The following is a 56,844-nucleotide window of genomic DNA, read 5'->3' as shown; positions in this document are numbered from 1 at the left end:
CGAGCTCAACAGCGCCAACGACAACCCGATCATCGACGCCGAGGCCGAGCGGGTGCTCCACGGCGGGCACTTCTATGGCGGGCACATCGCCTTCGCCATGGACAGCCTGAAGAACCTGGTGGCCAACGTCGCCGACCTGCTGGACCGGCAACTGGCCCTGCTGGTGGACGTGCGCTACAACCACGGCCTGCCGAGCAACCTGTCCGGCGCGACGGCCGAGCGGGCCATGCTCAACCATGGATTCAAGGCGGTGCAGATCGGCGCCAGCGCCTGGACCGCCGAAGCCTTGAAGAACACCCTGCCGGCCAGCGTGTTCTCGCGCTCCACCGAGTGCCACAACCAGGACAAGGTGAGCATGGGCACCATCGCCGCCCGCGATGCGCTGCGCGTGCTGGAGCTCACCGAACAAGTGGCCGCCGCGACCCTGCTGGCCGCCAACCAGGGCGTCTGGCTGCGCAGCCGCGAAGCCGATGCCCGAGCCTTGCCGGCGGCCCTGGCGGCCATGCGCGAGCAGCTGGCCGAGGATTTTCCACCGGTGATCGAGGACCGCGCCCTGGAGGGCGAACTGCGCCTGTGCCTGCAACGTATCGCCGCACAACACTGGAGGTTGCATGCGTAGCCAGGGAGCGATCTACGTCGATACCCAGATCCTGGTGCCGTTCTTCGATGTCGACACCATGCACGTGGTCTGGCACGGGCATTACGTCAAGTACCTGGAGGTCGCCCGCTGCGCCCTGCTCGACAAGCTCGGCCACAACTATGAGCAAATGCGCGACTCCGGCTACGCCTGGCCGGTGATCGACCTGCAACTGCGCTATGTACGTGGCGCGGTGTTCGGCCAGACCCTGAACGTGCGCGCCAGCCTGGTGGAATGGGAGAACCGCCTGAAGATCAACTACCTGATCACCGACCTGGCCACGGGCGAGCGCCTGACCCGCGCCAGCTCGGTACAAGTGGCCGTGGCAATCGCCAGCCGCGAAATGCAGCTGGCCTCGCCCAAGATCTTCACCGACGCCGTGGAGCGCCTGTTGCCATGACCTTCTGCCAACGCTTGCTACTGGCCTGCCTGCTTCTGCTGGCCGTGCCGCCCCTGACCCAGGCCCAGGACTTCGACCTGCAGCGATTGAGCGAGCAGCTGTCGCGCCCCGAGGTGATCCATGGTCGTTTCATCCAGGAAAAACACCTGCGGGCCCTGCCCCAGCCGCTGACCAGCAAGGGCCAGTTCGTCCTGGCCCGCCAGCATGGCCTGCTGTGGCTGTTGCAGACCCCATTGCAACAGGACTACCGCATCACGCCCAAGGGCATCGCCCGCCGCGATGCCGAGGGCTGGCAGATGCTGCCGGGCAAGAGCGCCGGCGCCGAGCACAACCGCCTGTTCCTGGCCGTGCTGCAAGGCGACAGCAGTGGCCTGCAGCGGGACTTCGAACTGCGCCTGCAAGGCACCGCGCAAGACTGGCACCTGCAACTGCTGCCCCGTTCACTGCTGCTCCAGCAGATCTTCACCCGGATCGACATCGACGGCGGCGCCCTGGTGCAACGCATCGAGCTGCTGGAAGCCCAGGGCGACCGCACGTTGTTGATCATGCAGGACAGCACCAGCAACCAACCCCTGAGCGACCTGGAACGCCATGACTTTGCCGAGTGAGCGCTGGTTGCCACGCCTCTTCCTGATCCTGCTGGCCCTGGTCCTGGCCACTGCCGCCTGGCAGTGGCGCCACGGCGCGCCCTTGTCGGCCGACCTCATGGAACTGGTGCCAGGCACGGCCCCGGACGCCCTGGAGTTGCAGGCCGAACAGCGCATGCAGGAGCCGTTGAACCGCGAGATCCTGGTCCTGGTGGGCCACGCCCAACGCCAGCAGGCGCTGGACCTGGCTCGCGAACTGGCCGGGCAGTGGCAGGCCAGCGGCCTGTTCGACAAGGTCCAGTGGACCCTGCAGGCCGACCTGCCGGCCTTGCGCAAGCAACTGTTGCAGGGTCGCCTGGCGATGCTTTCGGCCAAGGACCGCCTGCAGTTGCTCGAACAGCCCCAGGCCTTCATCCAGCAACGGGTGCAGAGCCTGTTCGACCCCTTCGCCGGCTTCACCCTGGTGCCCAGCCAGGATGACTGGCTGGGCCTGACCGGGCGGATCCAGGCCAGCCAGCCACAACACGCCAGCGTGCAACTGGACATCGGCAGCGGCGCGCTGCTGGCCGAGGCCGACGGCAAGCACTGGGTGCTGCTGCGGGCCCATACCGCCGGCAATGCCTTCGACCTGCGATTGCCGTTGCAGGTGGCCGGACTGCTGCAGCACAGCCGCGAACAGGCCGCTCACCAACAAGGACAGCTACTGGCGGCCAGTGGCTTGCTGTATGCCGCCAACGGCCAGCAACAGGCCTCACGGGAAATCTCCTGGGTCGGCGGAGGCGCGACCCTGGGCATCCTGGCACTGCTGCTCCTGGCCTTTCGCCGCTGGCACGCCTTGCTGGCCTTCGTCCCGGTGCTGGTGGGCATGCTGTTCGGCGCCGTGGCCTGCGTCGCCCTGTTCGGGCACATGCACGTCATGACCCTGGTGCTGGGCTCGAGCCTGATCGGCGTGGCCGTGGACTATCCACTGCACTACCTGTCCAAGAGCTGGAGCCTCAAGCCCTGGCGCAGCTGGCCGGCCCTGCGCCTGACCCTGCCGGGCCTGAGCCTGAGCCTGGCCACCAGTTGCATCGGCTACCTGGCCCTGGCCTGGACGCCATTCCCGGCCCTGACCCAGATCGCCGTGTTCTCCGCTGCCGGCCTGCTGGGCGCCTACCTGGCGGCCGCGTGCCTGCTGCCGGCGCTGCTGCGCAAGGTCGAGCTGCGTCCGGCGCAGTGGCCGCTACGGGTCGCCGCCGGCTTGCTGCGGCTGCGCAGCGCCCTGCTGGCACGGGTGCCGGGCCCGGTGCTGCTGGCGCTGCTGGGGTTGTTCTGCGCGGCGGGCCTGTGGCAGCTCGACAGCAAGAACGATATCCGCCAGTGGGTCGGCGCACCGCCCCAGTTGCTGCAAGAGGCCCAGGCCATCGCCCGGATCACCGGCTACCAACCCACCAGCCAGTTCTTCCTGGTGCGCGCAGCCGACCAGCAACAGCTGCTGGAGCGCCTCGACCTCCTGGACGAACGCCTGCGCCCCCTGGTGGGCCTGGACAAGCTCAAGGGCTACCTGTCGCTCAACCAGTTGCTCAGCCAGCCGGCGCAGCAACGCCAGGTCCGCGCGGCCCTCGAGCGCCTGCCCGAATACTGGCAGCCACTGCTGGCGCTGGGCGTGCCCGAGCAGGCGCTGCAAGCCGAGCTCAAGCAATTGCAGGAGCTGCCCCTGGCAGACATCGACAGCGCGCTGGCAGGGCCGCTGGCCGAACCCTTCCGGCCACTCTGGCTCGGCGCCAATGCCGAGGGCGTGGCCGCCCTGGTCAGCTTGCAGGGCCTGAACGACGCGGCCTTGCTGCGAGTCCAGTCCAGCGACCTGCCCGGCATCGAGCTGGTGGATCGCCTGGGCGAGCTGAACCAGGTCTTCGCCGCCACCCAGGTCAGCGCCGCCGAGCTCAAGCTGGCCTCCTGCGTGCTGATCGTGCTGGTGCTGGTCCTGCCCTTCGGTTTCGGCGGGGCCTTGCGCCTGGTGGCCCTGCCGCTGCTGGCGGCCCTGTGCAGCCTGGCCAGCCTCGGTTGGCTGGGGCAGCCACTGACGCTGTTCAGCCTGTTCGGCCTGCTGCTGGTGACCGCCATCAGCGTCGACTACGCGATCCTCATGCGCGAGCGGATCGGCGGCGCGGCCGTGAGCTTGCTGGGCACCCTGTTGGCGGCGCTGACCACCTGGCTGTCGTTCGGCCTGCTGGCCATCTCCAGCACCCCGGCGGTGAGCAATTTCGGCCTGGCCGTCAGCCTCGGCCTGGCTTTCAGTTTCATCCTCGCCCCCTGGGCCGGCCATGAACCGCACCCCGCTGCGCCAGCGGAGCCAGCACCGTGAGCCGGTCGCCGGCCAGCATGGCCTCCCCGAACCAGAATCCCGCCGCAGCGGCAAGGAGCCCCGATGCCATCCATTGAAATGGAATGTCGCCTGCTGGCGCAAAGCGCCAGCGTCCCCCCGGCAACCGATGCGAGGGTTCGCCCATGACCGGCCAGGCCTCGCCCTACCTGAGCGACAGCTACGTCGAGGAGACCCGCTTCGGCTTCTGGTTCCTGCGCAGCCATACCTGGCAGCACCATGTGTTGCGAGTGGCGATCAACGACCTGCGTTCACTGTTCGACGACGAGCCGCCGCACGCCCCGGTGCTGCTGGATGCCGGCTGCGGCCAGGGCAAGTCCTTCCAGCACTTGCGCCAGGTGTTCACTCCCCAGCGCCTGATCGGCATCGATGCCGACCCCCACAGCCTCGAACTCAGCGCCGAGGAAGCCCGGCGCCAGCAATGGGAGGTGGAACTGATCGGCAGCGACTGCGCGACCCTGAAGCTGGACGATGCCAGCGTCGACCTGTTGTTTTGCCACCAGACCTTCCATCACCTGGTGGAACAGGAAAAAGCCCTCGCCGAGTTCTATCGTGTGCTCAAGCCCGGCGGCTACCTGATGTTCGCCGAATCCACCCAGGCCTATATCGATACCTGGGTGATCCGCTGGCTGTTCCGCCACCCCATGCACGTGCAGAAAAGCGCCGCCGAGTACTTGCAGATGATTCGCCAGCAAGGCTTCGAGTTCTCCGAGGACAATGTGTCCTATCCATACCTGTGGTGGAGCCGCGCCAAGGACTTCGGCCTGCTGGAACGCTTTGGCCTGCGCCAACCGCCACCGGTGGGCCAGCGCGAGGAAACCCTGGTCAACGTGGTGGCCCGCAAGCCCCTGGCGGCGCCAGGCACCGGGCAAGGTCGAACCTCATGATCCGTGCCCTGCTGCTCGGTTGTGTCCTGCTGCTGAGCGCCTGCGCCAGCCAGGCGCCACTGCCGCAACGCGTGCCCGCGCTGGACCTGCCGCTGCAGCTGCATATCCAGCGCCAAAGCCAGGGCCAGCGCCAGGACTGGCTGCTGGTGCTCCAGGCCGAAGGGCCGGGACTGCGCTGGTCGCTGATGGACCCCCTGGGCATTCCCCAGGCCCGCCAGCGCCTGGTGGATGGCCACTGGCAAGCCGATGGCCTGCTGCCGCCCAATCCCGAGGCCAGGGAGCTGTTCGCCGCCCTGCTGTTCGCCTTGACCCCGGCGGCCGAATTGCCGGCCAGCTACCCCGGCGCTCAAACCCAAGACCAGCGGCGGGCCCTTGGCCAACGCTGGCGGGTCACTTATCGACAAACACTGGATTTCATCGTGGAACTGCCCCAAGGCCCGCACTATCAGGTCACCGCGCTGACCTCCGAGACCACTCCATGACCGCCTACCTCAACGCCCTCGGGCTGGTCTGCGCCCTGGGCCGCAATCGCCCGGCAGTCGCCCGTCGCCTGTTTGCCGGCGACTGCTCGGGCATGCGTGCAGAAAGCGGCTGGGTACCCGAACGCACGTTGCCGGTGGCGGCGGTGCGCGGGCCCCTGGCCAGCCTGCCGCCAGGACAGCAGATCCATGGCAGCCGCAACAACCAGCTGCTGCTGGAAGCCACGCTGCAGATCGAGGACGACATCCGCCGGGCCATCGAGCGCTACGGCCATGGCCGGGTCGGCGTGGTCCTGGGCACCAGCACCTCGGGGATCGACGAGGCCAGCCGCGGCCTCGCCGGCTACCTGCGGGACCGGCAGTTCCCGGCGGACTACAACTATCGCCAGCAGGAGCTCGGCGCCCCGGCCAACTTCCTCGCCCAGTGGCTGCAATTGAGCGGGCCGGCCTACGTGATCTCCACCGCCTGTACCTCCAGCGCCCGGGCCCTGCTCAGCGCCCGGCGCCTGCTGGACCTGGGGATCTGCGACGCGGTGCTGTGCGGTGGGGTCGACAGCCTGTGCAAGCTGACCCTCAACGGTTTCTCGGCCCTGGAGGCGGTCTCCGGCCAGCGGTGCAATCCGTTTTCGCGCAATCGCGACGGCATCAATATCGGTGAGGCCGCGGTGCTGTTCCTGATGACCCGGGAACCCGGCGCCGGGCCTTCCATCGCCCTGCTCGGCGGTGGCGCCAGTTGCGATGCCTACCATATCTCCGCGCCGGCACCCGACGGTCGCGGCGCCCTGCAAGCCATGGAACTGGCGTTGCGCAGCGCCCAGTTGCAAGCCCGGCAGATCGCCTACCTGAACCTGCACGGCACCGCCACCCAGCACAACGACGCCATGGAAAGCCTGGCGGTGGCCGGACTGTTCCCCGAGGGCGTGCCCTGCTCCTCGACCAAGCCCATGAGCGGCCATACCCTGGGCGCCGCCGGGGCCCTGGAAGCAGCGTTCTGCTGGCTGGCCCTGGGTGCCGACAACCCCGGCGGGGCCTTGCCGCCCCATGTCTGGGATGGCCAGGCCGATCCGGCGCTGCCAGGGCTGCACTGGGTCACGGCCGCCGACCGCCTGGAATCCCATTCACCCCGCCGCCTGATGAGCAATTCCTTCGCCTTCGGCGGCAACAACGTCAGCCTGATTATCGGAGACGCCCCATGATTGACTGGCCGCTCGCCGAACTGCTGCCCCATGCCGGCGACATGATCCTCATCGACCAGGTCCTGGCCTTCGATGAAGAGCAAGTGCGCACCCGCCTCGAAGTCCGCCCCGGCGGCCTGTTCAACCGGCCCGACGGCAGCCTGCCAGCCTGGGTCGGCGTCGAGCTGATGGCCCAGAGCGTCGCCGCCTACGCCGGTTGCCGTGCCCGCCAGCAAGGCCAGCCAGTGGAGCTGGGCTTCTTGCTGGGCACTCGCAAGTTCCAATGCAATGTCGAGTGCTTCCCCGCCGGCAGCGTGCTGGAAATCCATGCAGCGTGCTCCCTGGAGGACGACAACGGCATGGGCGTGTTCGAGTGCCACCTGAGCGGCCCGGGCATCGCCGCCAGTGCACGCCTGAACGTCTACCGCCCGCCCCGGGCCGCCGACTACCTGCATGAAACCGCCGATTCTTCCCAAGGAACCCCGTCATGACTGACTCCATACTGGTCACTGGCTCCAGCCGTGGCATCGGCCGTGCCATCGCCCTGCGCCTGGCCCAGGCCGGTTATGACCTGGTGCTGCATTGCCGCACTGGCCGTACCGAAGCCGAAGCCGTCCAGGCCGAGGTCCAGGCCCTGGGCCGTACCGCCCGCATCCTGCAATTCGATGTCGCCGACCGCGCGGCCTGCAAGGCGGCCCTGGAGGCCGATGTCCAAACCCATGGCGCCTACTATGGCGTGGTGCTCAATGCCGGCCTGACCCGCGACGGCGCCTTCCCGGCCCTGGGCGAGGAGGACTGGGACCAGGTGCTGCGCACCAACCTCGACGGTTTCTACAACGTCCTGCATCCCGTGATGATGCCGATGATCCGGCGCCGCGCCCCCGGGCGGATCGTCTGCGTCGCTTCGGTCTCGGGCCTGATCGGCAACCGTGGCCAGGTCAACTACAGCGCGTCCAAGGCCGGCCTGATCGGTGCCGCCAAGGCCCTGGCCATCGAGCTGGGCAAGCGCAAGATCACCGTCAACTGCGTGGCCCCGGGCCTGATCGACACCACCATGCTCGACGAGCATGTACCGGTGGAGGAACTGCTGAAGATGATCCCCGCGCAGCGCATGGGCACCCCGGAAGAAGTGGCTGGCGCGGTGAATTTCCTGATGTCCGCCGAAGCCGCCTACATCACTCGCCAGGTGCTGGCGGTCAACGGGGGCTTGTGCTGATGAAGCGCGTGGTCGTCACCGGCATGGCCGGCATCACCGCCCTGGGCAACGACTGGGACAGCCTGGTCGAGCGCTTCGCGGCCAATCGCAGCGGCATCCGGCGGATGGACGAGTGGGACAGGTTCAGCGAGCTCAACACCCGCCTGGCCGGCCCCATCGACGATTTCCAGGTGCCCGGGCACTGGACCCGCAAGCAACTGCGCAGCATGGGCCGGGTCTCGCGGCTGGCGGTCGCGGCCGCCGAACAGGCCCTGGCCGACGCCGGGCTGCTGGGCGATCCCTCGATCAAGGATGGGCGCATGGGCGTGGCCTGCGGCTCGTCCACCGGCAGCACCGAGGAGATCAAGGCCTTCGGCAACATGCTGCTGAACTCGGTGGCAGAAGGGCTCAACGCCAACTCCTACGTGCGCATGATGCCCCACACCACCGCGGCCAATATCAGCATCTTCTTCGGTCTCACCGGGCGCCTGATTCCCACGTCCAGCGCCTGTACCAGCGGCAGCCAGGGCATCGGCTATGCCTACGAGGCGATCAAGTTCGGCCGCCTGCCGATGATGCTCGCCGGAGGCGCCGAGGAGCTGTGCCCCACCGAAGCCATGGTATTCGACGCGCTGTATGCCACCAGCTTGAAGAACGATGCGCCCCAGAGCAGCCCGCGGCCCTACGATTGCGCGCGCGACGGCCTGGTGATCGGCGAAGGCGGCGGCATGCTGGTCCTGGAAGAGCTGGAGCATGCCTTGGCCCGGGGAGCGCGGATCCACGCGGAAATCGTCGGTTTCGGCAGCAACGCCGACGGCCAGCATACCACCCGTCCCGAGCAGGCCACCATGCGCCGGGCCATGGAGCTGGCGCTGGAAGACGCGGCCCTGGCGCCCGCCGCCATCGGCTACGTCAACGGCCATGGCACCGCCACCGAACAGGGCGACATCGCCGAGACCCAGGCCACCAGCAGCCTGTTCGGCAGCCGCATGCCCATCAGCTCGCAGAAGAGTTTCCTCGGCCACACCCTGGGCGCCTGCGGGGCCCTGGAATCCTGGTTCAGCATCGAGATGCTCAAGCGCGACCTCTACGTGCACACCTGCAACCTGGACCGGGTCGACCCTCGCTGCGGCGAGCTGGACTACCTGCAAGGCGGCTTGCGTGCCATGAGCCACGAATACGTGATGAACAACAACTTCGCCTTCGGCGGCGTGAACACCTCGTTGATCTTCCGCCGCTGGTCCTGACCCTTGCCGCCTCCTGGAGAAAATGGAATGTCCTCCCTGCTTCGCGCCACCTTGATCGTCCTCGCCCTGCTGGGCACCGCGGCCTGCACCAGCAAGCCGATGTACACCCCCAACCGCATCATCCCGGCCACCATCCAGACCGACCACGAGCAGGTCAAGCAAGCGATCCTGAAGAACCTGGTGGCCCGCCAGTGGACCGTGCGGCAAATCGGCCCCGAGCTGATCCAGGCGGATATCACCGTGCGCGAGCAGTTCTACGCGAAGATCGATATCCAGTACTCCGCCAACCACTACAAGATCGTCTATCGCGACAGCCGCGCCCTGGACTACCAGGACGGCAAGATCCACAAGAACTACATCCGCTGGGTACGCCTGCTGGACAAGGGCATCCTGCGTGACCTGCGCGACGGCCAGAACCAGCGCACCGCGCAGCAGCTGTCGGACTCGGCGAAGGCCTTTCCCGCGGCCCAATGACCCCTGTGGCCGCTGTCGGGCGCCAGCGAGGCTACGCACGCGCGCAACGCGGGCGCAGATCCTGAAGGCTCGGCGGCTCGGCAACGGCTAGGGGATCGATCAGCGTCTACACTCGCAACAGCGGGCCGACGCGCCATGACGGCTTGCCTTTCACATCCGTCAAGGAGCCGACCATGCAAGTGAAAGCGCTGATTGCCCTGGCCCTGCTGTCCGTCTTCAGCCCTGACAGCCGGGCCACCAACCTGATGTACATGCCCTTCGAGAGCGTGGTGTCCGATGCCCTGCGCGCCGGACGCCTGGATGGCAGCGTGAAGTTCTACCTGGCGGGCAACCCGCACCCGGCGGTACTCCAGGTCAAGGTCACCGAGCTGGCCACCAACAAGAAGACCAACGCCTTCAACAAGAGCGATATCGCCGCCTGCGAATGGGCCCTGCAATCGGCCCTGATCACCCTGCAGGCCGCAGCCAAGCGGGTCGGCGCCAACGCCGTGACCAACATCGTCAGCTACTACAAGCAGCGCGTGCGCAAGGACCTCAACACCTACGAGTGCCGCGCCGGAGTGTTGATGGCCGGCGTGGCGTTGCGCGGCGACCTGGTGTTCCTGCAAACGCCGCCCCGCCCCAACAGCCCCTCAGCACGCGGCCCCGGTCTTGCGCGTCAGTAGCTCGACGAAGGCCTTGGCCATGGGCGAGCACTGGTCCTTGCGCTGCACCAGCCATACCGCCGTCATGGCTTGCGGGTCCAGCAGCCGGCGATAGACCACGCCGTCGATACGCATGCGCTGGTAGGACGCCGGCAACACCGAGACCCCAAGGCCCGCGGCCACCAGGCCGATGATGGTCATGGCCTCCGAGGCCTCCTGGGCAAAATGCGGGGTGAACCCGGCATCCCGCGACAGGTTCAGCAACTGGGCATACAAGCCGCTGCCATAGCTGCGGGGAAAGAACACGAAGGGCTCGTGGGCCAGCTCGGACAGGTACAGGCCTTCTTCGCGACCTTCGGCCAGCGGGTGCTTGGAACCGAGCACCGCCACCAGTGGCTCGCGCAACAGCTCCACCACCGACAGCGAATCCGGCAGGGGCAAGGGCCGCATGATGCCGACCTGGATGGCCTGGTCCACCAGTGCCTCGGCCACCTGGGTGCTGCTCATTTCCTTGAGCTTGAGGTGCACGGCGGCAAAGCGTTGGCGAAAGGCGAAGATTGCCTGGGGAATCGTCGAGTTGAAGGGCGCCGACGAGGTGAAGCCGATCTTCAACTCGCCCAGTTCGCCCAACTGCGCACGGCGGGCCACATCGGCGGCCTTGTCCACCTGGGCCAGTGCCAGGCGAGCCTCTTCGAGGAACAGCCGGCCGGCCTCGCTGAGCTCGACCCGACGATTGGTGCGCTCGAACAAACGCGCGCCGATCTCTTGCTCCAGGGCCTGGATCTGCTGGCTCAAAGGCGGCTGGGAAATGCCCAGGGCCTGGGCCGCGCGGCCAAAGTGCAGCTCCTCGGCCACGGCGATGAAGTAACGCAGGTGACGCAATTCCATGGGGATCCCATTGAGTCGTAGAACCTATCAAACAGGTCGAACAATATATTGGAATGAATTATTAGCCAGCTATATGCTTTTTTCATTGCCTGCCTGGCTGCGTTCCCCCCGAGGTCTCCGTGAAAACCGCTGTCGCCCCGCTTGCCCACGAAATTCCCTCCACGCCCCTGGACGAAGTAGTCGCCCAACTCAACGACGCCTATATCGAGAAAGGCACGCCGCTGTTCATGCGCACGGTGCTGGCCCTGTTCTCCGGCGGTTTCGCCACCTTCGCCCTGCTGTACTGCGTGCAACCGATGATGCCGTTGCTGTCCCTGGAATTCTCCATCAACGCCGCCCAGAGCAGCCTGGTGCTGTCGGTCTCCACCGCGTTGCTGGCCGTGGGCCTGCTGGTCACCGGGCCGATTTCCGATCGGATCGGGCGCAAGCCGGTGATGGTGGCGGCCCTGTTGGCCGCGGCCCTGTGCACCATCGCCAGCGCCCTGATGCCCAGCTGGCATGGCGTGCTGGTGATGCGTGCGCTGGTGGGGCTGTCCCTGAGCGGGCTGGCGGCGGTGGCCATGACCTACCTCAGCGAAGAGATCCACCCCCAGCACATTGGCCTGGCCATGGGCCTGTACATTGGCGGCAACGCCATCGGCGGCATGAGTGGGCGGTTGATCACCGGGGTGCTGATCGATTTCGTCAGCTGGCACACGGCGATGCTGGTGATCGGCGCTCTGGCGCTGATCGCCGCGGCGGTGTTCTGGCGCATCCTGCCCGAGTCGCGCAACTTCCGCCCACGCTCGCTGCACCCACGCAGCCTGCTGGACGGCTTCACCCTGCACTTTCGCGATGCCGGCCTGCCGCTGCTGTTCCTCGAGGCCTTCGTGCTGATGGGGGCCTTCGTTACTCTGTTCAACTACATCGGCTATCGCCTGCTGGCCGCGCCGTACCACATGGACCAGGCGTTCGTCGGCCTGCTGTCGGTGGTGTATCTGTCGGGGATCTACAGCTCGGCCAAAGCCGGCGCCCTGGCCGATCGCCTGGGGCGGCGCAAGATGCTCTGGGCCACCATCGTGCTGATGCTCGCCGGCCTGGCCCTGACCCTGCTGGAGCCGCTGCCGGTGGTGATCATCGGCATGCTGGTATTCACCTTCGGCTTCTTCGGGGCGCATTCGGTGGCCAGCAGCTGGATCGGCCGCCGCGCCACCAAGGCCAAGGGCCAGGCCTCGTCGCTGTACCTGTTCAGCTACTACGCCGGCTCGAGCATCGCCGGCACCGCGGGTGGGGTGTTCTGGCACCTGGCGGGCTGGAACGGCATCGGCCTGTTCATCGGCGCCCTGCTGCTGGTGGCATTGCTGGCGGCCTTGAAGCTGGCCAAGCTGCAACCCCTGGCGGCGCCCTGAATCGAAGACGAGCCTACCGGCGCCCGACTCTCGCAGGGCATCTGCAAGGTCGGGCGCCGGCATCGGTATCGCCTGGGATGAGCGAGCGGCTTACTTGAGGACTTCCACCAGGTCGACGTCGATCTCGCGCTTCATCAAGCCCTTCTCCACCTCGCCGGTCAGCTTGACCAGGGTCTTCTCGTTGAAGGGCACCGGTGGCAGGTTCTCGTCGTCGATCTCGACGGTGATGGTGCCGCTGGAATCCTTGAATTCGTACTTGTCGTCGTTATCCAGTTTCTTGGTGACATAACCCTGGAGCACCACCGGGGTGTCGTCCGAGGCATCCTTGGCGGCGGCAACGGTGGTGACCGCCTGGGCGCCAGGGCCGGTATAGCCGGTGGCCAGGGCAGCGGTGCTGAACAGCGGGGCGAGCAAGAGGGCGAGGTAACGGGTTTTCATGGCAGTGATCCATTCTGGGTGTCGATGCCGATGAGGTTAACCACCCAGGCTGAATTGAAACTTAATCCGCCCCGTTGCCCTTTCAGCGGCAAGAAAAAGCCCGGCCAGGGCCGGGCTCGATCACCGCAGGCGCGGTTACTCGTGGTATTGCGCCGACAGCTCGTGCACCGCCCGCAAGAAGGCACCGGCGTGTTCCGGATTCACTTCCGGGGTGATGCCATGGCCCAGGTTGAACACGTGGCCGCTGCCCTTGCCGTAGCTGGCGAGGATGCGCGCGACTTCCGCGCGGATCGCCTGCGGGTTGGCGTAGAGCACGGTGGGGTCCATGTTGCCTTGCAGCGAGACCTTGGCACCGACCCGGCGCCGGGCTTCGCCGATATCGCAGGTCCAGTCCAGGCCCAGGCTGTCCGCGCCGGCCTCGGCAATGCTTTCCAGCCACAGGCCGCCGCCCTTGGTGAACAGGATCACCGGCACCTTGCGTCCTTCATGCTCGCGAATCAGGCCGCTGACGATCTTGCGCATGTAGGCCAGGGAGAACTCCTGGTAGGCCGCCGCCGAGAGGCTGCCACCCCAGCTGTCGAAGATCTGCACCGCCTGGGCGCCGGCCTTGATCTGGCCGTTGAGGTAGGCGGTGACCGACTGCGCCAGCTTGTCCAGCAGCAGGTGCATGGCTTGTGGATTGTCGTAGAGCATGGCCTTGGACTTGCGGAAGTCCTTGGACGAACCGCCCTCGACCATGTAGGTCGCCAGGGTCCAGGGGCTGCCGGAGAAACCGATCAGCGGCACGCGGCCGTTGAGTTCGCGGCGGATGGTGCTGACCGCATCCATCACGTAGCCCAGGTCCTTGTGCGGATCGGGGATCGGCAAGGCCTCGATGTCGGCCAGGGTACTGACCACTTTCTTGAAGCGCGGACCTTCGCCGGTCTCGAAGTACAGGCCCTGGCCCATGGCGTCAGGGATGGTCAGGATGTCGGAGAAGAGGATCGCCGCATCCAGCTGTGGATAACGGTCCAGGGGCTGCAGGGTGACTTCGCAGGCGAACGCAGGATTCATGCACAGGCTCATGAAGTCACCGGCGTTGGCGCGGCTGGCGCGGTATTCAGGCAGGTAGCGCCCGGCCTGACGCATCATCCACACCGGGGTGACGTCTACGGGTTGCTTGAGCAGGGCACGGAGGAAACGGTCGTTCTTCAGGGCAGTCATGTCGGCATCCGGAAAAAAAGTGGGGGCATTTTCTCAGAGCGCGACATAAAAGGCACGGCAAGAGCCGTGCCTTTTATGTATCGGGTCAATTTGTCGCGGACTACAAGCAGCTATTTGAGCGTCGCGAGCGAAGGCAAGGCAAGGCGAAAACAGACGAGGAAGCGGAGTTGACTGCTGTCAATGAGCATTCCGATCGGACTCGCGCACGAGTCTGTTTTCAACGCAGCATTGCCGAGCGCAGCAGCTTAAACGCCCAGGTAGTCGAGGATGCCTTCGGCGGCGTTGCGCCCTTCGAAGATCGCCGTCACCACCAGGTCGGAACCGCGCACCATGTCGCCACCGGCGAAGATCTTCGGGTTGCTGGTCTGGTGCTTGTACTGGCCCTGCTCCGGCGCCACCACGCGGCCCTGGCTGTCGGTCTGGATCTGGAACTGCTCGAACCACGGCGCCGGGCTCGGACGGAAGCCGAAGGCAATGACCACGGCATCGGCCGGGATGATCTCCTCGGAACCCGGGATCGGCTCTGGGCTGCGCCGGCCACGGGCGTCCGGTTCGCCGAGACGGGTCTCGACCACCTTCACGCCTTCGACCTTGTCTTCGCCGACGATGGCGATGGGCTGGCGGTTGTAGAGGAACTTCACGCCTTCTTCCTTGGCGTTCTTTACCTCTTTGCGCGAGCCGGGCATGTTGGCTTCGTCGCGGCGATAGGCGCAGGTCACCGACTTGGCACCCTGGCGGATGGACGTGCGGTTGCAGTCCATCGCGGTGTCGCCACCACCGAGCACCACGACCTTCTTGCCGTTCATGTCGACGAAATCTTCCGGCGACTTCTCGAAACCCAGGTTGCGGTTGACGTTGGCCACCAGGAAGTCCAGCGCGTCGTACACGCCCGGCAGGTCCTCGCCGGCAAAGCCGCCCTTCATGTAGGTGTAGGTGCCCATGCCCATGAACACCGCATCGAACTCGGCGAGCAGTTGCTCCATGGTCACGTCCTTGCCCACCTCGGTGTTGAGGCGGAACTCGATGCCCATGCCGCTGAAGACTTCCCGGCGATTGCTCAGCACGGTCTTCTCCAGCTTGAACTCGGGGATACCGAAGGTCAGCAGGCCACCGATCTCCGGGTTCCTGTCGAATACCACCGGCGTCACGCCACCCCGTACCAGCACGTCGGCACAGCCCAGGCCCGCCGGGCCGGCACCGATGATCGCCACGCGCTTGCCGGTGGGCTTGACCTTGGACATGTCCGGGCGCCAGCCCATGGCGAAGGCGGTGTCGGTGATGTACTTCTCCACCGAGCCGATGGTCACCGCGCCGAAACCGTCGTTGAGGGTGCAGGCGCCCTCGCACAGGCGGTCCTGCGGGCATACGCGGCCGCAGACCTCCGGCAGGGTGTTGGTCTGGTGCGACAGCTCGGCGGCGGCCAGGATGTTGCCCTCGGCCACCAGCTTGAGCCAGTTGGGAATGAAGTTGTGCACCGGGCACTTCCATTCGCAGTAGGGGTTGCCACAACCCAGGCAGCGATGGGCCTGTTCGACCGATTGCTGGGGTTTGAAAGGCTCGTAGATTTCCACGAACTCTTTCTTGCGCTGACGCAGCAGTTTCTTCTTCGGATCCTTGCGCCCGACATCGATGAACTGGAAGTCGTTATTCAGACGTTCAGCCATTTTTCAAAACCTCTATACAGCAGCTGCAAGCTATAAGCTGCAAGCCGCAAGTCGATCACTAATGCCCGGCGAACCTCGTACTGCTTCGCTTGCAGCTCGAGGCTCGCCACTTGCAGCTGCTTTATTGCGGGTTGGCCCGGGTGCTGGAGAGCAGGTTCTTCAGGTTCGCCGCCTTCGGCTTGACCAGCCAGAAGCGACGCACGTAGTCGTCCAGGTTTTCCCAGAGCTCGCGACCCCATTCACTACCGGTTTCCTCGACGTACTCGCCCAGCACGCGCTGCAGATGGCTGCGATAAGCCTCCATCGCCTCGCCGGTGATCCGCTGGATCTCCACCAGTTCATGGTTCAGCTTGTCGACGAAGCTGTTGTCCATGTCCAGCACGTAGGCGAAGCCACCCGTCATGCCTGAGCCGAAGTTGTAGCCGGTCTTGCCCAGGACGCAGACAAAACCACCGGTCATGTATTCGCAGCAGTGATCGCCGGTGCCTTCCACCACGGTATGGGCACCGGAGTTGCGCACGGCGAAACGCTCGCCCGCGGTGCCGGCGGCGAACAGCTTGCCGCCCGTGGCGCCGTACAGGCAGGTGTTGCCGACAATGGCGCTGTCCTGGGTCTTGTAGGCGCTGCCCTGGGGCGGGACGATCACCAGCTTGCCGCCGGTCATGCCCTTGCCCACGTAGTCGTTGGCGTCGCCTTCCAGGTAGAGGTTCAGGCCACCGGCGTTCCACACGCCGAAGCTCTGGCCCGCAGTGCCCTTGAAGCGGAAAGTGATCGGCGCCTGGGCCATGCCCTGGTTGCCGTGGACCCTGGCGATCTCGCCGGAAATCCGCGCGCCGATGGAACGGTCGCAGTTGCAGATATCCAGTTCGAACTCGGCACCGCTCTTGTCGTTGATGGCCGCGCGCGCCATCTCGACCATCTTCTCGGCCAGCAGGCCCTGGTCGAACGGCGGGTTGCGGTCCACCTGGCAGAACTGCGGCTTGTCCGCCGGCACGTGGTCGCTGCCCAGCAACGGGGTCAGGTCCAGGTGGTGCTGCTTGGCGGTCTGGCCTTCGAGCACCTGGAGCAGGTCGGTACGGCCGATCAGCTCTTGCAGTGAACGCACGCCCAGCCTGGCCAGCCACTCGCGGGTCTCCTCGGCCACGTAGGTGAAGAAGTTCACCACCATGTCGACGGTGCCGATGTAGTGGTCCTTGCGCAGCTTGTCGTTCTGGGTGGCGACGCCGGTGGCGCAGTTGTTCAGATGGCAAATGCGCAGGTACTTGCAGCCCAGGGCGATCATCGGCGCGGTGCCGAAGCCGAAGCTCTCGGCGCCGAGGATGGCCGCCTTGATCACGTCCAGGCCGGTCTTCAGGCCGCCGTCGGTCTGCACCCGGACCTTGCCGCGCAGGTCGTTGCCGCGCAGGGTCTGGTGGGTTTCGGCCAGGCCCAGTTCCCATGGGGCGCCGGCGTACTTGATCGAGGTCAGCGGCGAGGCGCCGGTGCCACCGTCGTAGCCGGAAATGGTGATCAGGTCGGCATAGGCCTTGGCCACGCCGGCGGCGATGGTGCCGACCCCGGCCTCGGCCACCAGCTTCACCGAGACCAGTGCCTGGGGGTTGACCTGCTTGAGGTCGAAGATCAGTTGCGACAGGTCTTCGATCGAATAGATGTCGTGGTGCGGTGGCGGCGAGATCAGGGTCACGCCCGGAACCGCATAGCGCAGCCTGGCGATCAGGCCGTTGACCTTGCCGCCGGGCAGTTGGCCGCCCTCGCCGGGCTTGGCGCCCTGGGCCACCTTGATTTGCAGCACTTCGGCGTTGACCAGGTATTCCGGGGTCACGCCGAAACGGCCAGTGGCCACCTGCTTGATCTTCGAGCTCTTGATGGTGCCGTAGCGGGCCGGATCTTCACCGCCCTCGCCGGAGTTGGAGCGCGCGCCCAGGCGGTTCATCGCCTCGGCCAGGGCCTCGTGGGCCTCCGGCGACAGGGCACCGAGGGAGATGCCGGCGGAGTCGAAACGCTTGAGGATCGCCTCCAGGGGCTCGACTTCACTGATGTCCAGCGGCGTGTCCAGGGTCTTGACCTGGAACAGGTCGCGGATCATCGACACCGGGCGGTTGTCCACCAGCGCGGTGTATTCCTTGAACTTGGCGTAGTCGCCCTGTTGCACCGCGGCTTGCAGGGTATTGACCACATCCGGGTTGTAGGCGTGGTACTCGCCGCCATGGACGAACTTCAGCAGGCCACCTTGCTGGATCGGCTTGCGCGGGCTCCAGGCTTCGGCGGCCAGGGCCTTCTGCTCGGCCTCGATATCGACGAAACGCGCGCCCTTGATCCGGCTCGGCACCCCACGGAAGCTCAGGTCGCAGACTTCCTCGGACAGGCCGATGGCTTCGAACAACTGTGCACCACGGTAGGACGTGATGGTGGAGATGCCCATCTTCGACAGGATCTTCAGCAGGCCCTTGGTGATGCCCTTGCGGTAGTTCTTGAACACCTCGTAGAGGTCGCCCAGCACCTCGCCGGTACGGATCAGGTCGCCCAGCACTTCGTAGGCCAGGAACGGATAGACCGCCGAGGCACCAAAGCCGATCAGCACCGCGAAGTGATGCGGATCGCGGGCCGTGGCGGTTTCCACCAGGATGTTGGAGTCGCAGCGCAGGCCCTTTTCCACCAGGCGATGATGCACCGCGCCAGTGGCCAGGGAGGCGTGGATCGGCAGCTTGCCCGGGGCGATATGGCGATCGCTGAGGACGATCTGGGTGCGGCCGGCCCGAACGGCTTCCTCAGCCTGGTCGGCGACATTGCGGATCGCCGCTTCCAGGCCGACGCTCTCGTCGTAGTTGAGGTCGATGATCTGGCGCTCGAAACCCGGGCGCTCCAGGTTCATCAGCGAACGCCACTTGGCCGGGGAGATCACCGGCGAGCTGAGGATCACCCGGGAAGCGTGTTCGGGGGATTCCTGGAAAATGTTGCGCTCGGCACCGAGGCAGATCTCCAGGGACATGACGATGGCTTCGCGCAGCGGGTCGATCGGCGGGTTGGTGACCTGGGCGAACTGCTGGCGGAAATAGTCGTAGGGGGTGCGCACGCGCTGGGACAGCACGGCCATCGGCGTGTCGTCGCCCATGGAGCCCACCGCTTCGTAGCCTTGCTCGCCCAATGGTCGCAGCACCTGGTCACGCTCTTCGAAGGTGACCTGGTACATCTTCATGTACTGCTTGAGCTGGTCGACATCGTAGAAGGCCGAACCGTGGTCGTTGTCTTCCATGGTGGCCTGGATGCGCAGGGCATTCTTGCGCAGCCATTGCTTGTATGGATGACGGGACTTGAGGCGGTTGTCGATGGCGTCGGTGTCGAGGATCTGCCCGGTCTCGGTGTCCACGGCGAAGATCTGGCCCGGGCCGACCCGGCCCTTGGCGATCACGTCCTCGGGCTGGTAGTTCCAGACGCCGATTTCCGAGGCCAGGGTGATGAAGCCGTTCTTGGTGGTGACCCAGCGCGCCGGGCGCAGGCCATTGCGGTCCAGCAGGCAGACGGCATGGCGACCATCGGTCATGACCACGCCGGCCGGGCCGTCCCAGGGCTCCATGTGCATGGAGTTGTATTCGTAGAACGCGCGCAGGTCGGCGTCCATGGTCTCGACGTTCTGCCAGGCCGGCGGAATGATCATGCGCACGCCGCGGAACAGGTCGATACCCCCGGTGACCATCAGTTCCAGCATGTTGTCCATGCTCGAGGAGTCGGAACCCACGCGGTTGACCAGCGGGCCCAGCTCTTCGAGGTCGGGGATCAGGTCGTTGGCGAACTTGGTGCGGCGGGCCATGGCCCAGTTACGGTTGCCGGTGATGGTGTTGATCTCGCCGTTGTGGGCGAGGAAGCGGAAGGGCTGCGCCAGTGGCCACTTCGGCAGGGTGTTGGTGGAAAAGCGCTGGTGGAACACGCAGATCGCGGTCTGCAGGCGCTCGTCGCCCAGGTCCGGATAGAAGGCGGCGAGGTCCGCCGGCATCATCAGGCCTTTATAGATGATGGTCTTGTGGGAAAAGCTGCAGATGTAGTGGTCGGTGTCGGCGGCGTTGGCCACCGAGGAGCGACGCCGGGAGCTGAACAGCTTGATGGCGAAGTCCTGGTCGCTCAGGCCTTCACCGCCGATGAACACTTGTTCGATCTGCGGCAGGCGCTCCAGGGCCAGGCGCCCGAGCACACGGGTGTCGATCGGCACCTTGCGCCAGCCCAGCAGTTGCAGGCCCGCGGCCAGGATCTCGCGGTTCATGTTTTCCCGCGCGGCTTCGGCCTTCGCCGGATCCTGGTTGAAGAACACCATGCCCACGGCGTACTGCTTGGGCAGGTCGGTCCCGAAGTGCTCCTTGGCGACAGCGCGCAGGAACAGGTCGGGTTTTTGTATCAACAGACCGCAACCGTCGCCGGTCTTGCCGTCCGCGTTGATCCCACCGCGGTGGGTCATACAGGTCAGGGCCTCGATGGCCGTTTTCAACAGGGTATGACTGGGTTCGCCCTGCATATGGGCGATCAGGCCGAAACCACAGTTATCCTTAAATTCATCGGGTTGGTACAGACCTGCTTTCATAGACACTTTCTCACCAGGCTGTCTCTTTTCGAGACAAATTTCTTTTCAATTCAACCTGTTACCTTCCACGTCGAACGTACGCCGACTTTGCAGGGGCAAAAGGGAGGTCATTGTACACACCGACACATAACCCCACAAATTTAACGACGATCTGTCGCAAATTCGTGTCGCATTTATGAACGTTTTAAAGCGATACGCTGTGCTAGTCAAAAAGTTTTGTCTTTGACTGCAGCGACTCAAAAACTACTGTGACGCAGACACCACAAAGCACGCGGCCTGTAGGGCAGCATGCTGATGCGGAAATTTGAGGTTGCCTGGAGAGGCGGCCTGGGTAAGGCCGCCGAATCTTCAGCGGGCTGTTGCGAGTTCTTGTTGAACGCTGGCGACAGTGCGAGGCCAAGGTTTACCAGCCTGAACCTTCGCTGGCAAGGATTTGATGGCGCTGACCGCAGCATCGCGGCTTGCGAAGTTGCCGTAGGTGATCACATACAGCGGCTTGCCGTTGAGGACTTTCTTGAAGTAGCGGTACTCGCCACCCTGTTCCTTGACGAAGTTCTGCGCGGTAGCTTCCGAGCTGGTACCCAGGATCTGCACCACGTAGTTGCCAGGCGCCTGGCCGGCGTACCAGCTGCCACCGGCCGCTGCCTTGGCCACGGTGAGCGGTTTCTCGGCGGGTTTGGCGGCAGGAGCAGGCTTGGCGGCCGCTGGCTTTTCCACTGGCACAGGCTTGGGTGCAGGAGCGGGCTTGGCGGTGGCGACCTGGGTCGGCGCCGGGGCCGGAGTCGGACGTGGAGTCGGGGTCGGGGTCGGGGTCGGGGTCGGGGTCGCCGCCGGGCCAGCCGGAACACCCGCAGGTGGCGCAATGGTGGTCACGGTTGGCGGAACGGCGCTGGAGCCCGCTACTGGCACCCCATCGTCACCCTCGGTAATTCCGCCCGCCGCCTCGGCCAGCGGACCACGCATCACCGGTTGCGACTGGCCGACCAACGGCAGTGGCATCGGTTGTGACGAGCCGGCGAACTCCACCGCCGGGCCGCCATTGGCATTCGGCGCCTGGCCCAGCGGTAGCTGCGCCTGCTCGTTGGCCGGCGTCCCGGTGGCGGGCGCCTTGCCGCGACCCGGCATCAGCCAGGCCGCGGCGACGGCCACGACCACTACGGCGGAAATGGCCAATACGTGTTTCTTAGGCATGTTGAACCCCATACTTGGACGCTTTACCGCAGAGCGGCTGGCGATCATTGCTTCGATCATTGCATCCCTGGCGACCTGGTTGATGTTGCCCGGCCAGCCATCGGAGCTTTCGTGAATATCACTGATCTGATCCGCGGAGAAAAGTTCGATGCCCTGCCCCGCTCCCTCGAGGCGCTGGGCCAGGTATTCCCTGGTTTCCTCCTCGGTGTAGGGCTGCAGTTCGATGATGTGGAAACGCTCCTGGTCGGTGCCGAACGGGTCCAGCGCCGCGATCAGCGATGACTCGCCGAACAGGAAGACATGGGGACGACCTTCCGGGGCGCCCGCCGCCAGCGCCAGCAGCGCCTCGAGCGCGGACTCGTCGAGCTGCTCGGCATCGTCCACCAGCAGGTAGACCTCCTGGCCGGTCAGGGCCAGTTGCACCACCTGGGCCAGGATCGTGCCGATCTCGGCCTGGGCCACATTCAGCGCCTGGGCCACCTGGCGCAGCACACCGGCGGCATCGCCGGCGCCACGGGCGGAAACCACCACGCTCTGTACCGATTGCTTGTTGGTACTGGCGACCAGCGCCTGGCGCAACAGGGTCTTGCCGCTGCCCTGGGGGCCAGTGACCACCAGCAGCAGTTGGCTATAGCGGGCCAGATGGTGCAGTTGCCCCAGCACGGGCTTGCGCTGGGCAGGGAAGAACTTGAAGCCGGGGACCCGAGGAGCGAAGGGGTCGTGACTCAACTGGTAATGGCCGAGGAATGCCTCGTCCGCGTGCAAACTAGTCATCGGAATCTATCAACCTTTAAGCTGAGCCAGGGCGCGGTAGTCCGCTCCCAGCGTGGCCTGCAGAACCTCTTTCGGATAGTCGTCGGTCACTACGGCTTCGCCCATGCGGCGCAGCAGTACCAGGCGCAAACGACCATCGATCACTTTCTTGTCTATTGCCATGTATTCGAGAAAATCGGCCTCGGTCATCTCCTCGGGCGGAATGACCGGCAGGCCGGCGCGCTGGAACAGGGCGATGCCGCGGTCGCGCTCCTGCTCGCTGATCCAGCCCAGGCGCGACGACATCTCCAGGGCCATCACGGTGCCAGCCGCCACGGCCTCGCCGTGTAGCCACACGCCATAACCCATGTGGGTCTCGATGGCATGGCCGAAGGTATGGCCGAGGTTGAGGGTGGCGCGCACCCCCGACTCGCGCTCATCGGCACCCACCACTGCAGCCTTGGCCGCGCAGGAGCGTTCGATGGCGTAGGTCAGCGCCTGCGGCTCCAGGGCCCGCAGGCGATCGACGTTTTCTTCCAGCCAGGTGAGGAACGGCTCGTCGCAGATCAGGCCGTACTTGATCACCTCCGCCAGGCCCGCCGAAAGCTCGCGGCTCGGCAGGGTCGTGAGGCTGGTGGTATCGATCAGCACCACGTTCGGCTGATAGAAGGCGCCGACCATGTTCTTGCCCAACGGGTGGTTGATGCCGGTCTTGCCGCCTACCGAGGAGTCGACCTGGGACAGCAAGGTGGTGGGAATCTGGATGAAGTCGACACCGCGCTGGTAGCAGGCTGCGGCAAACCCGGCCATGTCACCGATCACTCCGCCACCGAGGGCGATGACGGTGGTACGGCGGTCGTGGCGAGCGGTCAGCAGGCCATCGAAAATCAGTTGCAGGGTCTCCCAGTTCTTGTAGGCCTCGCCATCGGGCAAAACCACCGAGATCACCGAGAACTGCGCCAGGGTCCGGGTCAGACGCTCAAGGTACAGCGGCGCGACGGTTTCATTGGAGATGATCGCCACTTGCCGTCCGGCGATGTGCGGCACCAGCAGCTCGGGCCGGTCCAACAATCCTTCACCGATGTGGATCGGGTAGCTGCGCTCGCCTAGATCGACCTTAAGTGTCTGCATGTGTCCCCACAGAGAAGATGGAAGCAAGCATTGTGCCTTGCTTTGACGATGGGCCTCGCCTGGTCATCTGACGCAGCCCGATAGCTCTGCGCCACACCTTGGCGGTCTGGCGCGACGCCGAGAATAGCGCATTTCGCCCGGCGTATTAACGGGAAGGCAGTTGCTGCAAGCGCTCGAGGATGTCCAGCACCACCAATCGTGGTGGCCGCTCATCGGTTTCCACCACCAGGTCGGCGATTTCCCGATAAAGCGGATCGCGGATCTCCAGCAGATCGCGCAGTGTCTTGGCCGGATCGGCGGTACGCAGCAAGGGGCGGTTGCGATCCCGGGCGGTACGCCCGACCTGCTGTTCCACCGAAGCATGCAAGTAGACTACTCGCCCGCCGGCATACAACGCCCGACGATTGGCCTCGCGCATCACCGCGCCACCACCCGTGGCCAGCACCACGCCATCGGTGTTGCACAGTTCGGCGATCATCGCCTGCTCACGGTCACGAAAACCCGGCTCGCCTTCCTTATCGAAGATCCATGGGATATTCGCGCCTGTACGCAGTTCAATTTCCTTATCGGAATCTTTGAATGGCAGGCGCAGCTCTTTGGCCAGCAAGCGGCCAATGGTGCTTTTTCCAGCCCCCATTGGCCCAACAAGAATCAAATTTCGCACAGCATCAATGACTCGCAGCAATCGCCTGGTTGTTCATGATACGCGGAGTGAGAAACACCAGCAGCTCGGATTTTTTCTCTGACACCACGTCTCGCCGGAAAAGGCGGCCAAGATACGGGACATCGCCCAGAAATGGCACTTTATCTACAACCTTGCTCTGCGTATTGGAAAAAACTCCGCCAATGACAATGGTTTGCCCGTCACGCACCAGAACCTTGGCATTGACTTCGTTCTTGCGAATAGGCGGGACGTCCTGGACCTTGTTCAGGTAGTCCGGCTCGTCCTTGGTGACCTTGACGTCCATGACCACCCGGTCGTCCGGGGTGATCTGCGGGGTAACTTCCAGGGACAGCGAAGCCTCCTTGAACGAAACCGAGGTCGCACCGCTGGAACTGGCCTCCTGGTAGGGAATCTCGGTGCCCTTGAGGATCCTGGCGGTCTCCTTATCGGAAGTGACCACTTTAGGCTGGGAGATGATTTCGCCGTTGCCGCTCTTCTCCATGGCGGTCAGTTCCAGATCCAACAGCAGGTTGTCGGAGATATAGGCGATGTCCATGCCCGAAGTCCGGCCGACGATACCCAGGTCGACGAACGGCGAGTCGCTGCCGCCGCCAACACCGCGGGTCGGAGAACCGCCGGCACCGGACAGCTTCCAGTTCCCTCTGCTCTGCAACGCGCCACCCCAACGTGCACCCAAGCCCTTGTCATAGTCGACGTTGGCTTCGACGATGCGCGCCTCGATCATGACCTGGCGTACCGGGACGTCCAGTTGGGCGACGATGCGTCGCAACTCGTCGAGGCGCTCCTGGTTCTGGTAGGCGATGATATTGTTGGTGCGCTCATCGACACTGATGGACCCACGCTCGCCAATCCGCTCCTCGCTGCCGGTCACTGACTGGAACAGCCTGGCGATGTCGGCGGCCCTGGCGTAGTTGACCTGCAATAGCTCCCGGCGCAGGGGCGCCAGATCCTCCAACTGCTTTTGCGATTCCAATTCCTGCAACTCACGGGCGGAGATCTCTTCGGCCGGAGCCACCAACAACACGTTACCGACCCGGCGCTGGTCCAGGCCCTTGGTCTTGAGCACCAGGTCCAGGGCCTGATCCCAGGGCACGCCTTTCAGGCGCAGGGTGATGCTGCCCTGCACCGTATCGCTGGCCACCAGGTTCAGCCCCGTGAAATCGGCGATCAACTGCAGCACCGATCTCACCTCGATATCCTGGAAATTCAACGACAGCTTATCGCCACCATAGACTGGGCTCCCGGTCGCTGGCCTGGCATCGACCAACTGGCGCCCATTGGCAGACCCGGGCTCGCCAGCGCTCACCCAGGGCGCCAGCAACATTATCCACAGCACTACACCACAGGCAGGCACAGCCCTGTTCATCATCCTGACTCCATTCAAGAATGGCTCTTCAGTACCAGAGTCCGTGGTCGCTCCAGCCAGCTTCCCGAGCCGTCGGGTACGATTTCCAGCACCTTCACCCATGATTCGTCGATGGCCACGATCCGTCCTTGATCGCGCCCCAGGTAGTCGCCTACCCGCAGCCGATGTACCGCATCGCCTGCACGCAGCAGGACAAAGCTCCCGGCATTACCGGACAAGGTCCCGACCATTTGCAGTTGCTCGATATCGAAAGCCTCGAGCGGCCCACGAACCCGATCAGGCTCGGGCCCACCGGCTGTCGACCTTCGACCGGCGAGCGAGGTGGCCAGCGGCGCCTGGAAGGGACTGCGCAGCGCGCCGGCACCGTAGCCGAGCGCCGGGAAAGCACGAATGGCCGGGGCCGGTTCGATCCGGATCGCTGCCTGTTCCCGCAGGGTTTCCAGGTAGGCATCCAGATCGGAAAATCCAGCGTCTGGGCCACATCCCAGCAGACCCGCCCAGATCGCACCAGGCAACAGCCAGCGAACGCCCCTCACGAGTTCGTCTCCGGATCTTCGTATCTGTAGGTCCGCGCCTCCAGCTGCATTCTCAAACGCACCGGATCGGCGGCATCCACCGGTCCGATACGGATATCGTGCAAGGTGAGGAACCGTGGCAGGGCCGCAAGGCCGCCGACGAAAATCGCCAGATCGTGATAGGCACCGGTGACCGTGAGCTGGATCGGCAACTGAACCAGGAATTTCCAGGGTTGCTCCGGCTGCGGCCGGATTTCCTCGAAATCCAGGCCGACATCCACTCCCAGTCGGCTGATGTCCTCCAACAAGCCCGGAGTCTCTGCGCTACCGGGAAACAGTTGCAGCCAACGCTGAAACTCACCCTGCATGAACAGCAGTTGCTGGCGATAAGCTTCCAGGCCTGCCCCGTCACGGACTTTACCTGCGACCTGTTCCCTGAGCCGGGCTTCCGTGTACCGCAACTGCTCCACCCGCTCCAGCCCTGCTTCCAGATAAAAGCCGTGGCCCGCCAGCAACACCACCAGAAGGAGCAGAATCGCCAGTAACGCCCTGAGCGGTCCCGGCCAGTCGGCAGGGCTGTCAGATGCCAGCGCCCGCAGGCCGGTGTAACGCATACGATCCCACCATGGCCAAGGGCTCACGGCCCCGGATCCATCGATGACACCGGTACTTGCTGCACCTTGAGCCGAAACCGGTTGGACAAGCCCGCCTCCCCGTCCGCGGCATGCCGGACCTCACCCAGCTCAGGGAGAGCAAATCCCTCGGCGAACTGCAGGTTGCGCAGCAACTCGGAAACCCGCTCGTTGGATTCGGCTGCGCCACTGATATCCAGGCTCCGCCCCCGTTGCTCGACCTCGGTGAGATAAACGCCATCAGGCAAGCTACGGGCCAGTTGCTCGAATATCTGCACTCCGGACGAACGGCTGCCCTGCAATTCCTCGATGCTCTTCATGCGTTCGAGAAGTTCCTGGCGCTGCGACTTGAGCTGGTGAAGGCTGGCGATCCGATCATCCTGACTTGCCACCACCTGCTGCAGATACTGGTTACGCAGATGCAACCGCTCGACCACCCGGGAGATATAGGCGTCCGCCAGCAGGATCACCGCGACACCCGACACTAGCGTCGCCACCAGCACCTGGAAGAACCGACGACGACGCAGTTCCCGCGAAGCTTCACGCCAGGGCAGCAGGTTGATCCGGGACATCAGCGCACTCCTCTCAAGGCCAGGCCGCAGGCAAGCAGCAAGCTCGGCGCCTGGTCAGCGAGCCCCCGGGCATCCACCCCGGCACCGCTGGACATGTCACGAAAAGGGTTGGCGATACAGGTAACCACAGCCAGGGACTGCTCCACGCACTGCGCCAGGCCATGCAGGCGGCTGGCGCTTCCTGCCAGCAGCAACAGGTCCACCTGGCGCCGCTGGGATGAGCCGGCGAACTCTTGTAACGAACGGGCCGCCTGCTGCACAAGCTCCTCCTCGAAAGCATGCAGTACCTCGCCAATGCAGTCTTGGGGCAAACGCTCCTGGCGCTGGGCCAGCAATACCTCCTCCAACGTCAGCCCATGTCCTTGCAGATCATCCAAGAGTCGTCGGCTACCGAACGGCTGCTCATGGCCATGGATGACTCGTTGCCCTTGCATCACGTTGAAGGTGCTGCGATCCAGACCGATGTCGAACAGTGCCAGGGTCGCCTGGGGCGCGAGGGACTGGCTGCTGCCCAGCAGCGCCAGGCAACGCTCCAGGGCCAGGGGCTGGGTTTCCACCACCTCGGCACTGAGATCGGCCAGGACCAGTGCCGAGACCAGGGATTCGACATGCTCGTTGTGGCATGCCACCAGCAGCACCTGGTTGCGTTGCGGGCTACCAGGCACCGGTCCTTGCACCTCGAAATCGATGGCCACGTCTTCCAACGGGTAGGGGATGTACTGCTCGGCCTCCAGGGCGACCTGGTCTTCCAGCTCCTGCTCCGATAGCCCCACCGGCATCTCGATCAGCTTGCTGATCACCGCTTCGCCAGGTAGCGCCACCGCGACGTTGCGCAGGCCGGTACCGCTTTTTAGCCGAACGCGGGACAACGTCTGGGCCAGCGCCTCGGGATCGACGATCAAGCGTTCCTGCAGCACCCCAGGCGGCAGGGTTTCCCGGGCATAGGCCTCGACCCGGTAGCCCGGGCCCTGGCGACTCAAGGCCAGGAGCGTGACCGCTGTCGACTGGATATCGATTCCCACCAGGGAACCCGGCTTTCTGCCGAATACTCCAAGCACGTCCAATTCCTTATGACTATCCGTAACTTACGGATTCCTTATGCCGCAGTGCGCTCGATCGTCGCATCTTGACAGACGGTCAAATGACGCTCTGGGCGGAAAATGCTTATAATGCCCGCGTTTTTTTCTGCGGTTACCCGCTGCGTAGGTCGGTCCTGATGACCGTGCATGCCCCGACGCCTAATTCATTCCTTTCTCTGGAAATCCAAAAGCCTTGATTCGTCTGCTGAAGTTTTTCGGGTGGTCCATCGTAGCGGCATTCTGCGGGCTGCTCCTCGCCCTCTCCGGTGCGTTTCTCTATCTTAGTCCTGGCTTGCCTTCGGTAGAGGCCCTGAGAAGCATCCAGTTGCAGATTCCGCTGCGGGTGTACAGCAGCGACGGCAAGTTGATCGCGGAATTCGGCGAGATGCGCCGTACTCCGATCCGTTTCGCCGACATTCCCCCCAACTTCATCAATGCGTTACTAAGTGCTGAAGACGACAACTTCGCTAACCATTACGGGGTTGATCCCAGCAGCCTGATGCGGGCCGCGACCCAATTGGTCAAGAGCGGGCATATCCAGTCCGGCGGCAGCACCATCACCATGCAGGTAGCGAAGAACTTCTTCCTCACCAGTGAACGCAGCTTCTCGCGCAAGACCACGGAAATCCTCCTGGCCCTGCAAATAGAGCGGCAGTTGACCAAGGACGAGATCCTCGAGCTCTACGTCAACAAGATCTACCTGGGCAACCGCGCCTATGGCATCGAGGCGGCAGCCCAGGTGTACTACGGCAAATCCATCCGGGAAGTGAGCCTGGCGCAGATGGCGATGATCGCCGGCCTGCCCAAGGCGCCTTCACGCTTCAATCCCCTGGCCAACCCGGCGCGCAGCAAGGAGCGCCGCGACTGGATCCTGGGGCGCATGTACAAGCTGGGCAAGATCAGCGAAGCGGACTACACCGAGGCGGTCAACGAACCGCTCAACGCCAGCTATCACGTTCCGACTCCGGAGGTTAATGCCCCCTACATCGCGGAAATGGCCCGGGCCGAAATGGTCGGACGCTATGGCAGCGACGCCTATACCGAGGGTTTCCGGGTCACCACCACGGTGCCCAGCGACCTGCAGGAAATGGCCAACACCGCCGTTCATGAAGGGCTGATGACCTACGACCAGCGCCACGGCTACCGTGGGCCGGAATCGCGCCTGCCCGGCAAGACCCAGGCCGCCTGGGCCAACGAGCTGACCAAGCAGCGGAGCATCAGCGGCCTGGAGCCGGCGATCGTTACCCAGGTCGAGAAGAACGGTATCCAGGTGCTGACGCGCAACGGCCAGGAACATGTGGCCTGGGACACCATGAAATGGGCCCGGCCGTTCCTCAACACCAATAGCATGGGCGCCGTTCCGCGCCAGCCGGCGGACGTAGCCCAGGTCGGCGACCTGGTACGAGTACAGCGCCAGGCGGACGACTCGCTGAAGTTCAGCCAGATCCCGGTCGCCCAGGGCGCCCTGGTGACCCTGGACCCGCAAAACGGCGCGATCCGTGCCCTGGTCGGGGGCTTCGCCTTCGAGCAGAGCAACTACAACCGTGCGATGCAGGCCAAGCGCCAGCCCGGTTCCAGCTTCAAGCCTTTCATCTACAGCGCCGCCCTGGACAATGGCTACACACCTGCCAGCCTGGTGAACGACGCGCCGATCGTGTTCGTCGACGAGTACCTGGACAAGGTCTGGCGGCCAAAGAACGACACCAACACCTTCCTCGGCCCGATCCGCATGCGTGAGGCGCTGTACAAGTCGCGCAACCTGGTGTCGATCCGCCTGCTGCAAAGCATGGGCGTGGACCGCACCATCGACTACATCAGCAAGTTCGGCTTCAACAAGCAGGACCTGCCGCGCAACCTGTCCCTGGCCCTGGGCACCGCGACCCTGACGCCGATGGAGATCGCTACTGGCTGGAGCACCTTTGCCAACGGCGGCTACAAGATCGCGCCCTACATCATCGACAAGATCGAAAGCCGCAACGGCGAGCTGCTGTTCAGCGCCAACCCGCCCAGCGTCCCCAATGGCGACACCGCCAGCAGCGGCATCGCCGCGCCGGAGCACAACTTCACGATCAATACCCTGGCCGGCGAGAGTCCACAGCAACCGGCAGTGCAAGCCCCGGCCGTGGCCGAACGAGTGATCGACGGACGCACCGCCTACATCCTCAACAGCATGCTCGAGGACGTGATCAAGCTGGGCACCGGCCGCCGCGCCCTGGCCCTGGGCCGTTCGGACCTGGCCGGCAAGACCGGTACCACCAACGAATCCAAGGATGCCTGGTTCTCTGGCTACAACGCCGACTACGTGACCACCGTCTGGACCGGCTTCGATCAACCCGAGAGCCTGGGACGTCGCGAGTACGGCGGCACCGTGGCCCTGCCGATCTGGATGAACTTCATGGGCGCGGCCCTCAAGGGCAAGCCGCCGCATACCCTGGCCGAGCCGGAAGGCATCCTCAGCCTGCGGGTCGATCCGGTCAGCGGCCGCGCAGCCGCTCCGGGCACGCCGAACGCCTACTTCGAGCTGTTCAAGAGCGAGGACACCCCGCCCTCGGTCAACGAACTGGGCAATGGTGTCGCTCCTGGCAGCCCGCTGCCTGCGGACGAAGCGGCACCGATCGACCTGTTCTAGAACAGCAGCGCAAGCTACAAGCCTCAAGCGATACAGCTTGAGGCTTGAAACTTCCCCATAAAAAAACCCGGCTCGATGGCCAGGTTTTTTTATGGGCTGCGATTAGCCGTTGAACACGTCGTTCACGCTTTTCAGCGGGTAGTTCTTCGGATATGGCAGGGTAGCTACACCAGTCTCGATGGCGGCCTTGGCCACGGCATCGGAGATCACGGTGATCAGGCGGGCATCCATCGGCTTCGGAATGATGTATTCACGGCCGTATTCCAGCTTGATGCCGCCGTAGGCGTCGCAGACTTCCTGCGGCACCGGCAGCTTGGCCAGTTCGCGCAGGGCATTGGCGGCGGCGATCTTCATCTCTTCGTTGATGCGCTTGGCGCGAACGTCCAGGGCGCCACGGAAGATGAACGGGAAGCCCAGTACGTTGTTCACCTGGTTCGGGTAGTCCGAACGGCCGGTGGCCATGATCACGTCGTCGCGGGTGGCGTGGGCCAGTTCCGGGGCGATCTCTGGATCAGGGTTGGAGCAGGCGAACACAATCGGGTTCGGCGCCATGGACTTCAGGCCTTCAGGGCTCAGCAGGTTCGGGCCGGACAGGCCCACGAACACGTCGGCACCTTGCAGGGCGTCAGTCAGGGTGCGCTTGTCGGTAGCGTGGGCGAACACCGCCTTGTACTGGTTCAGGTCGTCACGGCCGGAGTGGATCACACCGGTACGGTCGACCATGAAGATGTTCTCGATCTGCGCGCCCATGCTTACCAGCAGCTTCATGCAAGAGATGGCGGCAGCGCCGGCGCCCAGGCAGACGATCTTGGCTTCGCCCAGGGTCTTGCCGGCGATTTCCAGGGCATTGATCATGCCGGCCGCGGTCACGATGGCGGTACCGTGCTGGTCATCATGGAATACCGGGATATCGCACTGTTCGATCAGGGCGCGCTCGATCTCGAAGCACTCCGGCGCCTTGATGTCTTCCAGGTTGATACCGCCGAAGGTGATGGAGATGCGCTTGACGGTGTCGATGAAGGCTTGCGGGCTTTCGGCATCGACCTCGATGTCGAACACATCGATACCGGCGAAACGCTTGAACAGCACGCCCTTGCCTTCCATCACCGGCTTGGAGGCCAGCGGACCGAGGTTACCCAGGCCGAGAATAGCGGTGCCATCGGAAATGACGGCAACCAGGTTGCCTTTGCCGGTGTACTTGTAGGCCAGTTCCGGATCGCGAGCGATCTCACGTACCGGCTCGGCTACGCCAGGGCTGTAGGCCAGCGCCAGGTCGCGAGCGGTAGCAGTGGCCTTGGTGAGCTCGACACTCAGCTTCCCTGGGCGAGGATTGGCATGATATTCGAGAGCGGCAGTTTTCAAATCAGACATGTGGGCATTCCGCTTTTACTGTTGGACAGACGGATCGCCGAGGATACCCGTGTCGCATAGTCCCCACAAGACTGCCCAGTCACCCCTGTCAAGGCCCGTAGCCTAAGACTTTGGGCCAAGAGCCGCAGCCCACAAGGCTTTCAACTGTTCACAATTCAATTGAAAAATGTCTACAATTTTTGCGACTTCAGGGAATCCTGAGCATCGAGGGGTCCTTCAGCGAGATCATCCAGCGCGCACCGGCAGACCGGGAGGCGCCCTGGCGACGTCGCTCCACCACCCAGCCACGAGCCTCGACCCGCCGCCCCACAAGGCGCTTGAGCCGCCCAGGGGCGAAGCCGTCCCGGATATTGGGGGCAATGCGCAATACAACCGAGCCGTGCAATGTGATCCAAACCCCACTGCGATTGTGCTCCATCTTGCTTACCCGCCCAGAGAGCAAGGCAAACCCCGGGGCACGGATCTGCTCCGCTTTCAGTACAGGCGACTGCCGCCATAACCCAAGCCGGGCCCGACGCGCGTGGTCTTCGGCGGCCTGTTGGCAGGCGACCAGTGCGACATTCGGTGCCAGGGCAATGCGATAGGCGAGCCCCTCGGCGATCAACCGGGACTCGAAATTGAGGCCACTGGCCCCATAGACGTGAGCCAGGGTCCGGCCATAGCGATCATGCCGCTCGCGCCCGAGGACCAGGCCGACCCGCCCACCGCTCTGCGCCACCAGTTGTTCCAGGCGCCGACGCGCCGCTATCGCCAGCGGCTCGGCCTTGCGCCCGCCCCTGGCCAGTTCCGGCGCGTTGAGACCGATCATGCGTACGCTGCGGCCGTCCTTGAGGCGCAGGGTGTCGCCATCCACCACCCGCAGCACGCTAGCGGGAACCACGGTCGCCGGCACGGGTGCCGGGCAGAATGCCTGGGCAGCTGTCAGCCAAATCGCAGACACAAAAAAGGCGCCCACCAGGGACGCCTTTTTCATCAGCGAGGAAAGTCGGTACCGGCTTTCCAGAACGATCAGCCTCAGGCCTTTTTCGTTGCGCCGAAAGCACCGAAGCGCGACTTGAACTTGTCGACACGACCGCCAACGTCCAGAGTCTTCTGCTTACCGGTGTAGAACGGGTGGCACTCGTTGCACACGTCCAGGCTCAGAGGCTTGGCCAGAGTGGAGCGAGTTTCGATGACGTTACCGCAGCTGCAAGTAGCGGTAATGGCTTCGTATACTGGATGGATATCGGCTTTCATGATGAATTCCTCAGGCTAGCGTGCCGCCACCCAACACTATTGTTGAATACCGCACGAATTAGGGCGCGGATTCTACCAGACCCAAGCAATCGCGCAAGGGACCCGCATACCCCCCCATCAGAAAAAATCCTCGGGAACTTGACAGGCCCGCTCTCGCCCTGACCGGCCCTCCCCGGCCCGCCCACACGCTTGTGCAGGACACTCCACCGCTCGTCTGTTAGGCTCCGGCACCTATCCACTGCCTGTCCTGTGAGACTCCCCCGCGTGCCCGACGCCATCCTGCGCCTCGCCCTGCCTTCGCCCCTGCGCCGCCTGTTCGACTATCGTGCCCCGGCCGGCGTGCTGCGCGCCCAGCTGCAGCCGGGCATGCGCCTGCGGGTGCCGTTCGGCCGTCGCGAGATGATCGGCATCCTGGTCCAGGTGGCCGATCACAGCGAGGTGCCGGCGGACAAGCTCAAGCCGGCCCTGGCCCTGCTCGATCCCACGCCGCCGCTGCCGGCGGCCTTGTTCAAGCTGTGCCTGTGGACCGCCCAGTACTACCAGCACAGCCTGGGGGATACCCTGAGCTGGGCGCTGCCGGTGCTGCTGCGCCAGGGCGAACCGGCCGAGGCCCGCCAGGAGCGCTTCTGGTCGATCGTTCCCGGGGCCCGCCTTGACGATCCGCGCATCGCCCGCGCCCCACGCCAGCGCGACGCCCTAGCGACCCTGGCCCAGCACCCCCACGGCGTGCCCCATGGGCTGCTGAGCAAGTTGATGCTGAACAAGGACAGCCTGGACCTGCTGCTGGCCAAGGAACTGGTCCGGGTGGAAGTGCGCAGGCATGCCCCCGGGGCTCGCCACGAACACTGGCTGGCCCAGCCGGAACTGCCGCTCAACAGCGAACAACGCGCCGCCTACGAGGCCATCCGCGCCGGATTCGACAGCTACCATGCCTTTCTCCTGGCTGGGGTCACCGGCAGCGGCAAGACCGAGGTCTACCTGCAGCTGATCCGCGAAACCCTCGAAGCTGGCAAGCAGGCCCTGGTGCTGATCCCGGAGATCAACCTCGGCCCCCAGACCCTGGCGCGCTTCGAACAGCGCTTCAATGCGCGCATCGCCCTGCTGCACTCGGCGGTCAACGACCGCGAACGCCTGGACGCCTGGCTGGCCGCCCGGGACGGCGAGGCCGACATCATCATCGGCACCCGTTCCGCGCTGTTCACGCCGATGAAGAATCCCGGCCTGATCATCATCGACGAGGAACACGACGGCTCCTATAAACAGCAGGAGGGCCTGCGCTACCACGCCCGCGACCTGGCCCTGGTCCGCGCCCGCCAGGAAGACATCCCGATCGTCCTGGGTTCGGCCACCCCTTCCCTGGAAAGCCTGCACAACGCCTACACCGGGCGCTATGGCCTGCTGCGCATGACCGAACGGGCCGGCGGCGCCAAGCCGCCGCGCTTCCTGCGCCTGGACGTCAAGAGCCGGCCCCTGGACAGCGGCATCTCCGGGCCCATGCAGCAGGCCATCGGCCAGACCCTGGCCGCCGGACAACAGGTGCTGGTGTTCCTCAATCGCCGCGGCTTCGCCCCGACGCTGCTGTGCCATGACTGCGGCTGGATGTCCGAATGCGAGCGCTGCGATGCCCGCATGACCGTGCACCAACGCTCGGGCGAACTGCGTTGCCATCACTGCGGCCATGTGGAACGAGTACCCCGGCATTGCCCGCAGTGCGGCAAGGTCGACCTGCGGCCAGTGGGCGCCGGCACCGAACGAGCCGAGGAGCGCCTGGGCATCCTGTTCCCCGACTACCCGGTCCTGCGGGTGGACCGTGACAGTACCTCGCGCAAGGACGCAATGAACCAGCTGTTCGCCACCATCCAGAAGGGCCAGCCGTGCATCCTGGTGGGCACGCAGATGCTAGCCAAGGGGCATCACTTCCCCCGGGTGACCCTGGTAGCGATCCTGGATGCCGATGGCGGCCTGTTTTCCGGAGACTTTCGCGCCAGCGAACGCATGGCGCAACTGATCGTCCAGGTGGCCGGCCGCGCAGGCCGCGCCGAGGAACCGGGCAAGGTGATCATCCAGACGCACCTGGCCGATCACCCGCTGCTGGTGCAGCTGACCGAGCAAGGCTACTTCGCTTTCGCCGAACAAGCCCTGAGCGAACGACGCGCCGCCGGCCTGCCGCCCTTCGCCCACCTGGCGCTGCTACGGGCCGAAGCCCACAAGCCGGGCCAGGCCGAAGCCTTCCTCGACGAAGCCTGCAGCGAGGCCGAGCGCCTGCTGGCCGAACAACAGTCGGCGGGCATCGAATTGTTGGGACCGGTGCCCGCGCCCATGGAGCGCCGGGCCGGACGCTATCGAGCGCAATTGCTGCTGCAGGCCAATGCCCGGGCACCGCTGCACCGCCTGCTCAGCAACTGGCTGCTGGTGCTGGAGCAGATGCCCAGCGGCCGGCAGGTTCGCTGGTCGCTGGATGTGGACCCGGTCGACCTGTATTGAGCGGCCGCCCCCGGTTGCAAGCTGTAAGTAGCGAGCCACCGGCCCGCTTGCCGCTCACCCCCCAAAGGTTGGCAACCTGCCCCCGGCAACGGATAATGCCCAGTTTTTCCACCTGCGCACCGAAGCGCCGCCGCGCCAGCGGTCGAAAGAGAAGACCATGAAAGACACCATTCGCCAGCTCATCCAGCAAGCCATCACCCAACTCGTCGCCGAAGGTGTGTTGCCCGAAGGCCTGGCGCCGGCGATCCAGGTCGAGAACACCCGCGACAAGACCCATGGCGACTTCGCCAGCAACATCGCCATGATGCTGGCCAAGCCAGCCGGCATGAAACCGCGCGACCTGGCGGAAAAGATCATCGCCGCCCTGCCGGCCGACGAGAACCTGAGCAAGGCGGAAATCGCCGGCCCGGGCTTCATCAACTTCTTCCAGAACACCCAGGCCCTGGCCGCGCGCCTGGACGCCGCGCTCGATGACGCCCACCTGAACGTGCGCAAGGCCGGCCCGGCGCAACGCACCGTGATCGACATGTCGGCGCCCAACCTGGCCAAGGAAATGCACGTTGGCCACCTGCGCTCCACCATCATCGGCGACGGCGTGGCACGGGTCCTGGAATTCCTCGGCGACACCGTGATCCGCCAGAACCACGTGGGCGACTGGGGTACCCAGTTCGGCATGCTGATGGCCTACCTGGAAGAGAACCCCATCACCAGCGACGAGCTGTCGGACCTGGAGAACTTCTACCGCGCCGCCAAGCAACGCTTCGACGAGTCCGAGGCCTTCGCCGACCGCGCCCGGAGCCTGGTGGTCAAGCTGCAGGCCGGCGACCCGGACTGCCTGGCCCTGTGGACCAAGTTCAAGGACATTTCGCTGTCCCACTGCCAGAAGATCTACGAGCTGCTCAACGTCAAGCTGACCATGGCCGACGTGATGGGCGAGAGCGCCTACAACGATGACCTGATCAACGTGGTCAACGACCTCAAGGCCCAGGGCATGCTGGTGGAGAGCAATGGCGCGCAGTGCGTGTTCCTCGACGAGTTCAAGAATGCCGAGGGCGAGCCGCTGCCAGTGATCATCGTCAAGGCCGGCGGCGGCTACCTGTACGCCACCACCGACCTGGCCGCCGTGCGCTACCGCAGCGGCAAGCTCAAGGCCGACCGCGCCCTGTACTTCGTCGACCAGCGCCAGGCCCTGCACTTCCAGCAAGTGTTCGCGGTGGCCCACAAGGCCGGCTTCGTCACTCATCCGATGGACATGGAGCACATGGGCTTCGGCACCATGAACGGCGCCGACGGCCGTCCGTTCAAGACCCGTGACGGCGGCACCGTGAAGCTGATCGACCTGCTGACCGAAGCCGAGGAGCGGGCCTACGCCCTGGTGAAGGAAAAGAACCCGCAGTTGCCGGAAGCCGACCTGCGGCGCATCGCCAAGGTGGTGGGCATCGACTCGGTGAAGTACGCCGACCTGTCCAAGCACCGCACCAGCGACTACAGCTTCAACTTCGACCTGATGCTCAACTTCGAAGGCAACACCGCGCCCTACCTGCTGTACGCCTACACCCGCGCTGCCGGCGTGTTCCGCAAGCTGGGCAAGGACTTCAGCCAGGTCCAGGGCAAGATCGAGCTGCACGCCGCCCAGGAGCTGGAGCTGGCAGCGCGCCTGGCGCAGTTTGGCGAGATCCTCAACAACGTCGCCGAAAAAGGCACCCCACACGTGCTGTGCAGCTACCTGTACGATGTGGCCGGGCTGTTCTCCAGCTTCTACGAAAACTGCCCGATCCTGGCAGCCGAGACTCCCGAGCAGATGAATAGCCGCCTGCGCCTGACCGAGCTGACCCGGCGCACCCTCAAGCAAGGTCTGGAACTGCTGGGCCTCGAAGTCCTGGAGCAAATGTAAGTTGGCTGCCAAGAAAAAACCTGCACCCAAGCGTGGCGCCAGTCGTTACCAGCCCCCGGCCAAGAAGCCGATCCCGGGCTGGCTGTGGCTGGCCATCGGCCTGACCATCGGCGCCTTCATCGTGTTCCTGATGAAGCTCGAGCCAGGCAAGGGCGGCGACAGCGTCAAGCGCGAGAAGATCGAACAGCAGAAGGCCAGCAAGATCGCCGAGGCCAACAAGACACCGCCCAGCCCGCAGCAACCGGTGAAGCCCAAGTACGACTTCTACACCCTGCTGCCGGAATCGGAGGTCATTGTGCCGCCGGAAGCCGTGCCGGAAAAAACCCTGCCGACGCCACAGGTACCACCGGTGCCGACCACTCCGGTGACACCAGCGGAAGCCGCGAAGATCGACACCGCCCGGGCCCAGGCGGCCCTGGCCGGCATCACCCCGCCACCTGCGCCACCGGTGGCCAAGGCCGCGCCGGTGACCAAGTTCTTCCTCCAGGCCGGATCGTTCCGCAAGGAAGCCGATGCCGACAAGGTCCGTGCGCAGATCATCCTGCTGGGCCAGTCGGTGTCGGTCGAATCCGGCACGGTGAAGGACGAGACCTGGTACCGGGTGCTGGTCGGCCCGTTCAGCAATCGCGAGCAACTGACCGTGGCCCAGAAACAGCTGGCCGGTGCCGGCTTCAGCAACCTGCTGTTGCAACAACGCCAGAACCGCTGACGCCCTCGCCGTATCCGGGCCATCCTGCCCTCTTTTGTGCGCTTGTCGCGCCAAAAGAGGGCGCGCCCTCCCTCCCGCCGTCACCAAGCCACTCGTCTCTCTGCCGCCCCGGCAGTTGAAAAAGCTCTCACCACCCCCATATGAGTTTCCATCTGGGCACTTTCGCCCCGCTGCGTGGAGACTTTCCCTTGACCACCATCGTTTCAGTCCGCCGCCACGGCAAAGTCGTCATGGGCGGCGACGGCCAGGTTTCCCTTGGCAACACCGTGATGAAAGGCAATGCGAAAAAAGTTCGCCGCCTGTATCACGGCCAGGTCATTGCCGGTTTCGCCGGGGCCACCGCCGACGCCTTCACCCTGTTCGAGCGTTTCGAAGGCCAGCTGGAAAAACACCAGGGCCACCTGATCCGCGCCGCCGTCGAGCTGGCCAAGGAGTGGCGTACCGATCGCTCCCTGAGCCGCCTGGAGGCCATGCTGGCCGTGGCCAACAAGGATGCCTCGCTGATCATCACCGGCAACGGCGACGTGGTCGAACCCGAGGACGGCCTGATCGCCATGGGTTCCGGTGGCGCCTACGCCCAGGCCGCGGCCAGCGCATTGCTGAAGAAGACCGACCTGTCGGCTCGCGAGATCGTCGAGACCGCCCTGGGCATCGCCGGCGATATCTGTGTATTCACCAACCACACTCAAACCATCGAGGAGCAGGATCTCGCGGAATAAGCCTGTTCCGGCCCGGACCTGCCGCCAGGCGGCAGGCTCCCCTGCCACGGCATTCATTCCTGCTTGAGAACCGCCAATTACTATGTCCATGACCCCCCGCGAAATCGTCCACGAACTCAATCGCCATATCATCGGCCAGGACGACGCCAAGCGCGCCGTGGCCATCGCCCTGCGCAACCGCTGGCGGCGCATGCAACTGCCCGCCGAGCTGCGCGCCGAGGTCACGCCCAAGAACATCCTGATGATCGGCCCTACCGGCGTGGGCAAGACCGAGATCGCCCGGCGCCTGGCCAAGCTGGCCAACGCGCCGTTCATCAAGGTCGAAGCGACCAAGTTCACCGAAGTCGGTTATGTCGGCCGCGACGTCGAGTCGATCATCCGCGACCTGGCCGACGCCGCGCTGAAGATGCTCCGCGAGCAGGAGATCATCCGCGTGCGCCACCGCGCCGAAGACGCCGCCGAGGACCGCATCCTCGACGCCCTGCTGCCCCAGGCCCGGGTCAGCAGTTTCGCCGAGGAAGCCGCGCAGACCAGCAGCGACTCCAACACCCGCCAGCTGTTCCGCAAGCGCCTGCGCGAAGGCCAGCTGGACGACAAGGAAATCGAGATCGAAGTCGCCGAGAACATGGGCGTCGAGATCGCCGCGCCACCTGGCATGGAAGAGATGACCAACCAGTTGCAGAGCCTGTTCGCCAACATGGGCAAGGGCAAGCGCAAGACCCGCAAGCTCAAGGTCAAGGAAGCGCTGAAGATGGTTCGCGATGAAGAAGCGAGCCGCCTGGTCAACGAGGAAGAACTCAAGGCCAAGGCCCTGGAAGCCGTCGAGCAGCACGGCATCGTGTTCATCGACGAGATCGACAAGGTGGCCAAGCGTGGCAACGTCGGCGGCGCCGATGTCTCCCGCGAGGGCGTGCAGCGCGACCTGCTGCCGCTGATCGAAGGCTGCACCGTCAACACCAAGCTGGGCATGGTCAAGACCGATCACATCCTGTTCATCGCTTCCGGCGCATTCCACCTGAGCAAGCCAAGCGACCTGGTGCCCGAGCTGCAAGGCCGGCTGCCGATCCGGGTCGAACTCAAGGCCCTGACCCCGGAAGACTTCGAACGTATCCTCAAGGAACCGCACGCGTCCCTGACCGAACAGTACTGCGCACTGCTCAAGACCGAAGGCCTGGGCATCGAGTTCGCCGACGAGGGCATCAAGCGCCTGGCCGAGATCGCCTACCAGGTCAACGAGAAGACCGAGAACATCGGTGCCCGCCGCCTGCATACCTTGCTCGAGCGCCTGCTCGAAGAGGTGTCGTTCAGCGCCGGCGACCTGGCCAGCGCCCACAACGAAGAGCCGATCCGCATCGACGCGGCCTACGTCAACAGCCACCTGGGCGAGCTGGCGCAGAACGAAGACCTGTCGCGCTACATCCTGTAAGCGCAAAGCTGCGAGCTGCAAGCGACAAGCCGATTCGCGTCGCTTGCAGCAACGCTTCCCTAGTGTTTTATCCGCGATGGCTTGAATCTCCCTTCTTGTAGCTTGAAGCTTATGGCTTGAAGCTCAAGAGAGAACGCCCATGGCCCGCCTGCCCACCGGCATCAACCTGCACAAAGCCTCCAAGACCCTGACCCTGACCTACGGGCCGGACGAGGTCTACCACCTGCCTGCGGAGTTCCTGCGGGTCCACTCCCCCTCCGCCGAGGTCCAGGGCCACGGCAACCCCATCCTGCAGTTCGGCAAGCTCGGCGTCGGCCTGGACAAGATCGAGCCCGCCGGCCAGTACGCACTGAAATTGACCTTCGACGACGGCCATGACAGCGGCTTGTTCACCTGGGACTACCTGTACCAGTTGGCGCTGCGCCAGGAAGAGCTGTGGAGCGACTACCTGCAGCAACTCGAGGCCGCCGGCAAATCCCGCGATCCGAGCGAGTCCGTGGTCAAGCTGATGCTCTAGCTCAAGGCTCCGGCTATTTAGAGGGCATTTTCTAATTTCATCTGTTTGAATGCAGGGCTGCATGGCCAATGAATGGCCTGCTTGCGAAAAAAAATAAACTCGGGTAACCAATGGATCTGGCAAGTTCCCTGCAGAGTTCTGCAAAGTAACCGCAGCAGTGGCAATCAACGGTCACCCGAGTAGTAGTGCCTGGCCTCGTGCTGTGTAACTACACAGCAGGCCCGGTACTCGTCTCAGGACAATGGAGCGTCGTAGATGAGTAACAAGAACAACGATGACCTGAAACGCCAAGCCTCGGAGAACACCCTGGGGCTCAATCCAGTCATCGGCTTGCGTAGAAAGGATCTGCTTACCTCTGCTCGAATGGTGCTCGCCCAGGCCATCAAACAACCCATCCACAGCGTCAAGCACGTCGCGCACTTCGGCCTGGAACTGAAGAATGTCATGTTCGGCCAGTCTTCCTTGCAGCCCGACAGCGACGACCGCCGCTTCATCGATCCGGCCTGGAGCCAGAACCCGCTCTACCGCCGCTACCTGCAAACCTACCTGGCGTGGCGCAAGGAACTCCACGACTGGATCGGCAACAGCAGCCTGTCCGAACAGGACATCAGCCGTGGACATTTCGTGATCAACCTCTTGACCGAGGCCATGGCCCCGACCAACAGCGCGGCCAACCCCGCCGCGGTCAAGCGCTTCTTCGAGACCGGCGGCAAGAGCCTGCTGGACGGCCTGTCGCACCTGGCCAAGGACCTGGTGCACAACGGCGGCATGCCCAGCCAGGTCAACATGGATGCCTTCGAAGTGGGCAAGAACCTGGGCACCAGCGAAGGTGCCGTGGTGTTCCGCAACGATGTGCTGGAGCTGATCCAGTACCGGCCGATCACCGAGCAGGTGCATGAGCGCCCGCTGCTGGTGGTGCCACCACAGATCAACAAGTTCTACGTCTTCGACCTCAGCCCGGACAAGAGCCTGGCGCGCTTCTGCCTGCGCAACAACGTGCAGACCTTCATCGTCAGTTGGCGCAACCCCACCAAGGCCCAGCGCGAATGGGGCCTGTCCACCTACATCGAGGCCTTGAAGGAGGCGGTCGACGTGGTCACCGCCATCACTGGCAGCGAAGACGTGAACATGCTCGGTGCCTGCTCCGGCGGCATCACCTGCACCGCGCTGCTGGGGCACTACGCGGCACTGGGGCAGAAGAAGGTCAACGCCCTGACCCTGCTGGTCAGCGTGCTCGACACCACCGTGGATACCCAAGTGGCGCTGTTCGTCGACGAGCAGACCCTGGAGGCGGCCAAGCGCCACTCCTACCAGGCCGGCGTCCTCGAAGGCCGGGACATGGCCAAGGTCTTCGCCTGGATGCGCCCCAACGACCTGATCTGGAACTACTGGGTCAACAACTACCTGCTGGGCAACGAACCACCGGTATTCGACATCCTGTTCTGGAACAACGACACCACGCGCCTGCCCGCCGCCTTCCATGGCGACCTGATCGAAATGTTCAAGAACAACCCCCTGACTCGGGCCAATGCCCTGGAAGTGTGCGGCACGCCGATCGACTTGAAGCAGGTCACCGCCGACATTTTCTCCCTGGCGGGCACCAACGACCACATCACCCCCTGGAAGTCCTGCTACAAGTCGGCGCAACTCTTCGGCGGCCATGTGGAATTCGTGCTGTCCAGCAGCGGCCATATCCAGAGCATCCTCAACCCGCCGGGCAACCCCAAGGCGCGCTACATGACCAGCACCGAGATCCCGGAGTGCCCCGACCAGTGGCAAGAGAACTCGGTCAAGCACACCGACTCCTGGTGGCTGTACTGGCAGGCTTGGCAGGCAGAGCGCTCGGGGGATCTGAAGCCGGCGCCAAGCGTGCTGGGTAGCAAGAAATACGTGGCCGGCGAAGCTTCTCCGGGCACCTATGTGCACGAGCGCTGAACAGGCATCGAGCACGGCGGCTACCCAAGGTGCCGCCACGCCCTATTCTTGCTACGAGGCCTGGCCTCAGGAAATCCGGAAGGCGCCGGACCGGCGCCTCCAACGGTTCAATACACAGGGCTACGGCATGCCACATTCCTTCATCTTCCGCACCGTCGACCTGGATGGCCAGACCATCCGCACTGCGGTTCGCCCCGGCAAGCCGCACTTGACGCCGCTGCTGATCTTCAACGGCATCGGCGCCAACCTGGAGCTGGTGTTCCCTTTCGTCCAGGCCCTGGACCCGGATTTGGAGGTCATCGCCTTCGATGTCCCGGGCGTCGGCGGCTCGTCGACCCCGGCCCGGCCCTACCGCTTTCCGGGGCTGGCCAAGCTCACCGCGCGGATGCTCGATTACCTCGACTACGGCCAGGTCAGCGCCGTGGGCGTGTCCTGGGGGGGAGCCCTGGCCCAGCAGTTCGCCTACGACTATCCCGAGCGCTGCAAGAAGCTGGTGCTGGCCGCCACGGCCGCCGGCGCCTTCATGGTTCCCGGCAAGCCCAAGGTGTTGTGGATGATGGCCAGCCCACGGCGCTATGTGCAGCCCTCCCACGTCATGCGAATCGCACCGCTGATCTACGGTGGCGCCTTTCGCCGCGACCCGCACCTGGCGGCCGAGCACGCGGCGAAAGTACGCTCGGCGGGCAAGCTGGGCTACTACTGGCAGCTGTTCGCCGGAGTGGGCTGGACCAGCATCCACTGGCTGCACAAGATCCACCAGCCGACCCTGGTCCTGGCCGGCGACGACGACCCGCTGATCCCCCTGATCAACATGCGCATGCTGGCCTGGCGCATCCCCAACGCCCAGCTGCACATCATCGATGACGGCCACCTGTTCCTCATCACCCGGGCCGAAGCCGTCGCCCCGATCATCATGAAGTTCCTCCAGGAGGAGCGACAACGCGCCGTGATGCACCCGCATCCGCTGCCCGCGCCCCCCACCAAGTAAAACATTTCCATCGACGGGACCGCCGCGCGCAAGAAGGGCCAAGACCGACTAAGGTATCTGTCTTGAATTGGTCTGCTTGTTAGTGGTTTGACGAAGGAGTGTTGACTCATGCAAGACAAACCTGCACAGGGCTCGCTGCCCGCCCCTGCGACCTACATCACAGCACAGAGCGCGATCACGGGCCTGCGGGGGCGGGACTTGCTCTCCACCCTGCGCATCCTGACTACCCACAGCCTGCGCAACCCGCTGCATAGCATTCGCCATACCCTGGCCCTGGGCAGCCAACTGGGCCGGGTGCTGCTGGGCGAGACGCTGCACAAGCCCAGCCCCAAGGACAGCCGTTTCGCCGACCCGGCCTGGAGCCTCAATCCCTTCTACAAGCGAGGCCTGCAGGCTTACCTGAGCTGGCAGAAGCAGGTACGGGACTGGATCGATGACAGCGGCATGGAGGAGGACGACCGGGCCCGCGCGCACTTCGTCTTCTCGCTGGTCAACGACGCGGTATCGCCGTCCAACACCCTGCTCAATCCGTTGGCGGTCAAGGAGATCTTCAACACCGGCGGCAACAGCGTGGTGCGCGGCATCAGCAACCTGGTGGACGACCTGCTGCACAACAACGGGCTGCCCAGCCAGGTCACCAAGCACGCCTTCGAGGTCGGCAGGAACCTGGCCGTCACCCCGGGCTCGGTGGTGTTTCGCAACGAACTGCTGGAGCTGATCCAGTACAGCCCCATGAGCGAGAAGCAGTACGCCAAGCCCTTGCTGATCGTGCCGCCACAGATCAACAAGTACTACATCTTCGACCTCAGCCCGGCCAACAGCTTCGTCCAATACTGTTTGAAGAACGGCCTCCAGGTGTTCATGGTCAGTTGGCGCAATCCGGATGTGCGCCATCGCGAATGGGGTCTCTCGAGCTATGTCGAGGCCGTCGAGGAGGCCATGAATGTCACTCGCTCCATCACCGGCAGTCGCGATGTGAACCTGATGGGCGCCTGCGCCGGCGGCCTGACCATCGCCGCCCTGCAGGGCCACCTGCAAGCCAAGCGGCAACTGCGCCGGGTCTCCAGCGCCACCTACCTGGTGAGCCTGCTGGACAGTCAACTGGACAGTCCGGCCACCCTGTTCGCCGACGAGAAGACCCTGGAAGCGGCCAAGCGCCGTTCCTACCAGCAAGGCGTTCTGGATGGTCGCGACATGGCCAGGGTATTCGCCTGGATGCGGCCCAACGACCTGATCTGGAACTACTGGATCAACAACTACCTGCTGGGCAAGGAGCCGCCGGTCTTCGACATCCTTTATTGGAACAACGACAGCACCCGGCTACCGGCAGCCCTGCACGGCGACCTGCTGGACTTCTTCAAGCACAACCCGATGAGCCACGAAGGTGGCCTGGAGGTATGCGGCACGCCAATCGACCTGCAAAAGGTCACGGTGGACAGCTTCAGCGTGGCCGGGATCAACGACCACATCACCCCATGGGACGCGGTGTACCGCTCGACCCTGCTGCTGGGTGGCGAGCGCCGCTTCGTGCTGTCCAACAGCGGGCACGTCCAGAGCATCCTCAACCCGCCAGGCAACCCCAAGGCCAACTACGTGGAGAACCCCAAGCTCAGCAGCGACCCCCGGGCCTGGTACTACGATGCCAAGCATGTCGATGGCAGTTGGTGGAGCCAGTGGCTGGCCTGGATCCAGGAACGCTCCGGAGCGCAACGGGACACCCTGACCGCCCTCGGCAGCCAGAACTATCCACCGATGGAGGCCGCACCCGGCACCTATGTGCGCGTGCGCTGAAAATACCCTTGCCCAGCGGCGGCCATCGCCGCGCCCTCAATGGACCGACAAGAAGTCAGGATGAAGACCCGCGACCGGATACTCGAATGTGCCTTGCAGCTGTTCAACCAGAAGGGCGAGCCCAATGTCTCCACCATGGAGGTGGCCAATGAAATGGGGATCAGCCCCGGCAACCTCTATTACCACTTCCATGGCAAGGAGCCGTTGGTCCTCGGTCTTTTCGAGCGCTTCCAGAACGAGCTGACACCGCTTTTGGATCCACCCTCCGACGCCCAGCTGGCACCGGAAGACTACTGGCTGTTCCTGCACCTGATCGTCGAGCGCCTGGCCCACTACCGCTTCCTGTTCCAGGACCTGTCCAACCTGGCCGGCCGCCTGCCGAAGCTGGCCAAGGGCATCCGTAACCTGCTCAACGCCCTCAAGCGCACGCTCGCGGCGCTGTTGGCAAGGCTCAAGACCATGGGACAACTGGTCAGCGGTACCCAGGCCCTGGGTCAATTGGTGGAACAGATCACCATGACCTTGCTGTTCTCCCTGGATTACCAGCGGATTCTCGATCGTGAAGGGGAAGTGCGCCTGGTGGTCTACCAGATCATGATGCTGGTGGCGCCGCACCTGCTGCCGCCCGCCAAGCTGGCCACCGAACAAATGGCCCTGCGCTACCTGGACGAGCATCCGTAGCGGAATGCCGAGCGCCCATGAAAAACGCCCGGTCATTAGAGGCCGGGCGTGTTCGTCTGCCTGAGAGAATCAGGACTGGCTGCTGGGCGCCGCCGGGGTCGAGGTAGCGGCCGGGCTGGAAGCCGGAGCCGGCGCTGCGACGGAGTTCGCAGAGCTGGCCGGGGCTGCCGGGGCCGCCGTTGCAGGCTTGGCGGCGACGGCTGGCTTGGCTGCTGGCTTCTTGGCAGCGGGCTTCTTCGCCACGGCCGGCTTCGCAGCTGGCTTGGCGGCTGGCTTGGCCGCTGCGGTTTTCGCCGCAGGTTTGGCGGCTGTCTTGGCCGCAGGTTTTGCCGCAACAGGCTTGGCTGCCGGTTTGGCCGCAGGCTTGGCAGCTGCGGTCTTGGCAGCGGGCTTGGCGGCCGGTTTCGCAGCGGCCTTGGCTGCCGGCTTGGCGGCTGGCTTGGCCAGGGGTTTGGCCGCAGGCTTGGCGGCAGCGGTCTTGGCCGCGACCGGCGCAACCTTGGCACCTGTGAGTTTCTCGATCTGCTTGGTCAGGGTATCGACCTTGTCGTGCAGCGCCTTCACTTCATTGCGGCTCGGTACGCCGAGGCGCGAAATGGCGCTGTTCAGGCGCTTGTCGAAAGCCCCTTCCAGCTCATCCCACTTGCCCAGCGCGCGGTCCTTGACGTCGCTGATGCGCGACTTGGCCGAGTTCGCGGAGTCTTTGGCTGCGTCGACTTTCTTACCGACCACACTCTTGGTCAGCTTCTCGGCTTTCTCGCCATCCTTGACCAAGGATTCGAAAAGCTTGCTGCCGTCAGAGTCGATTTTCGAGTACACGCCTAAACCAGCAAGCCAAATTTTACGGGAGTACTCTTCGACTTTCCCGATCCACGAGCTGCCTTCTTTTTCAGTATTCTTTTTACCAGCCATCCCGTTCTCCTTAATGTTTACGCGCGACACGTTCGAGCAGTGCGGTCAGCTCATCGAGCTTAGCAGAGAGTGTCTCAACGTCATGTTTAGACGGAATGCCGATACGATTCAAGGCACTGGCGACGCGCGTATCAAAAGCCTTCTCGACTTTATCCAGTTGCACTTCGACCCGGCCTCTAAGAGTAGTGACATCCCCTTTGACGCTATCGATCTGACTGTTGGCCGCCTCAAGTTGTTCAGTCACAACTTTTTTGCCTTTCTTTTCAACGGATTGACCAGCCTTGATCAACTCCTGGAAGTAATCGCTACCTTCCTGGCCAACTTTGGCATAGGCCCCCAGACCCGCCAGCCAGATCTTGCGAGCATAGGATTTGACTTCGCTCAGAGCAGTCGATTGAGCATCAACTTTTTTCTTAAGGATTACTTTGGCCATGGTGCACCTCATGCGCAGAAGGTTTGAGGAACTGTCCTCGGGAAGAGGACTTGAGGCACAACCTAGAGAGAAAAATTAGAATCGGCACCCTAACGAATGCAATAAAACAATGATCGCCCAGTTATGGGCCGGCTTGCCGGTGATCGCTCTCGAGCACCCTTGCAGTGCCCCGCGACTCACCGGCAAACCCCGCCAGGCGGCGTGCCGGCCCGGGATCAGGCCAGGGCCTTGTCCAGGGCCTTTTCGATCTCCGCCTTGATGGTGCCGCTCATGGCCGACATCAGCATGCCCAGTTCCACGTCGATGCGGATCGACTCATCGCCCACATGCACCGCGCCCTTGACCCCGGAGCGCTTGAGATTCAGCGTATCCCCCGCCCAGTGCGGTTCCAGGCCGTATTGATCGGCAAGTTTCTGCGCCAGTTTATCGGCCTTCTCACGGGCAACCTGCTTACCCAGGCCATGGGCACGTTCAACACTAATACGGGCCATCTAAGGACTCCTGCTGTTTCGGGACTTGCCTGAAACATCTTGACCCTATGTGCGTCAAAACGTCCCGGCGGATGGCTATCTTACATTCAGCCTTGCCAAGACAAAGACCGCCACCGGCATTAGAATGTCCCGCATTCTCTTTTGGTGACAGCGATATGACTGACCAGCGCAAAGGCAGCGATGCCGAACCCACCACTCACTTCGGCTTCAAGAACGTTCCCGAGAGCCAGAAAGCGGTAAAAGTCGCCGAGGTGTTCCACTCGGTGGCGGCCAAGTACGACCTGATGAACGATGTGCTGTCCGGTGGCATGCACCGCCTGTGGAAGCGCTTCACCATCGAGCTGTCGGGCGTTCGCCCCGGCAACCGCGTGCTGGACATCGCCGGCGGCACCGGCGACCTGACCAAGCGGTTTTCCCACCTGGTGGGCCCTACCGGCCAAGTCGTCCTGGCGGACATCAACGAATCCATGCTCAAGGTCGGCCGTGACCGCTTGCTGGACCTGGGCGTGGCGGGCAACGTCGAGTTCGTCCAGGCCGACGCGGAAAAACTGCCCTTCCCGGACAACCATTTCGACTGCGTGACCATCGCCTTCGGCCTGCGCAACGTGACCCACAAGGAAGATGCCCTGCGCTCGATGCTGCGGGTACTCAAGCCCGGTGGCCGGCTGCTGGTGCTGGAGTTCTCCAAGCCGACCAACGCCTTGATGTCCAAGGTCTACGACGCCTATTCGTTCGCCTTCATGCCCCTGGCCGGCAAGCTCATCACCAACGACTCGGAAAGCTATCGCTACCTGGCCGAGTCGATCCGCATGCACCCGAACCAGGAAACCCTGAAGTCGATGATGGTCGAGGCCGGCTTCGACCGGGTGACCTACCACAACATGACCGCAGGCATCGTCGCCCTGCACCGCGGCATCAAGCCCTGATGTTGCTCAGCGGCCTGCTCGCCAGCGTCGAGACCGGCATCAATCGGGTGCTGCGCCTGGACAGCACGGCGTTGCCGCGCCTGCAGCATCTGGGCGGCAAGGTGATCGCCGTGGACTGCCAGGCTCCGGCGCTGCGGCTGTTCATCCTGCCCAGCGACGAAGGCCTGATGCTGGCCTCTCAGTGGGCCGCCGATCCTGACTGCATCCTGCGTGCACCGGCGGCGAGCCTGGCGCGCCTGGCCCTGAGCAAGGACAAGACCGGCGTCCTGCATGGCCCGCAAGTGGAACTCGAAGGCGACAGCGGCGTGCTGCTGGACCTGGCGGCGGTCCTCCAGGACCTGGAGCTGGACTGGGAGTACGAACTCTCGCGCTGGCTCGGCCCGGTGGCCACCCAGCTGTTCAGCGGCCACGTACGCAGCCGCGCACGCTGGTACCAGCAGGGATTCGCCAGCCTCAACCAGAGCCTGGCCGAATTCCTCGCCGAAGAATCCCGAGCCCTGGTGGGCCAGCATGAAGCCGAGGCGCGCTTTCGCGAACTGGACCAGGCCAAACTCGACCTGGAACGTCTAGAGGCGCGTGTCGAGCGCCTTTCCCGATCCCCTGACCCAAGCGATAACGCATGAAGCTGCTTGCCGTCCGCCGTCTGTTGCGCATCCAGCGCGTCGTGATCCGCTACCGCCTCGATGACCTGCTGTTCGCCCTGCCCCTGCCCTGGTTTCTCCTGGCCTTGCGCTTCGCCCTGCCCTGGCGCTGGTTTGCGCGCAAGCCGCTGGACTTGAGCCGTGGCGCACGCCTGCGCCTGGCATTGCAGGACCTGGGGCCGATCTTCATCAAGTTCGGGCAGATCTTGTCCACCCGCCGTGACCTGCTGCCGGAAGACATCGCCGACGAACTGATGCTGCTGCAGGACCGGGTGCCGCCGTTCGACTCGAAAAAGTCCGTGGCCCTGATCGAAGAGCAGCTGGGCAAGAAGATCAGCGATGTGTTCAGCCGCTTCGACATCGAGCCCCTGGCCTCGGCCTCGGTGGCCCAGGTGCATGCCGCCAAGCTCAAGACCGGCGAGGAAGTGGTGGTCAAGGTGATCCGCCCGGGGCTCAAGCCGGTCATCGCCCAGGACCTGGCGTGGCTGTTCATCCTCGCCCGCGCTGCGGAGAAGGTCTCCGCCGACGCCCGCCTGCTGCACCCGGTGGATGTGGTCAGCGACTACGAGAAGACCATCTACGACGAGCTCGACCTGCTGCGCGAGGCGGCCAACGCCAGCCAGCTCAAGCGCAACTTCGAAGGCTCGCCACTGCTCTACGTACCCCAGGTCTACTGGGACTGGTGCCGGCCGAAGGTACTGGTGATGGAGCGCATCTACGGGATCCAGGTCACCGACCTCGCGACCCTGGCCGACCAGCGCACCGACATGAAGATGCTCGCCGAGCGTGGCGTGGAGATCTTCTTCACCCAGGTGTTCCGCGACAGCTTCTTCCACGCCGACATGCACCCGGGCAACATCTTCGTCAGCACCGTGCAGCCCTGGAGCCCGCAGTACATCGCCATCGACTGCGGCATCGTCGGCAGCCTCACCCCGCAAGACCAGGACTACCTGGCGCGCAACCTGTTCGCCTTCTTCAAGCGTGACTATCGCCGTGTGGCCCAGTTGCACATCGACTCGGGCTGGGTCCCTGCGGAAACCAAGCTCAACGAGTTCGAAGCGGCGATCCGTACGGTCTGCGAACCGATCTTCGAAAAACCGTTGAAGGATATTTCCTTCGGCCAAGTACTGATGCGCCTGTTCCAGACCGCCCGGCGCTTCAACATGGAAGTCCAGCCGCAACTGGTGCTGCTGCAGAAAACCCTGCTCAACATCGAGGGCCTGGGGCGCCAGCTGTATCCGGAGCTGGACCTGTGGAACACCGCGCAACCCTTCCTCGAGCGCTGGATGCGCGAGCGGGTCAGCCCCAAGGCAGTACTGGGCAATATCCACAGCCAGATCGAACAGGTGCCGCACCTGGCCAACATGGCCCGCGACCTGCTCGAGCGCATGTCGCAGCCCCATGCCGCCGATCCTCCTGCCCCCTGGCAGCGACGCAAGGACGACTGGTTCCTGCGCCTGCTGGGTACCGCTCACCTGGGCGGCGGCGCAATCCTGGCCGCCGGTGGCCCGCTGCACGAACTGGGGCATTGGCCCGCCGGCATCATGATCGCGGTGGGTCTGTATCTGATCGTGCGCCGATAGCCAGTGGCGCGGCCTGCTGGCAAACTGTCGAAATCGCCGAGGCGCCACCAGCGGGTCGAGCCCGGTTGTCGGAGTCGAAAATGAAAGATTGGCTGGACCAGATCAAATGGGATGAGCATGGCCTGGTGCCGGCCATCGCCCAGGATCACAAGACCGGGCGCGTGCTGATGATGGCCTGGATGAACCGCGAAGCACTGAGCCTGACCGCCGCCGAGCAGCGTGCCATCTACTGGTCACGTTCGCGTGGCAAGCTATGGCGCAAGGGCGAGGAGTCCGGGCATGTGCAGAAGCTCCATGAAATGCGCCTGGACTGCGATGCCGACGTGATCATCCTGATGGTCGAGCAGATCGGCGACATTGCCTGCCATACCGGCCGCCACAGCTGTTTCTACCGCGTCTATGAAGATGGCGAGTGGAAAACCGTCGAACCGGTCCTCAAGGACCCGCACGCGATTTATTCTGCAGGACACTGACATGAGCGATACCCTCACCCGCCTGGCCCAAGTGCTGGAGGAGCGCAAGAACGCCGCCGCCGACAGTTCCTACGTGGCCAGCCTGTATCACAAGGGCCTGAACAAGATCCTGGAGAAAGTCGGCGAAGAATCGGTGGAAACCATCATCGCCGCCAAGGACGCCGCCACCAGCGGCGACTGCAGCGATGTGATCTACGAAACCGCGGACCTGTGGTTCCATACCCTGGTCATGCTCGCGCAACTGGGGCAGCATCCCCAGGCCGTGCTCGATGAGCTGGACCGCCGTTTCGGCCTGTCCGGACACGCCGAGAAAGCCTCGCGTCCGTCCGCCTGAACAATTTTCTAAGAGGAAACGCAGCATGGGCATTTTTGACTGGAAACACTGGATCGTCATCCTGGTGGTCGTGGTACTGGTATTCGGCACCAAGAAGCTCAAGAACCTGGGCACCGATGTCGGCGAATCGATCAAGGGCTTTCGCAAGGCCATGAACGACGACGAGAAACCAGCCGACCCCGTGGTTCCTCCCGCCGCACAAGCTGCCCAGCCGGCCCAGCCACAACAGGGCGCGCCGCTGAACCAGCCGCACACCATCGATGTGCAGGCGCAGAAAGTCGAAGAGCCGACCCGCAAAGACTCGTGAGCACTGACTAATGTTTGGTATCAGCTTCTCTGAACTGCTGCTGGTGGGCCTGGTGGCCCTGCTGGTGCTCGGCCCCGAGCGCCTGCCCGGCGCTGCGCGCACCGCCGGCCTCTGGGTCGGGCGCCTCAAGCGCAGCTTCAACGCGATAAAACAGGAAGTTGAACGTGAAATCGGCGCCGACGAGATCCGTCGGCAGCTGCACAACGAGCACATCCTGTCGCTGGAACAGGAAGCGCGGAAAATCCTCGCCCCGCCCCAGCAACAGCCTGCGCCCGTGGAGCCGGTAGCCCAACAGCCCGTGCCAACCCCAGCAGCGGCGCCGACCGCCGAAGCCACGGCGCCGGCCGCACCACTGCCGTGCGCAGAGTCTGCAACCCCAGCGGCAACGGCCGCCCCCCAGGCTCCCCAAGACCCTACTTTGCCGCCGCGAGCACCATGAGCGATATTCCAGAGAACGACCAACACATGCCGCTGGTATCGCACCTCACCGAGCTGCGGACCCGCCTGCTGCGCTGCGTAGCGGCGATCTTCATCATCTTCGCCGGGTTGTTCGCCTTCACCCAGCAGATCTACACCATCGTCTCCACGCCACTGCGCCAGTACCTGCCGGCCGGCGCGACGATGATCGCCACCGACGTCGCCTCGCCGTTCCTCACGCCATTGAAGCTGACCATGATGGTCTCGCTGTTCCTGGCGATCCCGGTGATCCTGCACCAGATCTGGGGATTCATCGCCCCAGGCCTGTACAAGCATGAGAAGCGCATCGCCGTGCCGCTGCTGGTGTCGAGCATCCTGCTGTTCTACGTGGGCATGGCGTTCGCCTATTTCCTGGTGTTCCCGCTGATCTTCAAGTTCTTCGCCGCCGCCACCCCCGCCGGCGTGGAAATGATGACCGACATCACCAGCTACCTCGATTTCGTCATGACCCTGTTCTTCGCCTTCGGCGTGGCCTTCGAGATTCCGGTGGCCGTGGTGCTGCTGGTATGGATCGGCGTGGTCAACGTGGAATACCTGAAGAAGATCCGTCCCTACGTGATCATCGGTTGCTTCGTGGTGGGCATGATCCTCACCCCGCCCGACATCTTCTCCCAGACCTTGCTGGCCGTGCCCATGTGGCTGCTGTTCGAGATCGGCGTGCTGTTCGGCGGGCTGATCAGCAAGCGTGGCGAGCATCCGGACGACACCCCGGCCGACGACCACAACGACCAGCCGCCAGCGACCCAAGCATGAACCTGCTGCTGCTCGAGGAGGCCGACTTCATCGCGGCCGACCGTGTTGTGCTGCGCGACCGGCGCCTGGTCCACATGCAGGAGGTGCACCGCGTGGCGGTGGGCGACAGCCTGCGGGTGGGCCGTATCGGCGGCTTGATGGGCAGCGCCCGGGTGCTGCGCCTGGAAGCCGCCGAAGCCGAGCTGCAAGTGACCCTGGAGCAAGCGCCGCCGGCCAAGCTGCCGCTGACCCTGGTCCTGGCCCTGCCCCGGCCGAAGATGCTGCGCCGGGTGTTGCAGACCGTGGCCGCCATGGGCGTGCCCCGGCTGGTGCTGGTCAATAGCTACCGGGTGGAAAAAAGCTTCTGGCAAACGCCCTTCCTCGACCCCGAGGCCATCCGTGAACAACTGGTGCTGGGGCTGGAGCAGGCCCGCGATAGCATCCTGCCGGAGGTGGTCATCGAAAAACGCTTCAAGCCCTTCGTCGAAGACCGCCTGCCGGCCCTGAGTGTCGACACCCTGGGCCTGGTGGGCCATCCCGGCCCGTATCCGCCCTGCCCGCGCAACCTGGACCAGCCAGTGACCCTGGCCATCGGCCCCGAAGGCGGCTGGATCCCTTACGAGATCGACCTGCTGGGCAAGGCCGGCCTGCAACCGGTGCAGCTGGGCGAGCGTATCCTGCGGGTCGAGACGGCTGTCACCGCGCTGTTGTCCCGCCTGTTCTGACCCTCCAGGGCCCGGCCAGCCGACTGTGCGGTCGCAGTGGCAACCCGCCAGTCAGCTGTAGTAAACCCCTGCCCCCGCCGATAGCCTATGGTTAAGCCCAAACCGCTAAAAAGGGAGTTCGCAGCATGTACCGTTGGCTAGCCAGAAACCTGGGGAATGTGAGTGTCAGCCGCAAGCTCGGCATCGGCTTCGGCCTGGTGCTGTTGCTGACCCTGCTGATCACCAGCACCGGCTGGAATGGCCTGGCCCGGGTGATCGAGCGCGGCGACAAGCTGGGTAATATTTCCTCGCTCAACGCCATGACCAAGGACCTGCGCATCGCCCGTCTCAACTATGAGATGAACCATGGCGAGCAAGGCCCGGCAGCAGTCAGCGACATGCTCAAGCAACTCGACGAAGGCCTGCGCGCGGTCCACAGCAAACTGCAGCAGCCCGAAAGCATCGCCCTGGTGGACCAGCAGTTGGACGCCGTGGCCGAGTACCAGAAGGCTTTCGCCGACATGACTCGTGCCACCGCCAGCCGCGAGACCGCCCGCTCCCAGCTCGGCACCACCGCGGACAACGCCGTGGCCCGGGTGGCCGAGGTCGAGAAATCGCTGCTGCAAGGCGATAGCGTGGCCCAGTTCAATAGCGTCATCGACCTGTCCAGGCTGATCCAGCAGGCACGCTTCCAGGTGCGAGGCTACACCTACAGCGGCAAGGCCGACGCCCGGCAACCCGCCCTGGACGCCATCGACAACGCCCTCGGCAACCTGGCCAGCCTGCCATCGCGTCTGCCCGAGCAGCACATCGCCAACCTGCAGCAGGCCAGCGACTCGCTCAAGGCCTACCGTGCGGCCGTCAGCGCCTTCAGCGACGCCGAGCAGGCCAGTGCCGCGGCCCTCAAGCGCATGGCCGCCCAGGGCGATCGCCTGATGGACCTGAGCAAGCAGTTGACCGTCGAACAGACCCACAAGCGTGACGCCGATGCCAACCAGGCCCGCAGCACGCTGTTGTTCGCCACGGTGCTGGCCCTGGTCTTCGGCCTGATCGCCGCCTGGGCCATCACACGGCAGATCAACCTGCCCTTGCAACAGACCCTCAAGGCCGCCGAGCGCGTGGCCGCTGGCGACCTGAGCCAGAACCTGGCGGTGGACCGGCGCGACGAGCTGGGCCAGTTGCAGAAGGCCATGCAGCACATGACCCAAGGCCTGCGGGAGTTGATCGGCGGCATCAGCGAGGGCGTGACCCAGATCGCCAGCGCCGCCGAACAGCTATCGGCGGTTACCGAGCAGACCAGCGCCGGGGTCAACAGCCAGAAGGTCGAGACCGACCAGGTGGCCACCGCCATGAACGAGATGGCCGCCACCGTACAGGAGGTGGCACGTAACGCCGAAGAAGCCTCCGAAGCGGCCGTGGCCGCCGACCAGCAGGCCCGCGAAGGCGATCGAGTGGTCAACGAGGCCATCGCCCAGATCGAGCGCCTGGCCAGCGAGGTGAGTCACTCCACCGAAGCCATGGGCCAGCTCAAGCAAGAGAGCGACAAGATCGGCAGCGTCCTGGACGTGATCAAGTCGGTGGCCCAGCAGACCAACCTGCTGGCCCTCAACGCCGCCATCGAAGCGGCCCGGGCCGGCGAGGCCGGGCGTGGTTTCGCGGTGGTGGCCGACGAAGTCCGCAGCCTGGCCCAGCGTACCCAGCAATCGACCGAGGAGATTGCCGAGCTGATCGTAGGCTTGCAAAGCGGCACGCAGCAGGTGGCCAGCACCCTGGATACCAGCCGCAGCCTCACCGACAGCAGCGTCGAGCTGACGCGCCGGGCTGGCGGCTCGCTGGACAACATCACCCGCACCGTCTCGGCGATCCAGGCGATGAACCAGCAGATCGCCGCGGCGGCGGAACAACAGAGCGCGGTGGCCGAAGAGATCAATCGCAGCGTCTTGAATGTGCGCGACGTGTCCGAGCAGACGTCGTCGGCCAGCGAGGAAACCGCCTCTTCGAGCGCCGAACTGGCGCGCCTGGGGATTCACCTGCAAAGCCTGGTGGGACGATTCAAGGTCTGACCCCTGTGGCCGCTGCCGCAGGCTGGTAAAGAGCCTGCGGGGGCGGATCGACCGTTGGAAGGCCCCGCGGGCCTTGTCGCAGCCTTGCAAGCTCGACAACGGCTACAGGGCGCCATAGCTGGAAACCCTGTGGGTCTTCCAGCGGCTACAAGGCCGGGTTACAGGACCTGGCGCAGGAAAGCCTGGGCCCGGGGGTCCCGGGGGGAGCTGAAGAACACCTCGGGCG

General features: G+C 64.4%; 53 protein-coding genes and 2 pseudogenes (2 of these 55 running past the window's edge). 35 read left to right on the top strand and 20 right to left on the bottom strand.

What is annotated here, in order from left to right:
* From hutH to H7A76_RS04670, 12 genes are all read left to right on the top strand, one after another.
* Positions 1–619, top strand: partial view of a histidine ammonia-lyase gene (gene hutH / locus H7A76_RS04725; protein WP_185697432.1) — the 3' portion only. 926 nt of this gene lie to the left of the window's left edge; 619 of the gene's 1,545 nt are visible here — the last part of the coding sequence; the start codon falls outside the window, past its left edge; the stop codon is at positions 617–619.
* Positions 612–1,037, top strand: coding sequence for a thioesterase family protein (locus tag H7A76_RS04720; protein ID WP_185697431.1), 426 nt, complete (start codon positions 612–614; stop codon positions 1,035–1,037). Before hutH ends, H7A76_RS04720 begins: the two co-directional genes overlap by 8 nt.
* A complete protein-coding gene (locus H7A76_RS04715; protein ID WP_185697430.1) occupies positions 1,034–1,645 on the top strand; it encodes an outer membrane lipoprotein carrier protein LolA in 612 nt (203 codons plus the stop codon). The genes H7A76_RS04720 and H7A76_RS04715 overlap by 4 nt, the downstream gene beginning before the upstream one ends.
* Entirely contained in the window at positions 1,629–3,968 is a 2,340-nt protein-coding gene (locus tag H7A76_RS04710; protein WP_185697429.1) for an MMPL family transporter, read from the top strand. The genes H7A76_RS04715 and H7A76_RS04710 overlap by 17 nt, the downstream gene beginning before the upstream one ends.
* A gap of 143 nt (positions 3,969–4,111) precedes the next feature.
* A complete protein-coding gene (locus H7A76_RS04705; protein WP_185697428.1) occupies positions 4,112–4,873 on the top strand; it encodes a class I SAM-dependent methyltransferase in 762 nt (253 codons plus the stop codon).
* Positions 4,870–5,355: a DUF3261 domain-containing protein gene (locus H7A76_RS04700; protein ID WP_185697427.1), complete on the top strand. Its 486-nt coding sequence runs from the start codon at positions 4,870–4,872 to the stop codon at positions 5,353–5,355. The genes H7A76_RS04705 and H7A76_RS04700 overlap by 4 nt, the downstream gene beginning before the upstream one ends.
* Complete coding sequence (locus tag H7A76_RS04695; protein WP_185697426.1) at positions 5,352–6,548, top strand: beta-ketoacyl-[acyl-carrier-protein] synthase family protein; 1,197 nt, start codon at positions 5,352–5,354, stop codon at positions 6,546–6,548. The genes H7A76_RS04700 and H7A76_RS04695 overlap by 4 nt, the downstream gene beginning before the upstream one ends.
* A complete protein-coding gene (locus H7A76_RS04690) occupies positions 6,545–7,018 on the top strand; it encodes a hotdog family protein (protein WP_185697425.1) in 474 nt (157 codons plus the stop codon). Before H7A76_RS04695 ends, H7A76_RS04690 begins: the two co-directional genes overlap by 4 nt.
* The gene (fabG, locus tag H7A76_RS04685; RefSeq protein ID WP_185697424.1) at positions 7,015–7,743 is read left to right on the top strand and encodes a 3-oxoacyl-ACP reductase FabG; all 729 of its coding nucleotides are present in this window, start codon (positions 7,015–7,017) and stop codon (positions 7,741–7,743) included. The genes H7A76_RS04690 and fabG overlap by 4 nt, the downstream gene beginning before the upstream one ends.
* Positions 7,743–8,969, top strand: coding sequence for a beta-ketoacyl-ACP synthase (locus H7A76_RS04680; RefSeq protein WP_185697423.1), 1,227 nt, complete (start codon positions 7,743–7,745; stop codon positions 8,967–8,969). The genes fabG and H7A76_RS04680 overlap by 1 nt, the downstream gene beginning before the upstream one ends.
* Positions 8,970–8,996: 27 nt before the next feature.
* Positions 8,997–9,443, top strand: coding sequence for a hypothetical protein (locus tag H7A76_RS04675; protein WP_022639928.1), 447 nt, complete (start codon positions 8,997–8,999; stop codon positions 9,441–9,443).
* A gap of 173 nt (positions 9,444–9,616) precedes the next feature.
* Entirely contained in the window at positions 9,617–10,108 is a 492-nt protein-coding gene (locus tag H7A76_RS04670) for an excinuclease (protein WP_085595630.1), read from the top strand.
* Here the strand turns inward: H7A76_RS04670 and H7A76_RS04665 are convergent.
* On the bottom strand, positions 10,076–10,975 hold the full coding sequence (locus H7A76_RS04665; protein ID WP_185697422.1) for a LysR family transcriptional regulator: 900 nt from the start codon (positions 10,973–10,975) through the stop codon (positions 10,076–10,078). The genes H7A76_RS04670 and H7A76_RS04665 overlap by 33 nt on opposite strands.
* 152 nt (positions 10,976–11,127) lie before the next feature.
* On the opposite strand from H7A76_RS04665, the gene H7A76_RS04660 reads away from it, so the two are divergent.
* Positions 11,128–12,363, top strand: a complete 1,236-nt coding sequence (locus tag H7A76_RS04660) for an MFS transporter (protein WP_409300645.1) — start codon at positions 11,128–11,130, stop codon at positions 12,361–12,363.
* 90 nt (positions 12,364–12,453) lie between these two features.
* On the opposite strand, the gene H7A76_RS04655 is transcribed toward H7A76_RS04660, so the two are convergent.
* The 12 genes and pseudogenes from H7A76_RS04655 to pilM form a co-directional block, all read right to left on the bottom strand.
* On the bottom strand, positions 12,454–12,801 hold the full coding sequence (locus tag H7A76_RS04655; protein WP_185697420.1) for a YgiW/YdeI family stress tolerance OB fold protein: 348 nt from the start codon (positions 12,799–12,801) through the stop codon (positions 12,454–12,456).
* Positions 12,802–12,936: 135 nt separating this feature from the next.
* Positions 12,937–14,004, bottom strand: coding sequence for a uroporphyrinogen decarboxylase (hemE, locus tag H7A76_RS04650; RefSeq protein ID WP_185697419.1), 1,068 nt, complete (start codon positions 14,002–14,004; stop codon positions 12,937–12,939).
* Between the two features lie 245 nt (positions 14,005–14,249).
* Complete coding sequence (locus tag H7A76_RS04645) at positions 14,250–15,668, bottom strand: FAD-dependent oxidoreductase (RefSeq protein ID WP_022639922.1); 1,419 nt, start codon at positions 15,666–15,668, stop codon at positions 14,250–14,252.
* Positions 15,669–15,789: 121 nt separating this feature from the next.
* A complete protein-coding gene (gene gltB / locus H7A76_RS04640; RefSeq protein ID WP_185697418.1) occupies positions 15,790–20,238 on the bottom strand; it encodes a glutamate synthase large subunit in 4,449 nt (1,482 codons plus the stop codon).
* 348 nt (positions 20,239–20,586) lie between these two features.
* Complete coding sequence (locus H7A76_RS04635; RefSeq protein ID WP_185697417.1) at positions 20,587–22,203, bottom strand: AAA family ATPase; 1,617 nt, start codon at positions 22,201–22,203, stop codon at positions 20,587–20,589.
* A gap of 9 nt (positions 22,204–22,212) precedes the next feature.
* Positions 22,213–23,313, bottom strand: coding sequence for a 3-dehydroquinate synthase (gene aroB, locus H7A76_RS04630; RefSeq protein WP_185697416.1), 1,101 nt, complete (start codon positions 23,311–23,313; stop codon positions 22,213–22,215).
* 145 nt (positions 23,314–23,458) lie between these two features.
* Positions 23,459–23,977: a shikimate kinase AroK gene (gene aroK / locus H7A76_RS04625; RefSeq protein ID WP_185697415.1), complete on the bottom strand. Its 519-nt coding sequence runs from the start codon at positions 23,975–23,977 to the stop codon at positions 23,459–23,461.
* Positions 23,978–23,981: 4 nt separating this feature from the next.
* A pseudogene (locus H7A76_RS04620) lies at positions 23,982–25,229 on the bottom strand (type IV pilus secretin PilQ); the annotation flags it as partial.
* Positions 25,230–25,378: 149 nt separating this feature from the next.
* On the bottom strand, positions 25,379–25,900 hold the full coding sequence (locus H7A76_RS04615; RefSeq protein WP_185697414.1) for a pilus assembly protein PilP: 522 nt from the start codon (positions 25,898–25,900) through the stop codon (positions 25,379–25,381).
* Positions 25,897–26,493, bottom strand: coding sequence for a type 4a pilus biogenesis protein PilO (locus tag H7A76_RS04610; RefSeq protein ID WP_185697413.1), 597 nt, complete (start codon positions 26,491–26,493; stop codon positions 25,897–25,899). Before H7A76_RS04610 ends, H7A76_RS04615 begins: the two co-directional genes overlap by 4 nt.
* A 23-nt stretch (positions 26,494–26,516) precedes the next feature.
* On the bottom strand, positions 26,517–27,083 hold the full coding sequence (locus H7A76_RS04605) for a PilN domain-containing protein (protein ID WP_185697412.1): 567 nt from the start codon (positions 27,081–27,083) through the stop codon (positions 26,517–26,519).
* Positions 27,083–28,141, bottom strand: a complete 1,059-nt coding sequence (pilM, locus tag H7A76_RS04600) for a type IV pilus assembly protein PilM (RefSeq protein WP_185697411.1) — start codon at positions 28,139–28,141, stop codon at positions 27,083–27,085. The genes H7A76_RS04605 and pilM overlap by 1 nt, the downstream gene beginning before the upstream one ends.
* 217 nt (positions 28,142–28,358) lie before the next feature.
* Here pilM and H7A76_RS04595 point away from each other — a divergent pair, with 217 nt between their 5' ends.
* Complete coding sequence (locus tag H7A76_RS04595; RefSeq protein WP_409302419.1) at positions 28,359–30,791, top strand: penicillin-binding protein 1A; 2,433 nt, start codon at positions 28,359–28,361, stop codon at positions 30,789–30,791.
* 102 nt (positions 30,792–30,893) lie between these two features.
* Here the strand turns inward: H7A76_RS04595 and H7A76_RS04590 are convergent, their stop codons facing one another.
* The 3 genes from H7A76_RS04590 to rpmE form a co-directional block, all read right to left on the bottom strand.
* A complete protein-coding gene (locus H7A76_RS04590; RefSeq protein WP_185697409.1) occupies positions 30,894–32,162 on the bottom strand; it encodes a malic enzyme-like NAD(P)-binding protein in 1,269 nt (422 codons plus the stop codon).
* 187 nt (positions 32,163–32,349) lie between these two features.
* Positions 32,350–33,135 carry a thermonuclease family protein gene (locus H7A76_RS04585; RefSeq protein WP_185697408.1) on the bottom strand — a complete coding sequence of 262 codons (786 nt, stop codon included), beginning with the start codon at positions 33,133–33,135 and terminating at the stop codon, positions 32,350–32,352.
* Positions 33,136–33,176: 41 nt separating this feature from the next.
* Positions 33,177–33,398, bottom strand: coding sequence for a 50S ribosomal protein L31 (gene rpmE, locus H7A76_RS04580; protein WP_011058815.1), 222 nt, complete (start codon positions 33,396–33,398; stop codon positions 33,177–33,179).
* A 264-nt stretch (positions 33,399–33,662) separates the two neighbouring features.
* Between rpmE and H7A76_RS04575 the strand changes: the two genes are divergently transcribed.
* The 10 genes from H7A76_RS04575 to H7A76_RS04530 all read left to right on the top strand — a co-directional run bounded on the left by H7A76_RS04575 (position 33,663) and on the right by H7A76_RS04530 (position 46,542).
* Positions 33,663–35,882 carry a primosomal protein N' gene (locus tag H7A76_RS04575; protein WP_185697407.1) on the top strand — a complete coding sequence of 740 codons (2,220 nt, stop codon included), beginning with the start codon at positions 33,663–33,665 and terminating at the stop codon, positions 35,880–35,882.
* A gap of 157 nt (positions 35,883–36,039) precedes the next feature.
* Positions 36,040–37,776 carry an arginine--tRNA ligase gene (gene argS, locus H7A76_RS04570; RefSeq protein ID WP_152899051.1) on the top strand — a complete coding sequence of 579 codons (1,737 nt, stop codon included), beginning with the start codon at positions 36,040–36,042 and terminating at the stop codon, positions 37,774–37,776.
* A 1-nt stretch (position 37,777) separates the two neighbouring features.
* A complete protein-coding gene (locus tag H7A76_RS04565; RefSeq protein ID WP_022639727.1) occupies positions 37,778–38,485 on the top strand; it encodes an SPOR domain-containing protein in 708 nt (235 codons plus the stop codon).
* Between the two features lie 188 nt (positions 38,486–38,673).
* Positions 38,674–39,204, top strand: coding sequence for an ATP-dependent protease subunit HslV (gene hslV / locus H7A76_RS04560; protein ID WP_007968352.1), 531 nt, complete (start codon positions 38,674–38,676; stop codon positions 39,202–39,204).
* A gap of 82 nt (positions 39,205–39,286) precedes the next feature.
* Positions 39,287–40,630 (top strand): ATP-dependent protease ATPase subunit HslU, encoded by a 1,344-nt coding sequence (gene hslU / locus H7A76_RS04555; RefSeq protein WP_185697406.1) that lies wholly within the window; start codon positions 39,287–39,289, stop codon positions 40,628–40,630.
* Between the two features lie 139 nt (positions 40,631–40,769).
* Positions 40,770–41,147 (top strand): gamma-butyrobetaine hydroxylase-like domain-containing protein, encoded by a 378-nt coding sequence (locus tag H7A76_RS04550; RefSeq protein ID WP_053132484.1) that lies wholly within the window; start codon positions 40,770–40,772, stop codon positions 41,145–41,147.
* Between the two features lie 255 nt (positions 41,148–41,402).
* The gene (gene phaC, locus H7A76_RS04545; RefSeq protein WP_185697405.1) at positions 41,403–43,082 is read left to right on the top strand and encodes a class II poly(R)-hydroxyalkanoic acid synthase; all 1,680 of its coding nucleotides are present in this window, start codon (positions 41,403–41,405) and stop codon (positions 43,080–43,082) included.
* A gap of 127 nt (positions 43,083–43,209) precedes the next feature.
* The gene (gene phaZ / locus H7A76_RS04540) at positions 43,210–44,070 is read left to right on the top strand and encodes a poly(3-hydroxyalkanoate) depolymerase (protein WP_185697404.1); all 861 of its coding nucleotides are present in this window, start codon (positions 43,210–43,212) and stop codon (positions 44,068–44,070) included.
* A gap of 108 nt (positions 44,071–44,178) precedes the next feature.
* Positions 44,179–45,861: a class II poly(R)-hydroxyalkanoic acid synthase gene (gene phaC, locus H7A76_RS04535; RefSeq protein WP_185697403.1), complete on the top strand. Its 1,683-nt coding sequence runs from the start codon at positions 44,179–44,181 to the stop codon at positions 45,859–45,861.
* A gap of 60 nt (positions 45,862–45,921) precedes the next feature.
* Positions 45,922–46,542 carry a TetR/AcrR family transcriptional regulator gene (locus H7A76_RS04530; RefSeq protein WP_022639720.1) on the top strand — a complete coding sequence of 207 codons (621 nt, stop codon included), beginning with the start codon at positions 45,922–45,924 and terminating at the stop codon, positions 46,540–46,542.
* A gap of 69 nt (positions 46,543–46,611) precedes the next feature.
* On the opposite strand, the gene H7A76_RS04525 is transcribed toward H7A76_RS04530, so the two are convergent.
* From H7A76_RS04525 to H7A76_RS04515, 3 genes are all read right to left on the bottom strand, one after another.
* A complete protein-coding gene (locus H7A76_RS04525; RefSeq protein ID WP_185697402.1) occupies positions 46,612–47,454 on the bottom strand; it encodes a phasin family protein in 843 nt (280 codons plus the stop codon).
* 10 nt (positions 47,455–47,464) lie between these two features.
* Positions 47,465–47,887, bottom strand: a complete 423-nt coding sequence (locus H7A76_RS04520; protein ID WP_185697401.1) for a phasin family protein — start codon at positions 47,885–47,887, stop codon at positions 47,465–47,467.
* 215 nt (positions 47,888–48,102) lie between these two features.
* Positions 48,103–48,378, bottom strand: a complete 276-nt coding sequence (locus tag H7A76_RS04515; RefSeq protein ID WP_185697400.1) for a polyhydroxyalkanoic acid system family protein — start codon at positions 48,376–48,378, stop codon at positions 48,103–48,105.
* A 155-nt stretch (positions 48,379–48,533) separates the two neighbouring features.
* Between H7A76_RS04515 and ubiE the strand changes: the two genes are divergently transcribed.
* The 11 genes and pseudogenes from ubiE (at position 48,534) to H7A76_RS32700 (ending at position 56,618) form a co-directional block, all read left to right on the top strand.
* Positions 48,534–49,304, top strand: coding sequence for a bifunctional demethylmenaquinone methyltransferase/2-methoxy-6-polyprenyl-1,4-benzoquinol methylase UbiE (gene ubiE / locus H7A76_RS04510; protein ID WP_185697399.1), 771 nt, complete (start codon positions 48,534–48,536; stop codon positions 49,302–49,304).
* Positions 49,304–49,927 (top strand): SCP2 domain-containing protein, encoded by a 624-nt coding sequence (locus tag H7A76_RS04505; RefSeq protein ID WP_185697398.1) that lies wholly within the window; start codon positions 49,304–49,306, stop codon positions 49,925–49,927. Before ubiE ends, H7A76_RS04505 begins: the two co-directional genes overlap by 1 nt.
* Positions 49,924–51,528, top strand: a complete 1,605-nt coding sequence (ubiB, locus tag H7A76_RS04500) for a ubiquinone biosynthesis regulatory protein kinase UbiB (protein ID WP_185697397.1) — start codon at positions 49,924–49,926, stop codon at positions 51,526–51,528. The genes H7A76_RS04505 and ubiB overlap by 4 nt, the downstream gene beginning before the upstream one ends.
* Before the next feature lie 80 nt (positions 51,529–51,608).
* Complete coding sequence (gene hisI, locus H7A76_RS04495; protein WP_022639550.1) at positions 51,609–52,001, top strand: phosphoribosyl-AMP cyclohydrolase; 393 nt, start codon at positions 51,609–51,611, stop codon at positions 51,999–52,001.
* Between the two features lies 1 nt (position 52,002).
* Complete coding sequence (locus tag H7A76_RS04490; RefSeq protein ID WP_185697396.1) at positions 52,003–52,335, top strand: phosphoribosyl-ATP diphosphatase; 333 nt, start codon at positions 52,003–52,005, stop codon at positions 52,333–52,335.
* A 25-nt stretch (positions 52,336–52,360) separates the two neighbouring features.
* Complete coding sequence (locus H7A76_RS04485; protein ID WP_185697395.1) at positions 52,361–52,642, top strand: twin-arginine translocase TatA/TatE family subunit; 282 nt, start codon at positions 52,361–52,363, stop codon at positions 52,640–52,642.
* A gap of 10 nt (positions 52,643–52,652) precedes the next feature.
* The gene (gene tatB / locus H7A76_RS04480) at positions 52,653–53,081 is read left to right on the top strand and encodes a Sec-independent protein translocase protein TatB (protein WP_185697394.1); all 429 of its coding nucleotides are present in this window, start codon (positions 52,653–52,655) and stop codon (positions 53,079–53,081) included.
* On the top strand, positions 53,078–53,872 hold the full coding sequence (gene tatC / locus H7A76_RS04475) for a twin-arginine translocase subunit TatC (RefSeq protein WP_022639546.1): 795 nt from the start codon (positions 53,078–53,080) through the stop codon (positions 53,870–53,872). The genes tatB and tatC overlap by 4 nt, the downstream gene beginning before the upstream one ends.
* Positions 53,869–54,576, top strand: coding sequence for a 16S rRNA (uracil(1498)-N(3))-methyltransferase (locus H7A76_RS04470; protein ID WP_185697393.1), 708 nt, complete (start codon positions 53,869–53,871; stop codon positions 54,574–54,576). Before tatC ends, H7A76_RS04470 begins: the two co-directional genes overlap by 4 nt.
* A 125-nt stretch (positions 54,577–54,701) precedes the next feature.
* Positions 54,702–55,763, top strand: a pseudogene (locus H7A76_RS32705) (methyl-accepting chemotaxis protein); the annotation flags it as partial.
* Positions 55,746–56,618 carry a methyl-accepting chemotaxis protein gene (locus tag H7A76_RS32700; protein ID WP_409519177.1) on the top strand — a complete coding sequence of 291 codons (873 nt, stop codon included), beginning with the start codon at positions 55,746–55,748 and terminating at the stop codon, positions 56,616–56,618. The pseudogene H7A76_RS32705 and the gene H7A76_RS32700, both read left to right, overlap by 18 nt.
* Before the next feature lie 158 nt (positions 56,619–56,776).
* Here H7A76_RS32700 and H7A76_RS04460 read toward each other — a convergent pair whose 3' ends face one another.
* Positions 56,777–56,844, bottom strand: partial view of an amino acid ABC transporter ATP-binding protein gene (locus H7A76_RS04460; RefSeq protein WP_185697391.1) — the end only. It continues 667 nt past the right edge of the window; 68 of the gene's 735 nt are visible here — the last part of the coding sequence; its start codon lies off the right edge, out of view; the stop codon is at positions 56,777–56,779.

Source organism: Pseudomonas sp. MSSRFD41 (assembly GCF_014230245.1).
Classification (GTDB): Bacteria; Pseudomonadota; Gammaproteobacteria; order Pseudomonadales; family Pseudomonadaceae; genus Aquipseudomonas; species Aquipseudomonas piscis.
Note: the sequence above shows the minus strand (reverse complement) of the source record. Positions and strands in the feature narration are given on the sequence as shown.

What these genes read in the sequence shown, in the direction of transcription:
- H7A76_RS04590 (WP_185697409.1), bottom strand. Translation starts at nt 32,162, where the DNA reads ATGTCTGATTTGAAAACTGCCGCTCTCGAATATCATGCCAATCCTCGC.
- H7A76_RS04550 (WP_053132484.1), top strand. Translation starts at nt 40,770, where the DNA reads ATGGCCCGCCTGCCCACCGGCATCAACCTGCACAAAGCCTCCAAGACC.
- H7A76_RS04610 (WP_185697413.1), bottom strand. Translation starts at nt 26,493, where the DNA reads ATGCGTTACACCGGCCTGCGGGCGCTGGCATCTGACAGCCCTGCCGAC.
- H7A76_RS04585 (WP_185697408.1), bottom strand. Translation starts at nt 33,135, where the DNA reads ATGAAAAAGGCGTCCCTGGTGGGCGCCTTTTTTGTGTCTGCGATTTGG.
- phaC (WP_185697405.1), top strand. Translation starts at nt 41,403, where the DNA reads ATGAGTAACAAGAACAACGATGACCTGAAACGCCAAGCCTCGGAGAAC.
- H7A76_RS04490 (WP_185697396.1), top strand. Translation starts at nt 52,003, where the DNA reads ATGAGCGATACCCTCACCCGCCTGGCCCAAGTGCTGGAGGAGCGCAAG.
- H7A76_RS04705 (WP_185697428.1), top strand. Translation starts at nt 4,112, where the DNA reads ATGACCGGCCAGGCCTCGCCCTACCTGAGCGACAGCTACGTCGAGGAG.
- rpmE (WP_011058815.1), bottom strand. Translation starts at nt 33,398, where the DNA reads ATGAAAGCCGATATCCATCCAGTATACGAAGCCATTACCGCTACTTGC.
- H7A76_RS04520 (WP_185697401.1), bottom strand. Translation starts at nt 47,887, where the DNA reads ATGGCCAAAGTAATCCTTAAGAAAAAAGTTGATGCTCAATCGACTGCT.
- H7A76_RS04695 (WP_185697426.1), top strand. Translation starts at nt 5,352, where the DNA reads ATGACCGCCTACCTCAACGCCCTCGGGCTGGTCTGCGCCCTGGGCCGC.
- H7A76_RS04680 (WP_185697423.1), top strand. Translation starts at nt 7,743, where the DNA reads ATGAAGCGCGTGGTCGTCACCGGCATGGCCGGCATCACCGCCCTGGGC.
- hemE (WP_185697419.1), bottom strand. Translation starts at nt 14,004, where the DNA reads ATGACTGCCCTGAAGAACGACCGTTTCCTCCGTGCCCTGCTCAAGCAA.
- H7A76_RS04720 (WP_185697431.1), top strand. Translation starts at nt 612, where the DNA reads ATGCGTAGCCAGGGAGCGATCTACGTCGATACCCAGATCCTGGTGCCG.
- H7A76_RS04655 (WP_185697420.1), bottom strand. Translation starts at nt 12,801, where the DNA reads ATGAAAACCCGTTACCTCGCCCTCTTGCTCGCCCCGCTGTTCAGCACC.
- H7A76_RS04690 (WP_185697425.1), top strand. Translation starts at nt 6,545, where the DNA reads ATGATTGACTGGCCGCTCGCCGAACTGCTGCCCCATGCCGGCGACATG.
- aroB (WP_185697416.1), bottom strand. Translation starts at nt 23,313, where the DNA reads ATGCAGACACTTAAGGTCGATCTAGGCGAGCGCAGCTACCCGATCCAC.
- argS (WP_152899051.1), top strand. Translation starts at nt 36,040, where the DNA reads ATGAAAGACACCATTCGCCAGCTCATCCAGCAAGCCATCACCCAACTC.
- H7A76_RS04665 (WP_185697422.1), bottom strand. Translation starts at nt 10,975, where the DNA reads ATGGAATTGCGTCACCTGCGTTACTTCATCGCCGTGGCCGAGGAGCTG.
- phaZ (WP_185697404.1), top strand. Translation starts at nt 43,210, where the DNA reads ATGCCACATTCCTTCATCTTCCGCACCGTCGACCTGGATGGCCAGACC.
- hslU (WP_185697406.1), top strand. Translation starts at nt 39,287, where the DNA reads ATGTCCATGACCCCCCGCGAAATCGTCCACGAACTCAATCGCCATATC.
- H7A76_RS04670 (WP_085595630.1), top strand. Translation starts at nt 9,617, where the DNA reads ATGCAAGTGAAAGCGCTGATTGCCCTGGCCCTGCTGTCCGTCTTCAGC.
- H7A76_RS04645 (WP_022639922.1), bottom strand. Translation starts at nt 15,668, where the DNA reads ATGGCTGAACGTCTGAATAACGACTTCCAGTTCATCGATGTCGGGCGC.
- H7A76_RS04530 (WP_022639720.1), top strand. Translation starts at nt 45,922, where the DNA reads ATGAAGACCCGCGACCGGATACTCGAATGTGCCTTGCAGCTGTTCAAC.
- H7A76_RS04675 (WP_022639928.1), top strand. Translation starts at nt 8,997, where the DNA reads ATGTCCTCCCTGCTTCGCGCCACCTTGATCGTCCTCGCCCTGCTGGGC.
- H7A76_RS04485 (WP_185697395.1), top strand. Translation starts at nt 52,361, where the DNA reads ATGGGCATTTTTGACTGGAAACACTGGATCGTCATCCTGGTGGTCGTG.
- tatB (WP_185697394.1), top strand. Translation starts at nt 52,653, where the DNA reads ATGTTTGGTATCAGCTTCTCTGAACTGCTGCTGGTGGGCCTGGTGGCC.
- H7A76_RS32700 (WP_409519177.1), top strand. Translation starts at nt 55,746, where the DNA reads ATGCAGCACATGACCCAAGGCCTGCGGGAGTTGATCGGCGGCATCAGC.
- ubiE (WP_185697399.1), top strand. Translation starts at nt 48,534, where the DNA reads ATGACTGACCAGCGCAAAGGCAGCGATGCCGAACCCACCACTCACTTC.
- H7A76_RS04710 (WP_185697429.1), top strand. Translation starts at nt 1,629, where the DNA reads ATGACTTTGCCGAGTGAGCGCTGGTTGCCACGCCTCTTCCTGATCCTG.
- H7A76_RS04515 (WP_185697400.1), bottom strand. Translation starts at nt 48,378, where the DNA reads ATGGCCCGTATTAGTGTTGAACGTGCCCATGGCCTGGGTAAGCAGGTT.
- H7A76_RS04605 (WP_185697412.1), bottom strand. Translation starts at nt 27,083, where the DNA reads ATGTCCCGGATCAACCTGCTGCCCTGGCGTGAAGCTTCGCGGGAACTG.
- H7A76_RS04525 (WP_185697402.1), bottom strand. Translation starts at nt 47,454, where the DNA reads ATGGCTGGTAAAAAGAATACTGAAAAAGAAGGCAGCTCGTGGATCGGG.
- hisI (WP_022639550.1), top strand. Translation starts at nt 51,609, where the DNA reads ATGAAAGATTGGCTGGACCAGATCAAATGGGATGAGCATGGCCTGGTG.
- H7A76_RS04505 (WP_185697398.1), top strand. Translation starts at nt 49,304, where the DNA reads ATGTTGCTCAGCGGCCTGCTCGCCAGCGTCGAGACCGGCATCAATCGG.
- H7A76_RS04635 (WP_185697417.1), bottom strand. Translation starts at nt 22,203, where the DNA reads ATGACTAGTTTGCACGCGGACGAGGCATTCCTCGGCCATTACCAGTTG.
- tatC (WP_022639546.1), top strand. Translation starts at nt 53,078, where the DNA reads ATGAGCGATATTCCAGAGAACGACCAACACATGCCGCTGGTATCGCAC.
- ubiB (WP_185697397.1), top strand. Translation starts at nt 49,924, where the DNA reads ATGAAGCTGCTTGCCGTCCGCCGTCTGTTGCGCATCCAGCGCGTCGTG.
- fabG (WP_185697424.1), top strand. Translation starts at nt 7,015, where the DNA reads ATGACTGACTCCATACTGGTCACTGGCTCCAGCCGTGGCATCGGCCGT.
- gltB (WP_185697418.1), bottom strand. Translation starts at nt 20,238, where the DNA reads ATGAAAGCAGGTCTGTACCAACCCGATGAATTTAAGGATAACTGTGGT.
- H7A76_RS04470 (WP_185697393.1), top strand. Translation starts at nt 53,869, where the DNA reads ATGAACCTGCTGCTGCTCGAGGAGGCCGACTTCATCGCGGCCGACCGT.
- phaC (WP_185697403.1), top strand. Translation starts at nt 44,179, where the DNA reads ATGCAAGACAAACCTGCACAGGGCTCGCTGCCCGCCCCTGCGACCTAC.
- H7A76_RS04715 (WP_185697430.1), top strand. Translation starts at nt 1,034, where the DNA reads ATGACCTTCTGCCAACGCTTGCTACTGGCCTGCCTGCTTCTGCTGGCC.
- H7A76_RS04700 (WP_185697427.1), top strand. Translation starts at nt 4,870, where the DNA reads ATGATCCGTGCCCTGCTGCTCGGTTGTGTCCTGCTGCTGAGCGCCTGC.